This window comes from Gordonia sp. YC-XJ4, from assembly GCF_059511865.1.
Genome location: NZ_CM183447.1, coordinates 4,714,509 through 4,771,013 on the forward strand (window position 1 = coordinate 4,714,509; position 56,505 = coordinate 4,771,013).

At 67.7% G+C, this 56,505-nt stretch carries 53 protein-coding genes and 2 pseudogenes (2 of these 55 running past the window's edge); 23 read left to right on the plus strand and 32 right to left on the minus strand.

The window, feature by feature from the left end:
* Both AC5ZH6_RS20865 and AC5ZH6_RS20870 read left to right on the plus strand, forming a co-directional pair.
* Window positions 1-150, plus strand: a pseudogene (locus AC5ZH6_RS20865) (HNH endonuclease signature motif containing protein); it begins 1,436 nt to the left of the window's first position.
* 218 nt (window positions 151-368) lie between these two features.
* A complete protein-coding gene (locus tag AC5ZH6_RS20870) occupies window positions 369-2,891 on the plus strand; it encodes a helix-turn-helix transcriptional regulator (protein WP_094600957.1) in 2,523 nt (840 codons plus the stop codon).
* Here AC5ZH6_RS20870 and AC5ZH6_RS20875 read toward each other — a convergent pair.
* Genes AC5ZH6_RS20875 through AC5ZH6_RS20890 form a run of 4 tightly spaced genes read right to left on the minus strand, consistent with a single transcriptional unit; the run spans window position 2,837 to window position 6,381 of the window.
* Window positions 2,837-3,535 carry a CoA transferase subunit B gene (locus AC5ZH6_RS20875; RefSeq protein WP_006368266.1) on the minus strand — a complete coding sequence of 233 codons (699 nt, stop codon included), beginning with the start codon at window positions 3,533-3,535 and terminating at the stop codon, window positions 2,837-2,839. The genes AC5ZH6_RS20870 and AC5ZH6_RS20875 overlap by 55 nt on opposite strands.
* 52 nt (window positions 3,536-3,587) lie before the next feature.
* Window positions 3,588-4,370 (minus strand): CoA transferase subunit A, encoded by a 783-nt coding sequence (locus AC5ZH6_RS20880; RefSeq protein ID WP_006368265.1) that lies wholly within the window; start codon window positions 4,368-4,370, stop codon window positions 3,588-3,590.
* Window positions 4,367-5,143, minus strand: coding sequence for a 3-oxoadipate enol-lactonase (pcaD, locus tag AC5ZH6_RS20885; RefSeq protein WP_006368264.1), 777 nt, complete (start codon window positions 5,141-5,143; stop codon window positions 4,367-4,369). Before pcaD ends, AC5ZH6_RS20880 begins: the two co-directional genes overlap by 4 nt.
* Window positions 5,140-6,381: an acetyl-CoA C-acetyltransferase gene (locus AC5ZH6_RS20890; protein ID WP_035727117.1), complete on the minus strand. Its 1,242-nt coding sequence runs from the start codon at window positions 6,379-6,381 to the stop codon at window positions 5,140-5,142. Before AC5ZH6_RS20890 ends, pcaD begins: the two co-directional genes overlap by 4 nt.
* Before the next feature lie 93 nt (window positions 6,382-6,474).
* On the opposite strand from AC5ZH6_RS20890, the gene AC5ZH6_RS20895 reads away from it, so the two are divergent.
* A complete protein-coding gene (locus AC5ZH6_RS20895; RefSeq protein WP_265076918.1) occupies window positions 6,475-7,365 on the plus strand; it encodes a LysR substrate-binding domain-containing protein in 891 nt (296 codons plus the stop codon).
* A 49-nt stretch (window positions 7,366-7,414) separates the two neighbouring features.
* Here AC5ZH6_RS20895 and AC5ZH6_RS20900 read toward each other — a convergent pair whose 3' ends face one another.
* From AC5ZH6_RS20900 to AC5ZH6_RS20920, 5 genes are all read right to left on the minus strand, one after another.
* Window positions 7,415-8,983, minus strand: a complete 1,569-nt coding sequence (locus AC5ZH6_RS20900) for a ferredoxin--NADP reductase (RefSeq protein WP_265076919.1) — start codon at window positions 8,981-8,983, stop codon at window positions 7,415-7,417.
* Window positions 8,980-9,921 carry an FAD:protein FMN transferase gene (locus tag AC5ZH6_RS20905; RefSeq protein ID WP_265076920.1) on the minus strand — a complete coding sequence of 314 codons (942 nt, stop codon included), beginning with the start codon at window positions 9,919-9,921 and terminating at the stop codon, window positions 8,980-8,982. The genes AC5ZH6_RS20900 and AC5ZH6_RS20905 overlap by 4 nt, the downstream gene beginning before the upstream one ends.
* Before the next feature lie 4 nt (window positions 9,922-9,925).
* A complete protein-coding gene (locus tag AC5ZH6_RS20910; protein ID WP_020170266.1) occupies window positions 9,926-10,426 on the minus strand; it encodes an FMN-binding protein in 501 nt (166 codons plus the stop codon).
* Window positions 10,427-10,533: 107 nt separating this feature from the next.
* Window positions 10,534-12,264, minus strand: a complete 1,731-nt coding sequence (locus AC5ZH6_RS20915; protein WP_265076921.1) for a VWA domain-containing protein — start codon at window positions 12,262-12,264, stop codon at window positions 10,534-10,536.
* 73 nt (window positions 12,265-12,337) lie between these two features.
* A complete protein-coding gene (locus tag AC5ZH6_RS20920; RefSeq protein ID WP_006368257.1) occupies window positions 12,338-12,775 on the minus strand; it encodes a type II toxin-antitoxin system Rv0910 family toxin in 438 nt (145 codons plus the stop codon).
* A gap of 21 nt (window positions 12,776-12,796) precedes the next feature.
* Here AC5ZH6_RS20920 and AC5ZH6_RS20925 point away from each other — a divergent pair, with 21 nt between their 5' ends.
* Complete coding sequence (locus tag AC5ZH6_RS20925) at window positions 12,797-13,450, plus strand: DNA-3-methyladenine glycosylase (RefSeq protein WP_370530150.1); 654 nt, start codon at window positions 12,797-12,799, stop codon at window positions 13,448-13,450.
* Here the strand turns inward: AC5ZH6_RS20925 and AC5ZH6_RS20930 are convergent.
* The 3 genes from AC5ZH6_RS20930 to AC5ZH6_RS20940 form a co-directional block, all read right to left on the minus strand.
* On the minus strand, window positions 13,447-13,665 hold the full coding sequence (locus AC5ZH6_RS20930) for an antitoxin (protein WP_265076923.1): 219 nt from the start codon (window positions 13,663-13,665) through the stop codon (window positions 13,447-13,449). The two genes, AC5ZH6_RS20925 and AC5ZH6_RS20930, sit on opposite strands and share 4 nt — an antisense overlap.
* A 90-nt stretch (window positions 13,666-13,755) precedes the next feature.
* Complete coding sequence (locus AC5ZH6_RS20935; RefSeq protein WP_265076924.1) at window positions 13,756-16,269, minus strand: HAD-IC family P-type ATPase; 2,514 nt, start codon at window positions 16,267-16,269, stop codon at window positions 13,756-13,758.
* Entirely contained in the window at window positions 16,266-17,447 is a 1,182-nt protein-coding gene (locus tag AC5ZH6_RS20940) for an MBL fold metallo-hydrolase (RefSeq protein ID WP_211543962.1), read from the minus strand. Before AC5ZH6_RS20940 ends, AC5ZH6_RS20935 begins: the two co-directional genes overlap by 4 nt.
* Before the next feature lie 142 nt (window positions 17,448-17,589).
* On the opposite strand from AC5ZH6_RS20940, the gene AC5ZH6_RS20945 reads away from it, so the two are divergent.
* From AC5ZH6_RS20945 to AC5ZH6_RS20960, 4 genes are all read left to right on the plus strand, one after another.
* Window positions 17,590-18,216, plus strand: a complete 627-nt coding sequence (locus AC5ZH6_RS20945; protein ID WP_035727113.1) for a TetR/AcrR family transcriptional regulator — start codon at window positions 17,590-17,592, stop codon at window positions 18,214-18,216.
* Window positions 18,213-19,472 (plus strand): alanine racemase, encoded by a 1,260-nt coding sequence (locus AC5ZH6_RS20950; protein ID WP_211543960.1) that lies wholly within the window; start codon window positions 18,213-18,215, stop codon window positions 19,470-19,472. The genes AC5ZH6_RS20945 and AC5ZH6_RS20950 overlap by 4 nt, the downstream gene beginning before the upstream one ends.
* Window positions 19,460-20,779 carry a D-arabinono-1,4-lactone oxidase gene (locus tag AC5ZH6_RS20955; RefSeq protein WP_496167774.1) on the plus strand — a complete coding sequence of 440 codons (1,320 nt, stop codon included), beginning with the start codon at window positions 19,460-19,462 and terminating at the stop codon, window positions 20,777-20,779. Before AC5ZH6_RS20950 ends, AC5ZH6_RS20955 begins: the two co-directional genes overlap by 13 nt.
* 183 nt (window positions 20,780-20,962) lie before the next feature.
* Window positions 20,963-22,042, plus strand: a complete 1,080-nt coding sequence (locus tag AC5ZH6_RS20960) for an XdhC family protein (protein ID WP_020170258.1) — start codon at window positions 20,963-20,965, stop codon at window positions 22,040-22,042.
* On the opposite strand, the gene AC5ZH6_RS20965 is transcribed toward AC5ZH6_RS20960, so the two are convergent.
* Both AC5ZH6_RS20965 and AC5ZH6_RS20970 read right to left on the minus strand, forming a co-directional pair.
* Entirely contained in the window at window positions 22,016-23,869 is a 1,854-nt protein-coding gene (locus AC5ZH6_RS20965) for a purine-cytosine permease family protein (protein WP_006368248.1), read from the minus strand. The two genes, AC5ZH6_RS20960 and AC5ZH6_RS20965, sit on opposite strands and share 27 nt — an antisense overlap.
* 141 nt (window positions 23,870-24,010) lie before the next feature.
* Window positions 24,011-24,742, minus strand: a complete 732-nt coding sequence (locus tag AC5ZH6_RS20970; protein WP_020170257.1) for an enoyl-CoA hydratase — start codon at window positions 24,740-24,742, stop codon at window positions 24,011-24,013.
* Window positions 24,743-24,808: 66 nt separating this feature from the next.
* Between AC5ZH6_RS20970 and AC5ZH6_RS20975 the strand changes: the two genes are divergently transcribed.
* On the plus strand, window positions 24,809-25,948 hold the full coding sequence (locus AC5ZH6_RS20975; RefSeq protein ID WP_288337002.1) for an NAD(P)-binding domain-containing protein: 1,140 nt from the start codon (window positions 24,809-24,811) through the stop codon (window positions 25,946-25,948).
* An 11-nt stretch (window positions 25,949-25,959) separates the two neighbouring features.
* Here the strand turns inward: AC5ZH6_RS20975 and AC5ZH6_RS20980 are convergent, their stop codons facing one another.
* Complete coding sequence (locus tag AC5ZH6_RS20980; protein WP_211543954.1) at window positions 25,960-26,427, minus strand: hypothetical protein; 468 nt, start codon at window positions 26,425-26,427, stop codon at window positions 25,960-25,962.
* Window positions 26,428-26,603: 176 nt separating this feature from the next.
* On the opposite strand from AC5ZH6_RS20980, the gene AC5ZH6_RS20985 reads away from it, so the two are divergent.
* The 4 genes from AC5ZH6_RS20985 to AC5ZH6_RS21000 are packed head-to-tail and all read left to right on the plus strand — an operon-like array spanning window position 26,604 to window position 29,606.
* Window positions 26,604-26,888: a helix-turn-helix transcriptional regulator gene (locus tag AC5ZH6_RS20985; protein ID WP_006368244.1), complete on the plus strand. Its 285-nt coding sequence runs from the start codon at window positions 26,604-26,606 to the stop codon at window positions 26,886-26,888.
* Window positions 26,888-27,490 (plus strand): hypothetical protein, encoded by a 603-nt coding sequence (locus AC5ZH6_RS20990; RefSeq protein WP_211543952.1) that lies wholly within the window; start codon window positions 26,888-26,890, stop codon window positions 27,488-27,490. Before AC5ZH6_RS20985 ends, AC5ZH6_RS20990 begins: the two co-directional genes overlap by 1 nt.
* Complete coding sequence (locus tag AC5ZH6_RS20995; protein WP_014361232.1) at window positions 27,487-28,383, plus strand: ABC transporter ATP-binding protein; 897 nt, start codon at window positions 27,487-27,489, stop codon at window positions 28,381-28,383. Before AC5ZH6_RS20990 ends, AC5ZH6_RS20995 begins: the two co-directional genes overlap by 4 nt.
* Window positions 28,380-29,606 carry an ABC transporter permease gene (locus AC5ZH6_RS21000; protein ID WP_006368241.1) on the plus strand — a complete coding sequence of 409 codons (1,227 nt, stop codon included), beginning with the start codon at window positions 28,380-28,382 and terminating at the stop codon, window positions 29,604-29,606. The genes AC5ZH6_RS20995 and AC5ZH6_RS21000 overlap by 4 nt, the downstream gene beginning before the upstream one ends.
* Before the next feature lie 19 nt (window positions 29,607-29,625).
* Here AC5ZH6_RS21000 and AC5ZH6_RS21005 read toward each other — a convergent pair whose 3' ends face one another.
* A complete protein-coding gene (locus tag AC5ZH6_RS21005) occupies window positions 29,626-31,068 on the minus strand; it encodes an MFS transporter (protein ID WP_014361233.1) in 1,443 nt (480 codons plus the stop codon).
* A gap of 66 nt (window positions 31,069-31,134) precedes the next feature.
* Here AC5ZH6_RS21005 and AC5ZH6_RS21010 point away from each other — a divergent pair, with 66 nt between their 5' ends.
* The gene (locus AC5ZH6_RS21010; RefSeq protein WP_006368239.1) at window positions 31,135-32,199 is read left to right on the plus strand and encodes an Lrp/AsnC family transcriptional regulator; all 1,065 of its coding nucleotides are present in this window, start codon (window positions 31,135-31,137) and stop codon (window positions 32,197-32,199) included.
* Here AC5ZH6_RS21010 and AC5ZH6_RS21015 read toward each other — a convergent pair.
* From AC5ZH6_RS21015 to AC5ZH6_RS21030, 4 genes are all read right to left on the minus strand, one after another.
* On the minus strand, window positions 32,151-33,440 hold the full coding sequence (locus AC5ZH6_RS21015; protein ID WP_020170253.1) for a cryptochrome/photolyase family protein: 1,290 nt from the start codon (window positions 33,438-33,440) through the stop codon (window positions 32,151-32,153). The two genes, AC5ZH6_RS21010 and AC5ZH6_RS21015, sit on opposite strands and share 49 nt — an antisense overlap.
* A gap of 75 nt (window positions 33,441-33,515) precedes the next feature.
* Entirely contained in the window at window positions 33,516-33,884 is a 369-nt protein-coding gene (locus AC5ZH6_RS21020; protein ID WP_020170252.1) for an FKBP-type peptidyl-prolyl cis-trans isomerase, read from the minus strand.
* Window positions 33,885-33,965: 81 nt separating this feature from the next.
* Window positions 33,966-35,288 carry a citrate synthase gene (locus AC5ZH6_RS21025; protein WP_006368236.1) on the minus strand — a complete coding sequence of 441 codons (1,323 nt, stop codon included), beginning with the start codon at window positions 35,286-35,288 and terminating at the stop codon, window positions 33,966-33,968.
* A 67-nt stretch (window positions 35,289-35,355) separates the two neighbouring features.
* Complete coding sequence (locus tag AC5ZH6_RS21030; RefSeq protein ID WP_020170251.1) at window positions 35,356-36,300, minus strand: carbohydrate kinase family protein; 945 nt, start codon at window positions 36,298-36,300, stop codon at window positions 35,356-35,358.
* Window positions 36,301-36,436: 136 nt separating this feature from the next.
* On the opposite strand from AC5ZH6_RS21030, the gene AC5ZH6_RS21035 reads away from it, so the two are divergent.
* Window positions 36,437-37,102, plus strand: coding sequence for a 5-oxoprolinase subunit B family protein (locus AC5ZH6_RS21035; RefSeq protein WP_496167778.1), 666 nt, complete (start codon window positions 36,437-36,439; stop codon window positions 37,100-37,102).
* Entirely contained in the window at window positions 37,099-37,971 is an 873-nt protein-coding gene (locus tag AC5ZH6_RS21040; protein ID WP_020170249.1) for a 5-oxoprolinase subunit C family protein, read from the plus strand. The genes AC5ZH6_RS21035 and AC5ZH6_RS21040 overlap by 4 nt, the downstream gene beginning before the upstream one ends.
* Window positions 37,972-37,995: 24 nt before the next feature.
* Here the strand turns inward: AC5ZH6_RS21040 and AC5ZH6_RS21045 are convergent, their stop codons facing one another.
* The gene (locus tag AC5ZH6_RS21045) at window positions 37,996-38,472 is read right to left on the minus strand and encodes a hypothetical protein (RefSeq protein WP_020170248.1); all 477 of its coding nucleotides are present in this window, start codon (window positions 38,470-38,472) and stop codon (window positions 37,996-37,998) included.
* A gap of 191 nt (window positions 38,473-38,663) precedes the next feature.
* On the opposite strand from AC5ZH6_RS21045, the gene AC5ZH6_RS21050 reads away from it, so the two are divergent.
* Window positions 38,664-39,662, plus strand: a complete 999-nt coding sequence (locus AC5ZH6_RS21050) for an oxygenase MpaB family protein (protein ID WP_020170247.1) — start codon at window positions 38,664-38,666, stop codon at window positions 39,660-39,662.
* A 201-nt stretch (window positions 39,663-39,863) separates the two neighbouring features.
* Here the strand turns inward: AC5ZH6_RS21050 and AC5ZH6_RS21055 are convergent, their stop codons facing one another.
* From AC5ZH6_RS21055 to pdxH, 5 genes are all read right to left on the minus strand, one after another.
* Window positions 39,864-41,453, minus strand: coding sequence for an HNH endonuclease signature motif containing protein (locus AC5ZH6_RS21055; RefSeq protein ID WP_496167780.1), 1,590 nt, complete (start codon window positions 41,451-41,453; stop codon window positions 39,864-39,866).
* Window positions 41,454-41,988: 535 nt separating this feature from the next.
* Window positions 41,989-43,074: an isopenicillin N synthase family dioxygenase gene (locus AC5ZH6_RS21060; RefSeq protein ID WP_496167781.1), complete on the minus strand. Its 1,086-nt coding sequence runs from the start codon at window positions 43,072-43,074 to the stop codon at window positions 41,989-41,991.
* A 46-nt stretch (window positions 43,075-43,120) separates the two neighbouring features.
* A complete protein-coding gene (locus tag AC5ZH6_RS21065) occupies window positions 43,121-44,389 on the minus strand; it encodes an MFS transporter (protein WP_496167783.1) in 1,269 nt (422 codons plus the stop codon).
* Window positions 44,390-44,398: 9 nt separating this feature from the next.
* The gene (locus AC5ZH6_RS21070; protein ID WP_020170242.1) at window positions 44,399-45,028 is read right to left on the minus strand and encodes a PadR family transcriptional regulator; all 630 of its coding nucleotides are present in this window, start codon (window positions 45,026-45,028) and stop codon (window positions 44,399-44,401) included.
* Complete coding sequence (gene pdxH, locus AC5ZH6_RS21075) at window positions 45,025-45,720, minus strand: pyridoxamine 5'-phosphate oxidase (RefSeq protein ID WP_496169254.1); 696 nt, start codon at window positions 45,718-45,720, stop codon at window positions 45,025-45,027. The genes AC5ZH6_RS21070 and pdxH overlap by 4 nt, the downstream gene beginning before the upstream one ends.
* A gap of 214 nt (window positions 45,721-45,934) precedes the next feature.
* On the opposite strand from pdxH, the gene AC5ZH6_RS21080 reads away from it, so the two are divergent.
* Window positions 45,935-47,062, plus strand: a complete 1,128-nt coding sequence (locus AC5ZH6_RS21080) for a citrate synthase 2 (RefSeq protein WP_006368225.1) — start codon at window positions 45,935-45,937, stop codon at window positions 47,060-47,062.
* A 155-nt stretch (window positions 47,063-47,217) separates the two neighbouring features.
* Here AC5ZH6_RS21080 and AC5ZH6_RS21085 read toward each other — a convergent pair.
* Window positions 47,218-47,826: pseudogene (locus tag AC5ZH6_RS21085) on the minus strand (ATP-binding protein); the annotation flags it as partial.
* A gap of 270 nt (window positions 47,827-48,096) precedes the next feature.
* On the opposite strand from AC5ZH6_RS21085, the gene AC5ZH6_RS21090 reads away from it, so the two are divergent.
* Entirely contained in the window at window positions 48,097-48,342 is a 246-nt protein-coding gene (locus AC5ZH6_RS21090; protein ID WP_006368223.1) for a hypothetical protein, read from the plus strand.
* A gap of 20 nt (window positions 48,343-48,362) precedes the next feature.
* Here the strand turns inward: AC5ZH6_RS21090 and AC5ZH6_RS21095 are convergent, their stop codons facing one another.
* From AC5ZH6_RS21095 to AC5ZH6_RS21105, 3 genes are read right to left on the minus strand one after another with little or no spacing between them, the layout of a single operon-like run.
* On the minus strand, window positions 48,363-49,949 hold the full coding sequence (locus tag AC5ZH6_RS21095) for an ABC transporter permease (protein ID WP_288337180.1): 1,587 nt from the start codon (window positions 49,947-49,949) through the stop codon (window positions 48,363-48,365).
* A complete protein-coding gene (locus tag AC5ZH6_RS21100) occupies window positions 49,946-50,884 on the minus strand; it encodes an ABC transporter ATP-binding protein (protein WP_006368221.1) in 939 nt (312 codons plus the stop codon). Before AC5ZH6_RS21100 ends, AC5ZH6_RS21095 begins: the two co-directional genes overlap by 4 nt.
* A complete protein-coding gene (locus AC5ZH6_RS21105; RefSeq protein WP_288337181.1) occupies window positions 50,881-51,567 on the minus strand; it encodes a TetR/AcrR family transcriptional regulator in 687 nt (228 codons plus the stop codon). The genes AC5ZH6_RS21100 and AC5ZH6_RS21105 overlap by 4 nt, the downstream gene beginning before the upstream one ends.
* 114 nt (window positions 51,568-51,681) lie before the next feature.
* On the opposite strand from AC5ZH6_RS21105, the gene serC reads away from it, so the two are divergent.
* The 4 genes from serC to AC5ZH6_RS21125 all read left to right on the plus strand — a co-directional run bounded on the left by serC (window position 51,682) and on the right by AC5ZH6_RS21125 (window position 55,661).
* Entirely contained in the window at window positions 51,682-52,824 is a 1,143-nt protein-coding gene (gene serC, locus AC5ZH6_RS21110) for a phosphoserine transaminase (RefSeq protein WP_006368219.1), read from the plus strand.
* A 23-nt stretch (window positions 52,825-52,847) separates the two neighbouring features.
* Window positions 52,848-53,615 (plus strand): class I SAM-dependent methyltransferase, encoded by a 768-nt coding sequence (locus tag AC5ZH6_RS21115; protein ID WP_265076935.1) that lies wholly within the window; start codon window positions 52,848-52,850, stop codon window positions 53,613-53,615.
* A 199-nt stretch (window positions 53,616-53,814) separates the two neighbouring features.
* Entirely contained in the window at window positions 53,815-54,867 is a 1,053-nt protein-coding gene (gene sepH, locus AC5ZH6_RS21120) for a septation protein SepH (RefSeq protein WP_265076936.1), read from the plus strand.
* Window positions 54,868-54,875: 8 nt separating this feature from the next.
* Window positions 54,876-55,661 (plus strand): DUF6928 family protein, encoded by a 786-nt coding sequence (locus AC5ZH6_RS21125; protein WP_006368214.1) that lies wholly within the window; start codon window positions 54,876-54,878, stop codon window positions 55,659-55,661.
* Between the two features lie 32 nt (window positions 55,662-55,693).
* On the opposite strand, the gene AC5ZH6_RS21130 is transcribed toward AC5ZH6_RS21125, so the two are convergent.
* Together AC5ZH6_RS21130 and AC5ZH6_RS21135 are read right to left on the minus strand one after the other, a co-directional pair.
* Complete coding sequence (locus tag AC5ZH6_RS21130; protein WP_265076937.1) at window positions 55,694-56,080, minus strand: DUF2537 domain-containing protein; 387 nt, start codon at window positions 56,078-56,080, stop codon at window positions 55,694-55,696.
* Window positions 56,077-56,505, minus strand: partial view of a TrmH family RNA methyltransferase gene (locus AC5ZH6_RS21135; protein WP_265078064.1) — the 3' portion only. The gene runs 423 nt beyond the window's last position; only the last 429 of its 852 coding nucleotides appear in the window; the start codon falls outside the window, past its right edge; it ends in the stop codon at window positions 56,077-56,079. The genes AC5ZH6_RS21130 and AC5ZH6_RS21135 overlap by 4 nt, the downstream gene beginning before the upstream one ends.

Below are 56,505 nucleotides of genomic sequence, written 5' to 3' on the forward strand. Positions count from 1 at the left end.
TGGACGGTGCTCGGTGACCTCATCCCACTGTGCCGGGCCGATCATCAACGCAAGCATCTCGCGGAGTGGGTGCCGACGCTCTACACCGATCGGAGGGTGGAGTGGCGGAGCCGACGGACGGGGCAGGTGATTGTCACGTATCCGCGGTGACGGGTTTTCGTTGTGGGGTGGAACCAGCTGTGTTGCAAGAGGTCTCGAGGCTCGGCGCACGCGCCTCACACCTCGACCATCGGGGGGACGCCTCGACCACCAGAAAATGGGCGCACCTCGACCATCGGGGGAAGGGCGGCCCGGTAGTCGGGGAAGGGCGCCAAGGCCCCTGGGTGAAACACCCGCTCCTCCGGAAGGGACGCAACTAGGATGTGGGGATGATCATCGAGGCCGGTTGTATCGGTCGTGATCGCGAGGTCGGCGAGATCCTCGAGCGCGCAGCTCAGCTGACACAGACGTCCTACCTCCTGGTCACCGGCGCGGCCGGCATCGGCAAGAGCACGCTGCTACGCCATGTCGCGCAACTCGCGCCGCAGCAGGACCTGTCGATTCGCACGATCGACGACGCCGACAATCTCGACGCAACGGAACTCACCGAGGTCATCGGTGAGAATGACGATGCGCACCTCGTCCTTCTCACCGCCACGCATGAAACGCCGGCACTGATGTCATTCCTGCCCGATGTGATGCCACTCGCCGGGCTGGATCGCGACGCGGTGGCCGCCCTGGCGACGGCCCGCGCACGCGTGGTTCATCCGACGGTTGTCGACACGCTCACCCACCACACCGGAGGCAATCCGCGCGACATTCTGAGTCTGCTGGACGAACTGCCGGGGCGGGCCTGGTCACAGGCGGGCATCGCACTTCCCGCGCCCGGATACATCGTCAACTCGGTCCGCGAAGAACTCGAGGCATGCCCCACGCCCGCCCGCCGACTCATCGAAGCCCTATGCATTCTCCACGAGAACGAGTCCCTGGGCGTGGCAATCGAATTGGCAGATATCACCGATCCGCTGGGCGCACTCGACGACGCCCTGCGCACCGGGCTCGTCCAGGCTCCGGCCGCTCTGGTGCCGGCCGACGCGCATCCCCGGGTCGCCGGACCGCTGATACAGGCCGCAGTGCTCGAGGTGATGGGAATCCGTCGTGTCGGCGAGATGCACCGCCGCGCAGCCGATCTGGTGACCGATCCGGTGCACAGGCTCAATCATCGTGTCGCCGCCACCCCGGTGCCAGACGCCGCGCTCGCCGACGAACTCGACGCGCTCGCCCAGTCCCGCGCCACCGACGGCGAGTGGGCAGCGGCCGCCGAACTCTATCGACAAGCCGGTCGTCTGACCTCGGATCGGCTTCGCAGTGACCAACGCACCACCCTGTCGGTGGATGCATTGCTGGCCGCAGGTGACTGTGTGAGCGCGGCGTCGTATGTGCCGATCGTGGAGAGCCTGCGAGAGACCGCGCTGCGCAACGCCACCCTGGCATATCTCGCCATCCTGCGTGGCCGGTCTGCTGACGCGCACCTCCGACTCGAACGCGCCTGGGGAATAGTCAGTTTCGAGCGCGAACCCGACGTTGCTGCACTGATCGCGCAGCGCTTCGTCCTGCACAATCTCGTTCGCTGCCGCGGGGACGAACTCGTCGACTGGGCCGATCGGGCCATCGAGATGGCCGGCGACAACTCCCCCGCCGGAATCGAGGCCGCGGTCATCCGCGGTCTCGGACAGGCGTGGTCGGGAGATACGACTGGCGCCGTCGCCTCGTACACCGACCTCGCCGAACGCGTGCGTTTCGGACCTCAGGCGCAGCGCGTCTCCATGGGCCGCGGCTGGCTCGAACTCGGCATCGACGACATCGGCAGCGCCCGAAGCCATCTGGAGACCGCGGTCTCCATGGCCGCTCTCGGCGGCTCCAACCGGATCTCTCTCTGGTCGTTGGCGTGGCTCGCTCGCGTCGAGTTCCTCACGGGCGATTGGGACACCGCGCTCGTCACCGTGGAGCGGGGGCGCGAACTCGCCGACCGCGGGGGCATCGAGCTGGCCACACCCCTGCTGAACTGGACTGCGGCGCAGATTCATTCGCTCCGCGGAGACTGGTCATCCGCCCACGACGCGGCCGACCGGGCGGCGGCACCGGCGGGCGACTACGAGATCATGCGGATACCGATGCTGCTCGCTCGAGCGCAACTCGCCGAGGCCGCTGCCGATTACGGCAAGGTGATCCGCACGCTCGAACCCTTGCGGCAGATGGCCAAAGACACCCCCGCTCTCGTAGAGCCCGGATGGTGGCCGTGGGTCGACGTCCTCGCCAACGCGCTCGTCGTCGACGGCCGGCTCGACGAGGCCGACGCCCTGCTCACACCGTTCGAGAAACGTACCGCGGCGCGCGGCCATCGATCGGCGGCAGCACGACTCGGCTATGCCCGGGCCCGGCTCCTCGGTTCCACCGGCGACATCCACGGTGCTCGAAGGACATTCGAGCGGTCACTGGAGCTGTTGGAGGGCCTGCCGCTGCGTTACGACCTCGCGCGCGTGAACTTCGCCTACGGCCAGACGCTACGACGTGCAGGCAAACGCCGAGCCGCCGACACCGTCATGGCCACCGCGCGCGAGATCTACCATTCCCTCGGCGCGACAACGTATGTCGAGCGGTGTGATCGGGAGCTGAAGGCGGGCGGGGTGCACACCGGCCATGCCGGCGCCTCCCACCGCACCGAGCGTGACGTCACCGACCTGACCCCTCAGGAAGAGGCCGTCGCGACCCTCGTCGCGCGCGGACTGTCGAACCGGGAAGTGGCTGCCGAACTGTACATTTCACCCAAGACCGTGCAGTACCACCTCACCCGCATCTACGCCAAGCTCGGGCTGCGGTCGAGGTCGGAGTTGGCGGCGTCGCGATCCTGACCATTGAGGTCGGTTTTGTCGACGACGGTCGCACCGGTCTTCGCCTCCACATCGGAGAACTCCACCCCCGGGGCCAATTCGACGACGTCGAATCCCGTTCCGGTGACGTCGAAGACACCGAGATCGGTGATCACCCTGCTCACCACGGCCTTGCCGGTCAGCGGCAACGAACACTCCGCGACGAGCTTCGGGTCACCCTTCTTGCTGACGTGCTCCATCAGCACGATGACCTGTCCGGCGCCGTTGACAAGATCCATGGCACCGCCGATGCCCTTGACCATGGCCCCGGGCACCATCCAGTTGGCCAGATCACCGTTCGCCGACACCTGCATGCCACCGAGGACCGCGACGTCGACGTGACCGCCGCGGATCATCGAGAAGCTGGTGGCGGAATCGAAATACGACGCGCCGGGCAGCACCGACACGGTTTGCTTGCCCGCGTTGATCAGATCGGGATCGACCTCGTCGTCGTACGGGAACGGCCCCACCCCGAGGATGCCGTTCTCGGCGTGCAGCACGATGTCGGAATCGGCGGGCATGTGATCGGGGATGAGCGTCGGCAGTCCGATCCCCAGATTGACGTAGTCGCCGGGACGCAACTCACGTGCCGCGCGGGCAGCCATCTCGGTGCGGGTCCAGGTCATGGTGTACTCCTCGGAAAGTGTTGGGTGACTGTCGATCGGGCAGGTCGGGAGATCACGCCGAGACAGCCGCGGGCCGCTCACGGATGGTGCGGTGCTCGATTCCCTTGTCGGCGGCCTGTTCCGGGGTGAGCGCGACGATCCGTTTGACGAAGATCCCCGGCAGGTGGATCTGATCGGGGCCGAGTTCACCGACCTCCACCACCTTCTCGGCTTCGACGATGGTGATGCGCCCCGACATCGCGGCGGGCGGATTGAAGTTGCGGGCGGCGGCGTGGAAGCAGCAGTTGCCCGCCGTGTCGACGACGGCGGCGCGCACCAGCGCGTAGTCGGTGACGATGGACTCCTCGAGCACCATCTCCTGACCGTTGAAGGTGCGGACCTCCTTGGCCGGCGACGCCAGCGCGACCGAGCCGTCGGAGTTGTATCGCCACGGCAGACCACCGTCGGCGACGAGGGTGCCGACGCCGGTCGGGGTGAAGAACGCGCCGATCCCGCTGCCGCCGGCGCGCATCCGTTCGGCCAGCGTCCCCTGTGGGGTGAGCTCGACGGTGACCTCACCGGCGAGGAACTGACGGCCGAATTCCTTGTTCTCTCCGATGTAAGAGGCGATCACCTTGTCGATCCGTCTGGCCTCCAACAGGAGTCCGAGGCCGGCGCCGTCGACGCCACAGTTGTTGCTGACGATGGTGAGGTTTCCGGCACCCTGGGCGAGCAGCGCGTCGATGAGGAACTTGGGGATTCCGGAGAGCCCGAATCCGCCGACCGCGAGACTCGCGCCGTCGGGAATGTCGGCGACTGCCTCGGCGGCGGACGCGGCAACCTTGTTGATGCTCATGACTTCTCCAGATGTTCGATGAGGGCGGCAGTGATGATGGCGGGCTGTTCGGCGTTGGCCAGGTGCGCCGCGTCGTCGACGACGAGCAGCGTGCCGTCGGCGACGGCGTCGACGATGTCGGCGAGCATCTGCGGCGGGGTGGCCGGGTCGTCGGCGCCGGCGATCGCGAGGGTGGGGGCGGTGATCGCGGAGATCTCGCCGCGTTGATCCATCGCGGCGATGGCCTCGCAGCAGCCCGCGTACCCTTCGGCCGGGGTGGCGGCGATCATGTCCCGGTAGTAGGCCAATCGGTCCGAATTCGCCTCGTCGGCAAGGAATCCCGGACTGAACCAGCGGCTGAGTACGCCATCGGCGACGGCGACCGATCCACCGTCGCGGACCACCGCGGCGCGGTCCGTCCACCCGGTAGCCGGCCCCAGATACGGTGAGGTACACAGCAATCCGAGGCTGCGCACACGATCCGGGTTGCGCACGGCGACCCGCATCGCGGTCATCCCGCCAAGGGAGAGACCCACGATGGCCGCTCGCTCGACGCCTAGGCGGTCGAGCAGGGCGACGAGATCGTCGACGAGGTCGTCGATCCCGTACGGCCCCTGCGGAACCGGCGACGCCCCGTGTCCCCGGGTGTCATAGCGCACCACTCGGAAGGTCTTCTCGAGTTCGGGGACCTGGGCATCCCACATCCGGTGGTCGGAGCCCAGCGAGTTCGACAACACGACGACCGGGGCGTCGGCGGGCCCACTCACATACGATGCGACCTCGACCGCGCTCATCGGATCACCTCGAACACCGCGGCCAGTCCCTGACCGCCGCCGATACACATGGTTTCCAGGACGTGGCGGGCGTCTCGACGCCGCGCCTCGTACGCCGCGGTCGCCAGGATGCGGGCGCCAGTCGCGCCGATCGGATGTCCCAGCGAGATCCCGGAACCGTTGGGGTTCAGGCGTTCGTCGGTCGGGTCGATCTCCCATTCGGCGAGAACGGCGAGCACCTGTGCGGCGAAGGCTTCATTGAGCTCGATCAGATCCATGTCGGCGAGGGTCAGGCCGGCGCGGGCCAGCGCCGCGGCGGTGGCGCCGACCGGTCCGATTCCCATCTCCTCGGGGGCGCATCCGGTGACGGCCCAGGAACGCAGCGCCAGAAGCGGTGTGAGACCGCGCTTCTCGGCACCGGCGCGGGTGGTGACGACGCACATCGCCGCACCGTCGTTCTGCCCGGACGCGTTACCGGCGGTGACCGTCGAGTCGGGGTCTATGCGGGAGCGGATGGCGCGCAGTTTCGACAGGCTCGCGAGGTCGGCGTCGGCACGCGGGTGCTCGTCGCGGTCGACGACGGTGTCGGGTTTTCCGCGACGCCCGGGGATGGTGACGGGCACGAGTTCGTCGGCGAAGCGCCCGGCGTCGTGTGCGGCGATGGCCCTTTCGTGGGAGCGCACCGCGAGTTCGTCCTGCTCGGTGCGGCTCAGCGAGTATTTCTTGCGCAGGTTCTCGGCGGTCTCGATCATTCCACCGGGCACCGGGTGCGACTGTCCGCCCGCGGTGAGGCGACCGCGATCGAGGCGGTCCATCAGCTCGACGCCGCCCTGACGCACCCCAGTCCGCAGGCCGAGCGCATAGTGCTCGACATTCGACATCGATTCGGCACCGCCGGCGATGACCAATTCGGCTCCCCCGGAGGCGATCTGGGCGGCACCATTGAGGATGGCCTGCAGTCCCGAGCCACATCGGCGGTCCACCTGCATGCCGGGCACGCCGATACCGAGACCGGCGTCGAGGGCGGCCATGCGTCCGATGGCGGGTGACTCACCGTTGGCATAGCCCTGTCCGAGGATGACGTCGTCGACATCGCCCTCTCCGAGGCCGGTCCGCGTGGCGAGTTCGCGTAGCAGTGTCGTCGCCAGGTCGGTGACGGTCAGCGGCGCCAGCGCGCCACCCATCCGGCCCACCGGGGTGCGCAGCGGGGAGCAGATGACCACATCGGTGTCGGAAGAAGTCGAGGTGCCAGAACTCATACTCCGAGGCTAGGCCGCACCGCTCATATTCTGAAGTACCTAAATCGCCGCTATTGAGAGCTGTGAAGTATCAACAGCCGTAGACTTGCATCCATGGAACTGCGTCACCTGCGATACTTCCGCGCGGTCGCCGAGGAGTTGCACTTCGGCCGGGCCGCGCAACGACTCCACATCGCCCAGCCGCCACTGTCGGCACAGATCCGGCAGCTCGAGGCCGAACTCGGCGTCGAGTTGCTGACCCGCTCAACCCGCCGCGTCGAACTGACCCCCGCCGGGACCGCATATCTGACGCAGGTCGTCGCGATCCTCGACGCCGTCGAATCCGCCGGCGCCCAGGCGCGACGCATCGCCGAAGGCCAGGAAGGACACCTGACGATCGGGTGCGTCGGCTCGGCCACCTACTCACTGCTCCCGCAACTCGTCCGCACGCTGCGCGACGAACTCCCCGGGGTGGAGGTCGCGGTCCGCGGCGAGATGCTGGCGCCCGAACTCCTCTCCGCGCTGGAAGAGCGACGGATCGACCTCGCGCTGTTACGACCGCCGATCACCGGGACCGACGCGGTGATCGAACCGATCCGTTCCGACCGGCTGATCGTCGCACTCCCCGACAGCCACCGATTCGCCGACCGCACAGAGCTGTCCGTCGCCGACCTGGCGACCGACGATCTCATCGCCCACGCCGGACACGGCCGCTCGGTGATGAACTCGGTGATCTCGGGCCTGTGGGCCGACGCGGGGTTCGTGCCACGCATCCGCCACGAGGTCGCCGAGACCTCGACCCTGGTCACACTCGTGGCCGCCGGGCTCGGGGTGGCGATCGTGCCCGCCCCCACCGCCGCCCTCGACATCGCCGGCGTCCGCTACGCCGACCTCATCCCGCACACCAGCGTCGAACTCGTCGCCGCACGACCCGCCCAGGTGCACTCACCGGTGGTCGATGAGGTGGTGACGGTGTTGCATCGCCTGGCGCAGGCGCCGGGATGAACGCGACCCGGGCCCGTCAATAACCCAGGAACTCAATACCCCCAGAAACTCAATAACCCAGGAATGCGTCGGTGCGAATCCGCCAGAACGCCCAGCGGGTTGTGGTGTCGGTGCGGCGAATGGTGGCGGCGGTGGTGCGCACGAACGCGGGATTGCCCGACACGAGATAGTGCGCATCCCCGGAGTGCACCGCACGCCCGACGAGGTCGACCAGCGCCGCGGGTTCGGCGATACCCGCGGCCAGCCCTGCGTCGGCGATGATCTCGACCCGCGCGCCGGCGGCCCGCAGGATGTCGAGATCGTCGTCGTACACCGACCGCTCGGCGGCACCGACGACGTGGACGACCGTCAGCCACGACAGGTCGGGGCGGCCGTCACCGAGTGTCAGGGTGCGCAGCATCGATCGGTAGGGGGTGATGCCGATGCCCGCGGCCAGTAACACCAGTGGGTGCCGGCCCACCCGGCGCTCGAGGGTGAAATCGCCGCCGGTCGCGTCGAGATACAGCCTGCTCCGCCGGGATTCGACGAGATCGGACTTGAAGGCGGACACCCGCGCCGACGGCACGGTGAACGCGAACTCGACCGGGTTCTCCCCCGGCGCCTCGGCGTAGGAGAACACGCGCCGCGTGCGCTGCCACAGCGGCGCCGACCACCGCGGCGCCGACACCATCGCCCACTGGCCAGGCGCGAACCGCAACGGCGAGGTCGTCTGCGCGCGAACCCGATAGGTGTTCTCGGCGATGCGGTCGACATACGTGTCGAGCACCACCCGCCCCGCACCGCGCTGGGCGACCAACCGGACCACGAAGGCGTAGACACATCCGACGCCCAGCGCGATCTGCGGCACGAACTCCAGCGAATAGGCGTCAGTGATCTCGAAGGTCTGCTGCCAATTCATCAGCACCGCAACGATGATCGCGTACACGGCGCGGTGGATTCGCGATGTCGGCGAGGTCAACGGCTCGGGCAGCATGACGGCCGCGAGGAACAGCGTGGGCGACGAGACGAACACGAACTGCAGATCCTGACCGCCCTGCGTCACCTGCAGCACTCCGACGGTGGCCAGCGTCGCCAGCAGGAAGATCGTGACGAGCCACCATTCGCGCAACGCGGTCACCAACAGGATGCCGATGATGAGCATCGGATAGAACAGCGGCTCTGCGGCCACCCACCAGAACGGCGAACTCAGCGGCACCCCAGCGATACTCACCCCGGCGTAGGAGACCGCGTACGCGGCGATCGCCCCGACGACGGCCGGGTTGAGGATCAACCGGCGACGCCACACCACCACGTATTTGCTGATCGCCGCAGCGCCCGCGGCGATCACCATCGACACCGCCGAGGCCGCATCGGACACCCCGGGCATGAGGAAGAACAGGATCAATGCCGTGATCGCCCACGAATCCGCACCAGGCGGTACCCGCACCAGCGCCGCACACAGATAGGTTCCGGCACCAGTGACGGCCAGCGCGATCACCAGCGACACCAGCAATTGCTCTGGGGTGTAGGCGAAATCGCTGTCGGCGGCGGCGACGATGAACGACACCACGGCCAGTGCGAGCAGCGCGACGAGCACCGCGCGATGCATGGTCAGCCATCGCGGTGACAGACTCGTCATACGAACAGCTCCAATCCGGGGATCGTGGTGTGCTCGACGACTCCGTTGCCGCGAATCGCCACATGGTCGGGTACGTCGGTGCCGGCGAACCGGAACCCGGCGATGTCGGAGCCGACCGACAGTGCCGGCGCCCACCCGTGACGCGCTCCGAGAACGCTCAATTCCGTTGCCGCCGTGAAGAACAGCGCGGTGGCCAGGCCGTCGGCGGTCATCGCGTCCCGCGCGTACACCCAGGTGGCCATGACCTCACGGGTGGGAGCAGCCGTCCTCGGGTCGACGATGTGGTGCCAGTCGCCCCACACGCGACGGTTGGCCGCAGACGCGCACAGTGCACCCCCGGTCAATTCGACTAGTCCGATCGCCTTGGTCGGGTCGAGGGGGTGTTCGAGGGCGATCCGTACCGGTTCGTCGCGCGGCGAGATCACCATGTCCCCGCCGGCGTCGACGAGGTAACGCTCGGCGTGGTCGGCGACGATCGACGCCACCCGGTCGACGGCGAAGCCCTTGCCGGCGGCCCCGACGTCGAGCAGAACAGGGGTGCGGACCACCAATTCGGTACCGTCCCAGTCGATGACGTCGTCCCACGCGGGCGCGGGCACGGTGCGATCGGGGGTCAACGAGTAGTCGGCGTCGTATCCGGCGTCGTCGAGGATCTGCCCGACCAGCGGGGTGACCGCACCACCGGTGGCGTCGTAGAGCTCGCGATACCACTCCAGCAGACATCGATCCTCGCGGGCGAGGCGGTACCGGCCGGCCCTGCGGGACATCTCGGCGACCGTCGAGTCCGGACGGAAGCGTGACCAGAACCGGTCGATGCGATCGAGTTCGGCACCCACCGCGGCACGCGCACGCTCCGAGAGCGGCCGGTCGGTGGTGATCTCCCAGACCGTGCCGAGCGCCTCGAAACCCCAGTCGGTACTCAACGGGTCGGTACGCACCGGATCAGGCGCGCGCCTGGGACTTGATCTGGGCGATGGCGTCATTGAAGCCACCGGAGGTCAGTGACGACCCGGACACCTTGTGCACGTCGAGATCGTCGATGTTCTTGCCGACCACCTCGGAGTTGATCCCGCCGGCGAACTTCGCCTGGAATTCCGCCGACGTTCCGCGGGTATGACTGCGATCGAGATCGACCTTGGTGATCGTCGCATTGTCGAGCGTGACGGTCACACCGATCTGCTGCGGGCCGCCCGGGGAGACGTAGTGCCCGGTCGCGCTGTAGGTGCCGCTCTTGTACTCGCCGGAGCCGCCGGCAGCACCGGTCGCCGAGGTGGCCGAGGTCGCCGCGCCCGTGCTCTGAGTGGCGTCGGAGGCCGTCGCGTCGTCGGAACCGCATGCGGCGGTCGCCAGGCCCACGGCGGCGACGGCGGCAACCACCCCGGTCGCGCGGGTCACGGTCACGAACTCATCTTTGCGGACCATGGTCCGGATTGATCGGGTCATGGTTCCCCATTCTGGGGCACGATCACCGTGCAGCGCCTCCCCCGAGGCCGATGTCTTAGGGTATCCCAAGAAACCTCGCAGCCACCTGCCGGATTCATGCCGGCGGATCAGCGTCCGGCGGCCGCCACGCGCGCCTGGATGGCGTTGACGAAAACCGACGAGATGTCGTCGGCGGTCTTGGCGACATACGAGGTGCCGCCGGTCGCGTCGGCGATCTGCTTGAGGGCGTCGGTGTCGGCGTCGGAGGAGATGCCGATGGTGAGCACGAGTACCGGACGCGCCGGATCCTCGAGCTTCTTGAGCTCGGTGATCAGCTCGTCGAGGCTGATGCTGCCGGGATCCTCGTTCTCGCCGTCGGTCATGATGATGACGCTGTTGGAGTAGGTCGGATCGTAGGTGCTCTGGACCTGCTTGAATGCGGCGAGGGTGGTGTCGTAGAGACCTGTCGCCCCGCCGAGGTTCTGCGGCGCCAGTCCCTGCGTCACCGCGGCGGCGAGTTCGTCACGGTGGGTCTTTCCGTTGGCCGCGGGCGCGTCGAGTCGACGGATGTCGGACAGTTGCACCCAGTCCTGGCCGCCCGGGCCGCGGTTCTGACTGAATGCCCAGCCGCCGATCTCGGCATTGTTCGGGAAGAGTTTCAGACCCTGCAGCGACGCGTCGATCAACAGTTGCGCCCGGGTCTCGGATCCCACACGCTGTTGCATCGATCCGGAGGTGTCCTCGACGACGAGCGTGCGGATCGGCACTCCGAGCACCTGCCACTGCCGCAGCGCTTTGTCGACCTCCGCGGGATCGCGCAGCGTGAGCACCTGCACCGGCTGACCCGTGCCGTACGGATGCTCACCACCGGCGGGCTTGCCGTTCGGCAGACGAAATGCCGCGTCGGCCAACGGTTGTGCGGCATTGCCGGCGATACCGGCGGCCAGCGCCTTGCCCGCGTCGTCGGCTTCGCCCTTGCGCGCCGAACCGGCGGTGTTCACCAACGGGTAATCCAGCAGCACCGTCCCGTCGGCGGGAATCGCGAACTTCAGCTGCGATCCCGGATGGGTGCGCATGAACATCACATATTGCTGTTCGGTCGTCACCGCCGGCACGTCGGAGGCGTTCGCCAGATTGAGGCGCGTGCCCTCGCTGTCGTTGGTCAGACGAACGTTGTTCTGCTGCACCGCAAGTACCGTCATGCCCTCGAGTAGTTGATCCTCGGTGAGCTTGTTGGCATTGACCTCGGCGAGTGCGCCGACGATCGGTGCGTCGCCGCTGCTGGTGTCCACCGGGCTGCCCGCGCGCAGATCGGGCAGCTTCATGACCTGCTCCCAACTGGACAGCTGCGGCACGTTCTTGCCGACGACGACGGTGGGCGTGGAGACCAACGACGGTGAGGTGAGATCGAGTTCCTGGCGGACCTGGGTGATGACGCGGCGAGCCTGCAGCTGCGAATCCGGCACCCACAGGTCGGGGCGCTGATCACCACTGGTCAACAGACCCGGCGCGGCCGACCCGGCCACCGAGTCGACCGAGTAGTCGTAACAACTGTTGGCCGAGACCGTGGCCGCGGAATCCCGCAATGCCGAGGCGATGGTCGGATCGGCGGCGACGGTCACGCTCGTCCGTTCACCGTGGCAGGCGCCCGAACCAACGGTGCGCCACACCACGAATCCGGTCACGAGGGCGGCCACGACCACCAGTGCGCCAAGACCCCACAGCAGGGCGCCGCGACGAGATGACCGCACCTTGCGGTGCTCGAAACCGAAGTCGTCGGCGGCAGCGCCGGACTGACCGTCACCCGGACGGCCGGGAGCGTGCCCGGAATCCGCGGGCTCGTTGCTGTGCCGCCCCATGTGCGCACTCCCCCTGTGTTGTGGAACCCGGTGTTGTCGAATCCGGTTGGTGTCGAGCCCGGCAGTGTCGAAGTCAGCCGAACTTCTGCTGGAAGGTCGTCAGCGAAGTGTGCAGATCCCCGTGGACCACCTTGGCCGTCGCCATCCCGATCGGCCCCATCAACGGGAGACCACCGAGGTCGACGAGGAACGTGATCGTCGATCCCGAGGAACGGGGCTCCACCGACAGGTCGAGCTTGACCTTGATCCCGCCCTTACCCGAACCCTTCAGCCGCACCTCACTGCCCTCGACATACTTGTCGACGACCCAGTCGATGCGCACGGGATTGCCCTTGACCTTGACGATCGAGGTCACCTTGAGTCCCTTGCGCAATTCGTGCGGCTGCGGCACCGGACTACGCCATCCACCATGCAGCACCAACCACTCGTCGAAACGCGACAGATCCGACGCCGCGGTCCAGGTGTCGGCAGGTGACAGCTCGAGGTCGATGGAGTCGCTCGTCTTCGCCATGGTGTGGAAGCCTAACCGGTGATGCAGGTGCACAGACGACGACCCGAGCCTTGCCCGACCGGGCGCGACCGGCTGACCGCGGCGATCGCCCATCCCGATGCCACCGTCGGGGCCCGAACCCTGCTCGGCGCGATCCTCGTCGGGCACGACGTGAGCCTGCGGATCACCGAGGTCGAGGCCTATGCGGGACCGCGCGATCCCGCGTCGCACGCCTTCGTGCGCACTGCGCGCTCGGAGATCATGTACGGCCCACCCGACCGGCTCTACGTGTACCGCATCCACGGCCATTTCTGCGCGAATGTGGTGACCGGGCCCGACGGGTTGGCATCGGCGGTGCTGCTGCGCGCCGGTGAGGTACTCGACGGATCGGCACTCGCACATCGTCGACGAGCGGCCGGTCGGGCGGCACCGGTCGCCGAGTCGGCGCTAACGCGTGGTCCGGGCAATCTGACCCGTGCGCTCGGGATCACGATGGACGATCTGGGCGCCGACCTCGGCGATGACACGCCGGTCACGCTGCTACCCGCGGACGAACCGATCGACCCGGCAGCGATCAGCGCCGGCCCACGGGTAGGTGTGCGACGCAATGCCGACCTCGCGTGGCGGTTCTGGCTCACCGACGACCCGACGGTGTCGGCGTATCGCCGACACCCGCGGGCCGCAGCGGGAACTTAGGCGGGATTCTGCGGCGGCTGGTTGGGGGTATCCGGCTTCTGTGTTTCCGGATTTTGGGCCCCGACGGCCTTGCGGGCCGCGTCCTGCGCCTTGTCGACCTGCGAGGCGTACTTACCGCCGGTCGCCTTGTCGATGGCGTCGCCGCCCTTGTCGATCAGACTCGGGTTCTTCTGCAGTGCGGCCTTGGCCTTGTCGACCAATCCCTTGAGATCCATGACCAGCTCCTCGTGGTGGGGTGATGACCGTCTGTCACACGGTGTACAGATCGGGCGAAGCGGTCCCCGAGTGTAGGTGCCGCGTCGAGCTCATGCCAGCGATTCTCCCTCGGCGCCGTCGATGTGCTCCGAGTCGCGATCGCCGACCAGACGCGGCAACAACCGCGACACGATCTCCACACCCGCGATGCCGCAGGCCGCGGCGATGAACGCGACCACGTTCATGTCCCAGTTCGACGAATCCAGTTTGAACATGTGCTGCGTCCACGGCCAGGCGAAGATGATCACGTAGGCGCCGACGGAGGCGACCAGCAGCACGATCTTCCACCACGTGTACGGCCGCGCGACGACGGCCAGGACGTAGAGGGCTACGGCGATCAGGCAGATCAGGGTGGCCGTGGCCGCCTGGGTCTGCGCGGGCGGGAGGTCGACGCTGTCGCCACCCAACGCCACCCCGGTCCCGCCGGGATTGACAATGACGTAGGTGATGAACGCGGCGAGCCCGACGATGATGCCGTTGGGTACCGCCTGGGTCAGCACCCGACGGACGAAGCCGGTCCGGGCACGCTCGTTGTTCGGGGCGAGCGAGAGGATGAATGCCGGCACGCCGATGGTGAACCATGCCGAGATGGTGACGTGGATGGGTTGGAAAGGGTAACTGAGCGAGGCGAATCCGAAGATCTTGCCGGCCACCCCGGCAACCCCGACGAACAGTGCGAGCAGCACCGCGTACACGGTCTTGGTGAGAAACAGGTTGGATACGCGCTCGATGTTGCCGATCACCCGCCGGCCTTCGCCGACCACATACGGCAACGTCGCGAATTTGTTGTCCAGCAACACGATCTGCGCGACCGCCCGGGCTGCCGAACTGCCCGATCCCATGGCCACGCCGATGTCGGCGTCCTTGAGCGCGAGGACGTCGTTGACGCCGTCACCGGTCATCGCCACGGTGTCCGCGCGCGACTGCAGCGCCGCGACCATCGCACGCTTCTGGTCGGGACGCACCCGGCCGAAGATGACGCCGTCGGAGACGACCTCGGCGAGCTCGGCGGGATCGTCGGGCAGGCTACGCGCATCGACGGCCGACTCGGGTGAACCGAGACCCAGCGACTGGGCCACCGCGCCCACCGAGCGCGCGTTGTCGCCGGAGATCACCTTCACCTCGACGTGCTGGGACGCGAAATAGTCGAGGGTATCGCGGGCGTCGTCACGCACCCGCTGTTCGAGGACGACGAGCGCGACCGGCGTCAGCGTCCCGGGAACGGTTGTCGCCGAACGGCTCTCGGTGGGCGCGGCATCGGGGTCGGTGTCGACCGGGACGTCGGTGTGCCCGAGCAGCAACACCCGCAGTCCGTTGGCGCCGATGTCCGAGGCCAGCGTGGCCGGCGCGGAGTCCGGGTCGAGGAGCACATCGGGGGCACCGAGAATCCAGTTGCCGCGATCGGCACCGGCGGCGTCGGCGAACGACATGCCGCTCCACTTCTTGGCGGAGGTGAACGGTTCGATGGCGGTGAGGTGCCAGTCCGGGGCCTGTGGGTAGGCCTCGGCCAGCGCGAGCACGCTCGCGTTGGGGCTGCGGTCGTTGGCGGCGAGCGCGGCGAGGACGTCGTCGACCGACGTGGTGTCGGCGGCGTCGCCGACCCCACGCACCTCCGACAGGCGCATGCCGTTCTCGGTGAGCGTGCCGGTCTTGTCGGCGCAGACGACGTTGACGCGGGCGAGCCCCTCGATCGCGGGCAGTTCGTTGACCAGGCATTGGCGGCGCCCGAGCCGGACGACGCCGACGGCGAACGCGATCGAGGTCATCAGGACCAGCCCCTCGGGCACCATCGGCACCAGCGCGGCGACCATGCCCAACAGCGATGCACGCAGCCCGTTCCCGCTGATGAACAGCTGGTTGACGATCGTCAGGACGCCGGCCGGGATGAGCAGCCATGTGATCACCTTGAGGATCTCGTTGATCCCGGACATCAGCTCCGAGGACACCAGCGTGAACTTCGACGCCTCGGCGGCCAGCTGCGAGGCGTAGGCGTCGGCGCCCACCTTGGTGGCCCGGTACGCGCCGGATCCGGAGACCACGAAGCTGCCGGAGAGGATCTTGTCGCCCGCGGCCTTGTCGACGGCGTCGGCCTCACCGGTGAGCAGCGATTCGTCGACGTCGAGGACCAGCGATTCGACGACCTCACCGTCGACGACGATCTGATCGCCCGCGCCGACCTCGATGATGTCGTCGATGACGACCTCGGCGGGTGGTAGTTCGTGCACCTGCCCGTCGCGGCGTACCCGGGGTCGGGTCTGACCGACGATGGCCAGCCGGTCGAGGGTGCGTTTGGCGCGGACCTCCTGGATGATGCCGATGCCGCTGTTGGCCACGATGAGCAGACCGAAGAGGCCGTTGATGAACGACCCGGTGAAGGCGACGATGGCGAACAGCACACCGAGGATCGCGTTGATCCGGGTGAACACGTTGGCGCGGATGATGTCGCCGACGCTCCGCCCGGAGCGATCGGGCATCGAGTTGACCTGCCCGGCGGCGACCCGTTCGGCCACCTCGTCGGCGGTCAGTCCGGGATTGGTGGCTCCGGTGTCGATCAGTCCGCTCACGCCGAGGCTTCCCACCACTGCGGATCGGTGAGACCGGTCCCCGACCGACGGGTGAGGTCGATGCTGCCACCGGGCTGCGGAACCATCACCGTGGTCGCGTTGCGGCCGGCGCTGGGCAGCAGTCGCGCGATCGGCTCGGCCCACGGGTGGCGGGCAAGGGAGAACGTGCCCCAATGGATGGGGACGAGAACGGCATCCGTGCCCGCCGACCCGGAGACCATCCGGTGGATCGCGACGGCCTCCTCGGGGTCGACGTGGACGTCGGGCCACAGCGTGTCGTAGGCGCCGACCGCAATGAGCGTGAGGTCGAACGGACCGAGCTGCGCGCCGAGGTCCTCGAAGCGTTCGGTGTAGCCGGTGTCGCCGGAGAAGAACACGCGATGGGTCGGTCCGACGATCGCCCAGCTCGCCCACTGGGTGAGGTCGCGGTCGAACATGCGGCCCGAGAAGTGCCGGGCCGGGCCGCACGTGAAGCTCACATGACCGGTTCGCCCGGTGACCTCCACGGTCTCCCACAGATCGGCCTGCCGGATGCGATCGGCCGGCACACCCCAGGACAGCAGGTGCGCGGCGACCCCGAGCGGGGTGACGAAGGTGACCGCGGGCTGGGTGTCGGCGATCGTGCGCACGGTCGCCATGTCCAGATGGTCGTAGTGGTCGTGGCTGATCAGCACGACGTCGAGGGGCGGGAGGTCGGTGGCCGGGAGCGGGGCGCGGTGCATCCGGGCGGGACCGATGACCTGCGACGGCGAACACCGCTGGGAGAACACCGGGTCGGTCAAAACCCGCATCCCGTCGATCTCGACGAGGGCCGAGGCGTGCCCGAGCCAGGTGACCGCGAGTGCCCGTGCGTCGTCGGGAAACGTCGGACGCTCGACCCGGATGGGTGTCGTCGGACGTCCGGGGCGTCGAGCCATGTCGAGGGCGACGCGCAGGTCGGGCGCCGACCCGGCCGAGGGCGGTTCGGGGTTGGTGAAGGTCCGGCCCACCAGGTTCGGCGAGCCTGCGACATGTCGCCAGATCGATTCCGGGTCGGCACCGATCGCCCGTGCCGCGGGCAGTCCCGCCGAGGCCAGGGAGTCGACGGCCGCACCTGCCGCGCGCACGCCGAGCGTGCTGACCGAGGTCTTCACCCGCCCCAACACGTCGGTGGGCGTCTTTTCGATGGGCGTTGTCACGATCCTCAGCGTAACCGTGCCCGCCGGAAAGTCGTGCTTCCGGAAAAGGGGGACACGGCTTGGTAGCATTCTCGCCTGCAACCAAGTTCACGCGTGTGCGGAGTTCACACGCTGGTCGGGAAGTGAAATTTCGTTGGCACGGATGTCCGTCACGGATCGGCGCGCAGCGCTCGTCGAGGCCGCATACCGGGTCATCGCCGACCACGGCGTCGAGGGCGCGACGACCCGCCGGATCTGTGCGCACGCCGACATGCCACTCGCGAGCTTCCATTACGCCTTCGAATCCCGCACCGCCCTGTTGTGTGCGGTCATGGAGACGGCCGTTCCCACCGACATCAATCAGATGCTGCACACGATCCAGGCCGAGGACGACCTCGTCGCCGGGTCGGCGGTGGAGGCGATGGAAACGAACATGCGCCACCAGCTCGATGCGTTCTACGCCATGCTCAAGGCCGACCCGGGTCGGCTGCAGGCCACGATCTCGCTCGGCATCTACGCGCACAACCATCCCGAGCTGCAGCGTCACGGTAAGAAGATGTACGAGGATCTCTACGGCGTCGCCGCCGCGGGCCTCGACGCCGGGGCAGCGCGCTGCGGTGTTCGGTTCGTCACCCCGTCCAGCGAGATCGCGCCCGCGATGATCGGCGCGTTGATCTCGATCACCTTGATCTACCTGAGCACCGCCGACGACGCCGTCGTCAACACACTCATGGAATCACTTGTCCGACAGACGATGTCGGCTGTCGTTGCCGATGACGAGGCTTCATGACGTCGTCGGCCACCCCCATGGGACTGTGGGAGCGCGACCCGCGCCGGTACTGGGAGGGCTTCACCGAGGCCCTCACCGCGGCCGGAGTCGACAGTCCCGCCCTGGTCCTCGACACGTCCGCGCTCGAACACAATGTGGCCGACCTGCTGCGCCGCGCCGGTGGCGTACCCATCCGCTTGGCCAGCAAGTCGTTGCGGGTCCGCTCGGTCATCGCCGACCTCGTCGCCCGCCCGGGATTCGCCGGGGTGCTGGCCTATGACCTCGACGAAGCACGCTGGCTGGCAACCGAATCCGGTATCACCGATGTGTTGATGGGATACCCGACGGTGCGTGCGAGCGCCATCGGCGAGTTCCTCGCCGACGAGATGGCCACCACGCGGGTGACGTTGCTCGTCGACTCCGTGGCGCATCTCGACGCGATCGATGCGATCGCGGCTCCCGGCTCCCGCCCGTCGGTCCGGGTCGCCATCGACCTCGACGCGTCGTTGCGTGTACTCGGCGGTCGAGTGCATCTCGGTGTGCGACGTTCACCCATCCACGATCTCGACGCCGCGCTGGCCCTCGGTCGCTCGATCGTCGATCGCCCCGGCTTCGATCTGGTCGGCGTGATGTCGTATGAGGCACAGGTCGCCGGGGTCGGCGACGACGTACCCGGCAAACGCGCGAAGAACGGGGCCGTGCGTCTGATGCAGCGTGCCTCCATGGCCGAGATCCGGCGTCGCCGTGGACGAGTCGTGGCGGCGCTGCGCGACATCGCACCGCTGGAGATCGTCAACGCCGGCGGCACCGGCTCCCTGGAGGCCACCTCGCGGGACACCTCGGTGACCGACATCGCCGCCGGCAGCGGGGTTTTCGGCGGCCACCTGTTCGACACCTACCGTCGCTTCCGGCCCGCACCGGCGCTCGCGTTCGGGCTCGACGTGGTGCGTGTTCCCGCGCCGGGCTTCGTCACCTGCGCCGGCGGCGGATGGATCGCCTCGGGCCCACCGGCACCCGATCGCCTGCCCCGCCCGGTGTGGCCCCGCGAGCTGCACTATGTCGCGACCGAAGCGGCCGGTGAGGTGCAGACGCCGCTGCACGGACCGGGAACCGAGGGCCTGCGGATCGGGGATCGGATCTGGTTCCGTCACACCAAATCCGGCGAGGTGTGCGAACGGTCGTCGCGAGTAGCGCGGATCGCGCGAACTGCCGACGGGACGGCCCGGGTCGACGAGCTGGTACCCACCTACCGTGGAGAAGGGAAGTGTTTCCTGTGACCGTCGCGAGTTGGCGCAACTGGGGCGGGACGGCGCAGTGCACACCGGACGCCGTGCACTCACCCGCCCGGATCGACGACGTCGTCGCGCTGGTCGAGCGTGCCGCGCAGACACATTCGACGGTCAAGGCCGCCGGGGCGGGCCACAGCTTCTCCCCCATCGCCGTGGCGCCGCAGCATCAATTGGTCATGTCCGGGTTGCGGGGACTCGTCGACGTCGACGTTGCCGCCCGACGCGTCACCCTGCGTGCGGGCACCCACCTCCACGAGTTGCCCGCCCTGCTCGGTGAGCACGGTCTGGCCATGACCAACCTCGGCGACGTGGACCGGCAAACCATCTCCGGGGCCACCTCCACCGGAACCCACGGCACCGGAATCGCTTTCGGCGGCATCAGCACCCAGATCGTCGGCGCAACCCTCGTGTCCGGAACCGGTGAGGTCGTCACGGTGTCCGAGGACGATCCCGACCTCGCCGCCGTCGCGTTGGGCCTCGGCGCGCTCGGCATAATCGTCGACCTGACCATGCAGTGCGTTCCCGCGTTCTCCATCCGGGCCGAGGAGTACCCGCTCGACGCCGACGACGCGATCGACGGCTTCCTCGAACGCGTTGCGACACAAGATCATCACGAGTTCTACTGGTTCCCGCACACCAACTGCGCGCTGGCGAAGACCAACACCCGACTCGACGGCCTGGTCGAGCCGTCGGGTACCGGCGCGGTACGCCGCTACATCGATGACGAGATCCTCTCCAACCGCGTGTACGGCGCCGTGTGCGCGCTCGGCTCCCGTCTGCCCGCAGTGGTTCCCGCGATGAGTCAGCTGTCCGGGCGGGTGCTGTCGGCCCGCACGTTCACCGACCGCTCCGACAAGGTGTTCGTCTCCTCTCGCACCGTCCGCTTCCGGGAGATGGAGTACGCGGTCCCGCTGGAGGCGACCCCGTCGGCACTGCACGAGCTGCGAAAGATGATCGACCGCAAGCGCTATCGGGTGAGCTTCCCCGTCGAGGTCCGCGCCGCCGCAGGCGACGATCTGATGCTCTCGACCGCATCCGGTGGACCCCGGGGGTACATCGCCGTGCACCGATACCACCACGACGACCCCGCCGACTCCGCCGCATATTTCGCCGATGCCGAGGCGATCATGACCGCTCACGGCGGTCGCCCGCATTGGGGCAAGATGCACACACGCGACGCCGAGTATCTCCGGTCGGTCTACCCGCGCTTCGACGAATTCCTCGCCGTCCGAGACCGGTTCGACCTGAATCGGGTGTTCACCAACCCCTACCTGCACCAGGTGCTCGGTTCCTGACGGTTACCCCTCCGGCACAAGCGGTCTCGAGGCTCGTCGCTCTCGCTCCTCACACCTCGACCACCGGAACGAGGACGCTTCGCCCCTTCTGATGGTCGAGGTGCCGACGAGCGCAGCGAGGAGACCTCGAGACCCGCCGCAGCCCGAGTGGCGCACACACGTCCGGGCGCCGACACTGGGAGTATGCGTGATGTTCTCCCCGCCTTGGTTCGGCACCTGGAGCGCGGTCCGGTCGCCCTGGCCCGGGTGATCTCGACGACCGGCGCGTCGCCGCGTGCTGTCGGGTCGGCCATGCTGATCACCGAAGACGGGGAGATCATCGGGTCGTTGTCGGGCGGGTGCGTCGAATCGGCGATCATCGACAGTGCCGCACAGGCGTTGAGCGACGAGACCGCGATCATCGAGCACTTCGGACTCGCCGACCCCGACGGCATCGCGATCGGATTGACCTGCGGCGGAGAGATGGAAGTGCTCGTCGAGCCGCTCGGCGCCGGGCACCTGAGCGCGGTGCAACGGATCGCCGCAGCGGTGGCCGCAGGCACACCGATCGCCCTGGCCGCCACCCTGAGCGCAAGCCCGACATGGCACGTGGCCACTCCCGATGACCAGCGACCGTGGCGACACCTCGACGCCGACATCGCCGACCTGCTCGTCTCCGGACGCAGCGGCATCATCGGCGTCGACGACTGCGAGACCGGCCCACAGGGTGACCGGCCACGCACGTTCGTGCAGACCTTCGCCCCGCGCTCACGGCTGATCCTGGTGGGCGCCAACGATTTCGTCCGCGCGCTCGCCACCCTGGGGTCGACGCTCGGCCATCACGTGACCGTCGTCGATGCCCGCGCGGTGTTCGCGACCCGCGCGCGGTTCCCCGACGCCGACGAGGTGATCGTCGACTGGCCCCATCGCTATCTCGCCCACGAGATCGCCGAGCACCGCACCGACAGGTCGACCTGCGTGTGCGTGATGACCCACGACACCAAATTCGACGTCCCGGCGTTGCGCACGGCGTTGGGTTCCGACCGGGTGGGATTCGTCGGCGCGCTCGGTTCCCGCCGGACCGTCGCCGACCGAAACGCCCGCCTCGTCGAGGCGGGTGTCACGGCAGATCAGTTGGCGCGGTTGCGTTCTCCGCTGGGTTTGGATCTCGGGGCACACACCCCGGCCGAGGTCGCCGTGTCGATCGCCGCTCAACTGATCGCCGACCGGCACGACGCCTCGGGGATGTCGTTGACCCTACGGAGTGGACCCATCCACCGGTGACCCCGAGGCCGGTGACTCCGCTGCGGTCGACTCCGCCGCCGGTTCGCCGGTGGTGGAATCGACGGCGATGTCGGAGGTCACCGACGACGTCGGGGCGGCCGACATGTCCTGTGCGGGAAGCACATGCTCACCGGTGCGGTCACAGGACAACGCCAGCGAGCTGATGTACTGCTTCTCGCCGTTCGGGCCGGGCACCGCCGAGGCGATCATGTCGGGGCGTTCGAACTCGATGCCGGTGACACAGCACAGCAGTCGCGCATCGGTCGGGTTGCCGTGCTCGTCGTACATCGGGATGTCGATGCCGTCGTCGTGACGACGCAGGTAGTACTTCCCCTTGGTGGCCAGCGCCAGGATCGGCGGCAGCACGACGGCGAGCACCAATGCCACCAGCGGCGAGTAGGGCTGGATCGCATCACCGAAGACGTGGAAGTACACCAGGATCGAAGCTCCCGCCGACACGATCAGCGATCCGAACCCGACGGGGTTCACGTTGTGGATCATGCCGCGCCGGAACTCGGGCTGCTTGGGCGAGATCCCGAGCAGGTACTTGTTGATCGCGATGTCGGAGGCCACGACGGCGATCCAGGCGATACCGCAGTTGGCGTAGAAGTTGAGCAGGTTGTTCAGGAAGCTGAACATGTCGGCTTCCATCAGCACGATGGCGATGAAGACGTTGAAGAACAGGAACACCAGTCGACCCGGGTAGGTCTTGGTGACGCGGGTGAAGGCGTTGGTCCAGGCCAACGATCCCGAGTATGCGTTGGTGACGTTGATCTTCACCTGGCTGATGACCACCAGGATCACCGCGAGGGTCAGTGCGAGCCAGTGCGGCAGGAAGTCCTGATAGATCTCGACGAACTGGTGCACGGGCTGGTTGGCGATCCCGGCGTTGTCGATGCTGATGCCGATGAGGTAGACGGCCAGGAACAGGCCGACGATCTGCTTGATGGCACCGAAGAACACCCAGCCCGGTCCGGCGGTGAGGGTGGCGATCCACCACTTGCGGTTGTTCTCCGGGGTGCGCGGCGGCATGAATCGCAGGTAGTCGATCTGCTCGGCGATCTGCGCGATCAGCGACAGACACACGCCTGCGGCCAGCATTGTGCCGGCGAAGCTGACACCCTTGCCCAGCGGGTTGCCCGCCGAGTCGACACCGCTGAACGCGAAGAAGTCACCGATCGCCGACGGGTGCTTGATCACCAGGTACAGGAACGGCAGCACCATCATGATCAGCCACAGCGGCGTGGTCCACACCTGCAGTTTGGCCAGGGTGTTCATGCCGTAGATGACCAGCGGGATGATCAGCACCGAGGACAGCAGGTAGCCGATCCACAGCGGGATGTGCAGGCCCAGCTGGAGGCCCTGCGCCATGATCGAGCCCTCGAGTGCGAAGAAGATGAAGGTGAAGGACGCGAAGATGACGTTGGTCAGCACCGAGCCGTAGTAACCGAATCCGCTTCCGCGCGTGATGAGGTCGAGGTCGATGTTGTACCGCGCGGCGTAGTAGGCCAGCGGATAGCCGGTCAGCACGATCACCACCGCGAAGAACAGGATGCCCCACAAGGCATTTCCCGTGCCGTTGGCGATGCCGATGTTGGCACCGATCGCGAAGTCGGCCAGGTAGGCGATACCGCCGAGGGCCGAGATCGCGACGACTCCCGGGCCCCACTTGCGATAGCTGCGCGGTGCGAACCGAAGTGTGTAGTCCTCCAAGGACTCACGCGCGGCGGCTGCCTGCGCACCAGTGGCGATGATGCTGTGTTCGGCGTTCTCGATCTCTCCGACCCCTGCGGAGAGATCGTCGGCTCCGTGGTGTTTTTTCGACACGCAGTCCCCTTCCAGGAATGAACTGCGATCACGCTAGGGCTGACGCGTTTCTGAAAGGCACCCCTGCATGTTTCGGGAACGTAACGCGCTCGGCAAACCGGGCAATCCGAACACCGGAGACACAGAACCGATGGGCCCGAACTACTTTCCGGAGAAGCGCGGGGCGCGGCGCTCGGCGCGCGCGGCGCGGCCCTCGGCGAGGTCGTCGCTGTGCCAGGCACGCATCATCGCGGCATGACGTTCTTCCGGCGCCACGTCCCGGGCGCCGTCGCCGTTGAGCACGAGTTTGTAGTGTTGCAGGGTCAGCGGCGCAAGCTCGGCGATGGTCGCCGCCCAGTGCTGGGCGTCGGCCAGATCACCGATGCGATTGGCGAATCCGAGGTCGTGGGCCCGATCGGCCGAGAGTGGATCGCAGCCGATCAGCATCCCGGCGGCCTGCCCGGCGCCGACGAGTGAGACCAACCGGCGGATGGTCCATTCATCCACGGCGACACCGATTTTGGCGGCCGGGATGCCGGCGATCGCATCGGGTGCCATGACCCGCAGGTCGGCGGCCATGGTCAGCTGGAGTCCGGCGCCGAGCGCCGCACCGTTGACCGCGGCGATCACCGGCACCGGGGTCGACTCGATCTGCTGCAACGTGGCGACGAGGTGGTCGAGGAAGCCGGGGTCATACACCGGACCCGACAGGTCGGCGCCGGCGGAGAACGCACTGCCCCGCCCGGTCAGCACGATCGCCCGGGCACCCGCATCGACAGCCGCGGTGAAGGCCGCGCCGAGAGCCTCGATCACCGCTCCGTTGAGAGCATTGCGCTTGTCGGGGCGGTCGAGTTCGATTGTCGTCACCGCACCATCTGCACTCGTTGCAATCATGAACGCAGAGCCTACCGAGCCGGTGGCCGGTACATGCCGCTCACATGGACATGACAGGCTGGCGTGATGCACACCGATACCGATGTCCTCGTCATCGGCGGAGGTCAGGCGGGATTGTCGGCGGCCTACTTCTTGGAACGCTTCGGGCTGCACGGACGGTATCGGCTCCTCGACCATTCACCCGGCCCCGGCGGCGCCTGGCAGTACCGATGGCCGACGCTGACCCTCGCCGCCGCAAATCATGTCCACGACCTGCCCGGATACGGGCTCGTCGAGGCGCTCGGCGTCGAGTGCGATCAGTTCCCGGCGGCCACCGCCGTCCCCGACTATTTCGGTCGGTACGAGGAGAAGTTCGGGCTGACGGTGGCGCGACCGGTCCACGTGCGCGCGGTGCACCGTGACGGTGACGGCTTCCGGGCGTCGATCGTGGCGCCCGACGAGCACGGCGAACGCCGGGAATCCGAGGTGACGACGCGGACGCTGATCAACGCCACGGGCACCTGGGATCGCCCGTTCATCCCGCACATCCCGGGCATCGGCGACTTCCGGGGACGCCAGTTGCACACCCACGACTACAACGGACCCGAGGAGTTCGCCGGACAACGCGTCCTGGTGGTCGGCGCCGGGATCTCGGCGATCCAACTCCTCATAGAAATCGCCCGCAATGCCCCCGAGGTCACCACGTTCTGGTGTTCGCGCACCGAGCCACACTTTCGCGACGGACCCTTCACCCCCGAGGAGGGCCGGGCGGCGGTCGCACGTGTCGAGGAGCGGGTGCGTGCCGGCCTGCCGCCGACCTCGGTGGTGTCGGTGACGGGCCTGTCACTGACGCCGGCCGTCGCCGCGGCCCGGCGCGACGGGATTCTGCGGTGGCGACCGATGTTCACCCGGATCACCGAGACCGGGGTGTGCTGGGATTGCGGTGGCGGTGACCTCGGGGTCGGCGATCTCGGGGGCGGTACCGAACTCGACGTCGACGTCCTGTTCTGGAACACCGGATTCCGCAGTGCGCTGGACCATCTCGCGCCCCTGCACCTGCGCGCGCCGGGTGGCGGGATCACCATGACCGGCCGACTCGCCACGACGGTGGCCGCCGATCCTCGCATCCAATTGCTCGGCTACGGACCGTCGGCGTCGACGATCGGCGCGAATCGGGCCGGTCGGGAGGCCGCACGCGTGATCGCCGATCTCCTCGACGCCTCCTGATCAGCCCCTGATCAGCCGGTCACCGACAGCTCACCACGGCACGCGCCGGAGCTCGTGTAGCGCACGAGGGCGCCGAGGGTGTCGACGGTGACATCGAAAGCCACTCGGCCCGAACCTGTCTCGATGCGCGCGATGGTGCTCGATCCGCCGAAGGCGCCAATGCGGGTCCACCCGGACGATGCGTCGCCGGAACCACCGCCCGGGGCGGTGTTCGTCCACAACACGCGCACGCGCTGATCGAATCCGAGCAGCGGTGGTGGTGTCGTCACCGTCAGCGACACGATGCCCGCGCCCGCCGAGGCCACCGTGACCGAGCTCGTCGATCTCAGTAGCCCAAGATCGGCGAGATTCGGGTTCACATAGGTCATCGCGCAGAGTCGTGTGGCCGGCGCGGCCTGCGCCGGTGCGAGACCCACCGTGGACGACGCGACCACCACGGCGGCGGTGACCAGGGCGGCACCGGGTATCGATCGGGCCATCGGAGACCTTCTGTTCTCCCCCGAACTCGTTACCACCCACCCCTCGGGACACGACCGTTTTCACCGTGTCACGGGCGCGACCGAGCCCGCGACCCTTCGCCCGAAGAGCACACGAACGGACGACAGTTCCGCATACAGACTTGACAGATTGTTGGGTTTTCCCAACACTTGGTTCTATGAGTCCGGTCAGACGGGGAGAGAAGCTCCCGATCTTCAACCGCATCGGCGTCCTGCGCGCCGAGCGTCGGATGTCTCGGGCCGCACTGGCGGCACTCGTCGGGATCAACGTGCAGACCGTCGGCGCTCTCGAACGCGGTGATCACTATCCGAGCCTCGACCTCGCCTTCCGCATCTGCGATGTGTTCGAGCTCCCCGTCGAAGCGGTGTTCAGTCGCACCGAATTCGGCGCGATGTCGGCCGAGCTGTACTCCCGCCGATCCAACGAAGGGACAGGTGCCTGATGTACGACCAGAATTCCGCCATCCCCGAAGAGGCACAGCCCGAACTGTGGCGACGCTATGACGAGTGGCGCGGTGAACGTCACCGCCGTTTCACCGCGCGCCACGCACATCGGCTGCCCCGCTGGCGCAACCGCCGCGCCTACCGGCGCGTGGTCGTCGCCCAGGCGCTCGCCATCGCCCTGATGATCGTGGGTGCCGTCATCGGGTTCTTCTCCGACATCTGGTTCCTCCCGCCGTGGATTCTCGGCGCAGTCGTCACGATCACCGCTCAGCGACTCCTGCGCATCATCACCGGCTCGGTCGGCGACGCACCGGTCAGCGCCCTCGACGAAATCCAGCTCGCCCAACGTAATTCGGCGCGCTCGATCGCTTTCATCGTGCTCTTCTCGCTGATGTTCATCCCATATTTCATCCTGATCGCGATGTCGATCCCCGTCCACATCGACCGACAGGCCATCTACGGCGTGGCGATTCTGCTGATCTCGCTGGTGCTCGCCGCCGGAGTGCTGCCGTCGATGCTCACCGCGTGGTGGATGGCCGACTCCGATCCCGAAGACTATGCCGAACCCGAATCGTCCACCTGGAAGGGAGAGCTCCGATGAGCGACCCGTTGATCATCGACGGCCTACACAAGAAATACGGTGACGTCGTCGCCCTGCACGACATGACCTTCACCGTCCAACCCGGGGAGATCTTCGGCTTCGTCGGCAGCAACGGCGCCGGCAAGTCCACGACCATGCGGATCATCCTGGGCGTGCTGGCCGCCGACTCGGGCACCGTGGCACTCGGTGACCGCCCGATCGACCTGCCCACCCGTCGTCGTATCGGTTACATGCCCGAGGAGCGCGGGCTCTATCCCAAGATGAAGGTCGGCGATCAGTTGCGCTTCCTCGCCCGGCTGCACGGGATGTCGGCGGCCCAGGCCGACGAGTCGGCGCACCGCTGGACCGAACGTCTGGGTGTGGCAACACGTTTCGGCGACAACGTGGCCGATCTGTCGTTGGGTAATCAGCAGCGCGTCCAGCTGGCAGCCGCGCTCATCGCCGACCCCGCGGTCCTGGTTCTCGACGAGCCGTTCTCCGGCCTCGACCCGGTCGCCGTCGACGTCATGAGTGATGTCCTCAAAGAGAAAGCGGCCGAGGGCATCCCGGTGATCTTCTCCTCACATCAACTCGACCTCGTGCAACGCCTGTGCGACCGCGTGGGCATCGTCGTCAAGGGACAGATGCGCGCGCTGGGCAGCGTCGAGAGCCTGCGCGCCCGCGGCGGGGTGACCCTCGAGGTCGAGGGCCCCGGCATCGGAACCGCTTGGGCCGACGGCATTCCCGGGGTTCTCGATGCCGATTACGGACCGACCACGCTGCTGCGCATCGACCCCGACTCCGTCGATGACCAGCAGGTGCTCGCCGCGGCCCTGCACACGGGGCCGGTACACCGCTTCACCAGATCCACACCGTCCTTGACCGACATGTTCCGAGAGGTGGTATCGGCATGAGCACCCCGACCCAGACCCTGCCCCCGACCGCACCCGATGGCGGTGCCGGCGCGATGACGTCGGTGTGGCTCATCGCCGAGCGCGAGATCTCCACCCGCGCCCGCACCAAGTCGTTCCTGTGGAGCACGATCGCGCTGATGCTCGTCATCGTGATCGGGCTGATCGTGTGGAAGGCGTTCAGCGGCGGTGGCACCGACACCGACAAGGTGGGCATCGTCGGTGCCGACACCTCCCTCTCGACGACGGTCACCGAGGTCGGCAAGGCCGCCGGCACCCCCGTCTCGGTGCAGACCGTCGATTCCCCGGCACAGGCCCGTTCCCAGGTCGACAGCGGTGATCTCGACGGCGCGATCGTCGTCGGACCGTCCGGATCGTTCACGTTGATCAGCAAGAACGGACTCTCCGACACACTCTCGGGTGTGCTGCGTTCATCGATCTCCCAGACCACCCTCGCCACCGGTCTGGCCGAACGCGGTGTCGATGCAGCCGATCTGCCACGTGCCACGATCGCCGAGGATCAGACCCAGCCGGCCAAGCCCGACAACGGCCAGCGGATCATCATCGCCATCGTCGGGGCGATGCTGCTGATCATGGCGATCATGCTCGGCGGCAACATGATCGCGGTCGGCGTCGTCGAGGAGAAGACCTCACGCATCGTCGAGCTGCTGCTGGCCACCGTCAAACCGCTGCACCTGATGTGGGGCAAGATCCTCGGCATCGGCGTCGTCGCACTCGGTCAGGTGGTGGTGCTCGGCGCGACAGCCCTGATCGCCGGTGCGGCAACGGGAATGCTCACCATCGCGGGCACCGCGGTCGGGATGTTCGCGGCCACCCTCATCTGGTTTCTCCTCGGATTCGTCTTCTTCGCGACGCTGTACGCCGCCGCCGGTGCGCTGGTGTCCCGTCAGGAGGAACTCGGGTCGACCATCATGCCGCTGACCGTGCTGTCGATGGCGGTGATGTACGCGGGGATCTTCGGAATCCAGGCCCTCGACTCCACCTTCATCCAGGTGCTGACCTGGATTCCGCCGTTCTCCGCGGTGCTGGTACCCATCCGGATCGCGACCGGTGACACCGATGCCATGCAGATCGTCATCACCCTGATCCTGATGATCGCGGCCTGCGCGGTGGCCACCTGGATCGCGGCGCGGATCTACCAGCGGTCGATCCTGCGGACCGGCAGCCGGGTCAAGTGGTCCGAGGCGCTGTCGATGACCCGGTGAGTTCTCGCGACACGGTGACTCAGCCCGCCGGGACCTGCTCCGGTTCGTCGTCGACGACCGGCGCGGGTCCGTGCGGCACGAAGTCCTTGGACCGGATCATGACCAGTGCGCACACCCCACCGAGCACGGCGACCACACCGCTGACCCAGAACAGCAGGTTCAGTCCGTCGGCGTAGGCGGCGTGGATGCCACCGGTCGGGTTGTCGTGCATTGAGCTGGTCATCCGCGAGCTGAACAGCGATCCGTAGACGGCGATACCCACCGCGATGCCGATCTGACGGAAGGTGGTGTTGATGCCCGAGGCCATCCCGGACCGGTGCACCGGCACCACACCGACCGCGGTGGCGGCCAGCGGCGGATTGACCAGGCCACTGCCGATGCCGGCGATGACGAGTCCGGGGATCAGATGGGTCCACGACGAGCCGGCTTCGAGTCCGGCCATCGCAAACAGGCCACCACCCACCAGCACCAGCCCGGGGCCGATCAGCCATCGCACCGGCATGTGCTCGGACAAACGGCCGGCGATCGTCGCGAAGATCATCGTGCAACCCGACATCACCAGCAGCCGCAGACCGGTCTCCAGGGCCGAGAAGCCGAGCGAATTCTGTAGGTAGAGAACCAGATAGAGCAGCATCGCGAACAGTGACCCGTTCATCGTGAAGGCCGCGATCAGACCACCACCGAAGGTCGGGATGCGCAGTAACCCCAGGTCGAACATCGGTTGGGCGACGCGCAGTTCGACGATCACGAAGGCCACCAGGAGCACCGCGGCCGCCGCGAAACATCCCAGCACCAGGCCGTCGGTCCACGATCGCTGACCCGCTTCGGTGAGGCCGTAGACGCCGACGAGCAGTCCCGCGGTGAAGGTGAGCACTCCCGGCCAGTCGATGCGCCGCGCGTGCGGCGAGCGCGACTCGTCGACCATCCGCAGCGTCAGGTACAGGGCGACGATCCCGATGGGCAGGTTCACCAGGAAGATCGCCCGCCACGTGATACCGGTGGTCAGGACACCGCCGAGGATCGGTCCGAGAGCCGTCGCGATGCCGGTGACCGCACCCCATGCGCCGAAGGCCAGTCCGCGTTCGCGGCCGTGGAAGGTCGCGGCCAGCAACGCCAGCGACGTCGCGAAGAGCATCGCTCCGCCGATGCCCTGCAATGCCCGGGACACGATGAGCATCGTCGGGTCCTGCGCCACCCCGCACAGCAGCGAACCGAGCGTGAAGATGACCAGCCCGATCGAGAAGATGCGACGTCGGCCGAATTTGTCCGAGATCGATCCGGACGTCAGCAACAGCGACGCCAGTGCCAACGCGTACGCGTCGGTGACCCACTGGAGCTGGGAGAAACTCGCTCCGAGCGCGTGCTCGATGTCGGGGAGTGCGACGACGACGATCGTGACGTCGAGCAACAACATGAATGTCGCCGCGCAGACGACGACCAGAGTCCACCATTTTCTTGCCATGCCCCAAGTCTGGCGACCCGAACGACCATCGTCGCCCTCGGTCCGAGCAGACGTAGGATTCCACCCATGAGCGCCCGAATCGCGTTGGAATCCTCCACCCTCGACACGTTGGATGCGCAGATCACCCGAGCGCTACAGATCTCGCCACGGGTGGCCTTCGCCGAACTCGCCGAGATCCTCGACGTGGCCGAACAGACGGTGGCCCGACGCTACCGACGGATGCGGCGCGACGGATACCTGCGGGTCACGATGACCGCCGATCTGCACGGCACCGGCGGCGCCAACTGGCTCGTGCGCGTGCGCTGCCGGCCGGAGGGCGCCGACACCATCGCACGGGCGATCGCGGCGCGCGACGACGTGTCGTGGGTGTCGATCTACGGGGCCGGCTGGGAGGTCGACTTCAACCTCCGAGCCCCCGCCGACGTCGAGACGCACGAGCTGCTGCACGAGATGTTGCCGAGGTCCGCGCCGGTGCTCGACGTCGCACCCGCCGAGATCCTGCACACCTACATCGGCGGGGCGGGCGAGCATCAGGACACGTGGAGCGATGTCCTCACGTCCGCACAGACCGCGGCGTTGCGGGCGACCGCACCACCGGTGGTGTCGTCGAAAGGTGTTCGGGCGGAGCTCGACGACATCGATCGCCTCCTGATCGACGAACTCGGCCGGGACGGCCGGGTCGCATATTCGACGCTGGCGCGCACTGCGGGGAGTACGCCCGGGAAGGTGACGCGTCGCGTGGAACGTCTCATCGGTTCCGGGGTGGCCTACTTCCATGTGGATCTGGCAACTGCGGCAATCGGGTTGCGCAGCACCGCATTATGGCTCACGGTTGTGCCGCGATCACTGGCCTCGGTGGGGCGGGCGCTGGGTACCGATCCCCGAATCCCGTTCGCCGCCGCGGTCACCGGCCGTGCCAACCTGACCGCCAACGTGATCGGCGCAGGCCCCGACGACCTCTATTCCTTTGTCACCGAAGACCTTGCACGGCTGGACGGGATCACCGGTTACGAACTCGTCCCGCTGCTGCGCCGGGTCAAACATGCGGGCGCACTCGTGCACGGCGACAAACTCGCGCCGCCTCAGATCTCGCCGAACCGACGCAGGGCCTCTTCCCGTTCGGCCTTGTGATCGACGATCGGCTCCGGATAGTCGTCGGTACCGTACTCGGGCACCCACTGCGCGACGTAAGCACCGTCGGGGTCGAACTTCTTCGCCTGCGCCTCCGGGTTGAACACCCGAAAGTACGGCGCCGCATCGGTTCCCGTGCCGGCCGCCCACTGCCAGCCGTGCTGGTTCGACGCCATGTCGCCGTCGAGGAGCTGATCGAGGAACCATCGCGCACCCCACCACCACGGCAGGTGCAGATCCTTGACGAGAAAGGACGCGGTGACCATCCGCACCCGGTTGTGCATGAACCCGGTCTGCGCGAGCTGGCGCATGCCGGCATCGACGAGCGGAAAACCGGTGCGGCCCTGCTTCCACGCGTCGAATCGTCGGTCGGCGGCGGCGTCGGTGTCGAGGTCGATGTCGTCGAACTGGCGATTCCAGTTGTGCCACGCCGACTCCGGCCAATGATGGAGGACGTCGGCGTAGAAGTCACGAAATGCCAACTCGCGCAGGTACGCCTGCGCGCCCTTGCCGGTGCCGGTCAGGTCGGCGGCCAGGGTGCGCGGGTGGATGTTGCCGAACTTCAGGTACGCCGACATCCGGCTCGTCACATCGAGATCGGGCCGGTTGCGGTCGTCGTCGTAACCGGCGAGATCCTCCGCGACGAACTCGCCCCACCGCGCCAGGGCGGCGTTCTCCCCGGCGGGAATGTCGGTCGTCGTGGGCGCCTTGGGTATTCGGATGCGACCGGAGCGGGTGAGGTCGGACGGGTCGACGAGATCATCGGCGGTGACCGACGTCGACGCGGGTGTGCGCCACCCGTGATCGCGCCACTGCCGGAAGAACGGTGTGAAGACCTTGTAGGGGCTGCCGTCGGACTTGGTGACGCGACCGGGCGACACCAGGTACGGCGAACCGACCGGCTCCCAGGACACATCACCGGCGTCGTCGAGCGCCGCCACCACGGCATCGTCACGACGGCGGCCGAACGGCGAGAAGTCTTCGGAGACATGGACGGTCGACGCGCCGACGGCGTCGACCAGCCGGGGGATCTCCTCGTCGGGACGCCCCCGCACGACGAGGAGTCGACCGTCGAGGCGCTCGTCGAGCTCACGCAGCGAATCGACGAGGAATGCCAGGCGTCGGTCGCCGGCGGACTTCTCCAGCCGGGGGTCGAGGACGAAGCAGATCAGGACGCGATCGGCGGCGGCGAGCGCCTCGGCGAGTGCCGGCAGATCACCGAGCCGCAGATCGCGTCGCAACCACAGCAGAGCCGTACCGGTCGGCTCCGATGCCGATGCGGCCGACCCACCCCGGGTGCGTGTGGCGGCGGAGATCTATCCCACGCCCAGCAGATCGATGACGAAGACCAGGGTGCGGCCCGAAAGTCGGTGTCCCGCACCGGGAGGGCCGTAGGCCAGGTTCGGCGGCACGGTCAGACGCCGACGGCCACCGACCTTCATTCCCGGGATTCCCTCTTGCCAGCCCGGGATCAGCCGTTCGAGCGGGAAGTGCGCGGACTGACCGCGATCCCACGACGAGTCGAACTCCTCGCCCGACTCGAAATCGACTCCGACGTAATGGACATCGACGACGTCGCCCCGCTGGGCCTGGGCACCGTCACCCTCGATGAGATCGACGACCTCGAGTTCGGCGGGGGCGGGGCCCTCTGGGAATTCGACTTCTGGCTTTTCGGCACTGGTCATCGGGACTCTCCTTTGAGTCGTCGGTTCTCTGGTGGCTCGGGCCCTTCGTGGACGACAGGGCCCGTCGGGCGGGCGAGCGCCTCAGCGATCCCCGCGTGCGATGTAGTCGCGTTCGGTGTAACCGGTGTACAGCTGGCGCGGACGCCCGATCTTGCCGGTCGGGTCGGAGTTCATCTCCCGCCAGTGCGCGATCCAGCCGGGCAGCCGGCCGAGTGCGAACAGCACGGTGAACATCCGGGTCGGGAAGCCCATCGCGCGGTAGATGACGCCGGTGTAGAAGTCGACGTTCGGGTAGAGCTTGCGCTCGATGAAGTAGTCGTCGTTGAGGGCGACCTCTTCGAGGCCCTTGGCGATGTCGAGCAGGTCGTCCTGCACGCCGAGGGAGGTGAGGATCTGATCGGCGGTCTTCTTCACGATTGCCGCGCGCGGGTCGTAGTTCTTGTAGACGCGGTGCCCGAAGCCCATCAGCTTCACGCCGGCTTCCTTGTTCTTGACCTTGGTCATGAACGCCTGGGTGTCGCCGCCGGAGTTCTTGATGTCCTCGAGCATCTCGAGTACGGCCTGGTTGGCGCCGCCATGCAGCGGGCCCCACAGGGCGTTGATGCCGCCGGAGATCGAGGTGAACAGGTTGGCCTGCGACGACCCGACCAACCGGACCGTCGACGTCGAGCAGTTCTGCTCGTGGTCGGCGTGCAGGATGAACAGCATGTCGAGGGCTTTGGCGACCTCGGGATCGACCTCGTACGGCTCGGCGGGGAACCCGAAGGTCATCCGCAGGAAGTTCTCCACCAGGCTCAGCGAGTTGTCCGGGTAGAGGAACGGCTGGCCCGCCGACTTCTTGTAGGCGTAGGCCGCGATCGTCGGCAGCTTGGCCAGCAACCGGATGGTCGACAGTTCGACCTGCTCGGGATCCTTGGGGTCCAACGAATCCTGGTAGTACGCCGACAACGCGTTGACGGCGCTGGAGAGCACCGGCATCGGGTGGGCGTTGCGCGGGAATCCGTCGAAGAACCGCTTGAGATCCTCGTGCAGCAGGGTGTGCCGCTGGATCTTGTTGGTGAACTCCTCGAGCTCGGCCGGGGTCGGCAGTTCGCCGTAGATCAGCAGGTAGCTGACCTCGATGAAGGTCGACTTCTCGGCCAGCTGGTCGATGGGGATGCCGCGGTAGCGCAGGATGCCCGCGTCGCCGTCGATGTAGGTGATCGACGACTTGGTGGATGCGGTGTTGACGAATCCACCGTCGAACGTGGTCAATCCGGTCTCGGACAGGAACTTGCCCAGTTCGACCGAATCGCTACCCTCGGTGGCCTTCAGGATCGGGAGCTCGAGTTGCCCACCGGGATAAGTGAATGTTGCCGAAGCCGCATCGGTTGTGCCGTCGGCCGGGACTGTTTCAGCGGACACTCGTGGACCCCTTTACTCAGGTGCGAGATTTTCCTCTTCGCCCATTACGGGCTCTTGAGAACCTAACCTAGTCTCCCCCGAGCTCGCTCGCCCACGGAGGGTCCGCCCCCGGACGCGAGACGGTGATCCCGGCCACCTTCACGGCGAACCGCGCGACCTCGCGCCACTGCTGGTCGTCGAGGCCGCGCACCGCGGCCGACGACAGTGCACCATCGCGATCGAGTTGGTGCAGGATTGCGCCCATGATGCTGTCACCAGCGCCGATGGTGTCGGCAACGGTGACCCGGGGCGCCGGGATACGACTCGTACCCGACGCGGTGACGACGTCGATACCGTCGGCGCCCGCGGTCACGAGCACCGCACACACCCCGGCGTCGAGCCAGTCGGCGGGACGCGAACCGTTCGGTCCGCGGCCGAGCCACTCGGCGTCCTCGTCGGAGAGCTTGACCACGTCGACCGCGTTCATCCACGACGCGAACCGGGCGCGGTAGGCGTCGGCGTCGGCGATGACGGCGGAACGGATGTTGGGGTCACAGACGACCAACCGCCCCTCCTCGTGACACCGGCGCATCGTCGCCTCGTACACGCTCGCACCGGGCTCGAGAACCAGTGACAGCGTGCCGAAGCCGACCGCAGCGACCGTCGGCGCGAACGGCCCGGGGTCGGCGACGAAGCGGTCGGCGGTGCCCTCCACATAGAACGAGTAGTGGGCGGCACCGTCGGCGCCGATGGTCGCCAGGGCCAGGGAGGTGGGCTCGGCACGCCGTTGGACCAGAGTCGTGCCGACGCCGCTGTGCCGCAATGCCGACATGACGGCCTCGCCGTAATCGTCGGTCGACACCGCCGAGCAGAACGAGACCGCACTTCCCAGCCGCCCCAAGGTGATCGCGACGTTGAACGGTCCCCCGCCCAGGGCCGGCTGCAACGGGGGCAATTGCCCGCCGCCGACACCCGGTGGGGCCGTGGCCACCACGTCGACGAGCGCCTCACCGCACACGACGATCTCCCTCATCGACCGATTCCGACCACTGCGTACGTCCGTCCCGTCCTCACGGCATCAGTCTGCCATCGCCCGGCGGCGCCGATGTCGGCTATGGGTGAAACGACGACGAGACCAAAACAGCAGCGGGCGGGTAGATTCGACGGATATGAACGAGTTGCCCGCGGGACGCGATGCGGTGTTGCTCGACTTCGGTGACGACCCGGTCGCGGTGCGCCGAGCACACCGGGCACTACGCGCGGCCACAGCCGCGGGCGATCTGCCCGGCGTCAGCGAGATCGTGCCCAGCGCATCGACTGTCCTCGTTCAGTTCGAGCTGGGAAGCGGCGCGGATTCGTTGGGAATCCACCGGGTGTTGCGGGGTGCGGTCGCCGACGACGACGCGACGCCGGAGACCGACGACGAGGTGACGATCACCGTGACGTACGACGGCGCCGATCTCGACGGCGTCGCCGCCACCCTGGGGTGCGGGGTCGGTGATGTGGTCGCCGCGCACACCGCGACGCGGTGGCGCGTCCAATTCATGGGATTCGCACCGGGTTTCGGCTACCTCGTCCCCGAGGATGCCGACAACCCGCTGCTCCGGATCGGCCGGCGAACGCAGCCGCGCACCCGGGTGCCGGCCGGCGCGGTGGCCGTCGCCGCCGGATACAGCGCGGTCTATCCACGCCCGAGCCCCGGGGGATGGCATCTGTTGGGCCGCAGCGATATCCGCCTGTGGGACGAGACGTCGGATCCGCCGTCGCTGCTGTCACCGGGCACGCTGGTGCGATTCGTCGACGCCGCCCGCGGTGACACCGGAGAGCAACGGTGAGCGCGATCGAGGTGATCAGCCCCGGCCCGTTCGCGACGATCCAGGATCTGGGTCGGCCCGGGCTGGCCCATCTCGGTGTCCCCCGGTCGGGTGCCGCCGACCTCGTGTCGATGACTCTCGCCAATCGCCTTGTCGGAAACCGGGAATCAGCGGCCGTGATCGAAGCGACCTTGGGCGGGATACGAATTCGAGCGATGCGCGGCCTGGTGATCGCGGTGACCGGGGCGGGTGCGCAGGTGCGCGTCGACGATGTGCCGGTCGGCCTCGGCACAACCGTCACCGTGGCCGCGGGTTCGGAACTGGCCGTGTCGGCGCCGACCTGGGGTTGTCGCAATTACGTTGCGGTGCGGGGCGGAATCGACGTCGGCGCGGTTCTCGGTTCGCGGTCCACCGATACGTTGTCGGGGCTGGGGCCGCCACCGTTGTCGGCAGGTGATCTGCTCGAAGTCGGCGTCGAGACCGGGCCATGGCCCGCGGTGACGCATGCGCCGGTCGAGGCGACACCACCGACGGTGGTCGAGCTCGATGCGAGTGCAGGTCCGCGTTCCGGGCACCTGCACCGGGTCGGGGATCTGATGGTCGGCGAGTGGGAGGTGAGCGCCGACGCCGATCGGGTCGGGGTGCGGCTGGTGCGGCCTGACGGGTCGGATCATCCGTTGTTGCACCACCGTGCCGATGTCGGCGAACTCGCCTCGGAAGGCGTTGCCCACGGGGGGGTTCAGGTCCCACCCAATGGGCAGCCGGTGCTGTTTCTCGCCGATCATCCGGTGACCGGCGGCTATCCGGTCGTCGCGGTACTCACCGCTGGGGCGCTGGCGCGAGCGGCTCAGCTGGTCGCCGGCAACCGGGTGCGTTTCCGCTCCCGGTGAGTGCCGGCGACCAACCGGCACCGGTCACCACAGGTCGTAGCCGACGTTGACGGTCGGGTAGCCGGTGTCGATGTGTGCGTTGATCCAGTAGTTGCCGCTGGTGGTTCCGGTGGCGTTCAGATTGACTGCGCCCTTGGCGTTCTCGATGTTGTAGACCGCCTTGGGGCCGAACGCGCCGATCCGGTAGGTGACCATGACGCTCTCCGATGGGCTGTGCGGCGCGTTGGAGACGATCGTCTCGGTGGCGCCGGGAGCCAGCTGTGCCCGCGGGGACTGCACCCACTGCCCCGCTCCGGGAGTGGCGCCCTGCAGGAACTCGGTGTGGTTGGTGTGGTTGGTGATCGTCATGGCGACGGTCGGCTCACCGGGATGGGTGATCGGCACGGTTCCGGCGGTGGCCAGACCCGCTCCGCCGAGCACCAGTCCGGTGCCGACCCCGAGGCCGGCGAGGCCGATGAGTGCGCGGTTACGGAAGCGGCGGGCTGTGGTGATCGTGTTCATGGGGGTCTCCCTTGCGTCCGTGGCCCGCCGGGTGTGTGGCCGGCGGTCCGTGGTGTTTCTGACACCCATGACTCTGCCGTCGACGAGCGGCTCACCTCTTCACCTGACCAGCCGATTCACCGGAGGAACCATGCCTCCCCCGATCGGGGGAGCCTTGACTCCGGCGTGAGACGCTTCTAGTCTTTCGTCTCATGACCCAGGTTGCGTCTCCACCCGACACCGCGGTGCTTGGCCCGGACTCGTTGACCTGGCAGATCTGGGGGACGTGGACCGGCATGTTCCAGGGCCTATGGGCGGGGTCGATGCAGAACATGCATCCCAAGTTGGGGCAGGCCGTCTGGGATCACTCGGACTTCTTCGGGGAGCGATGGCAGCGTTTGCTGCGGTCGTTGTATCCGATCAGCGGCGTCGTCTTCGATCCGGTGGCCACCGATGGCGCGGCGGCGACCGGCCATGAGGTGCGCGACTATCACCGCACCATCAAGGGAACGATGCCGGACGGATCGCGTTATCACGCACTCGATCCCGATGTTTTCTACTGGGCGCACGCCACCTTCTGGTACGGCAACGTTCGGCTCTGCGAGCGATTCGGGCCCTGGCTCACCGAAGCCCAGAAACGCCAGTTGTTCGAGGAGTCCAAGGTCTGGTACGCGCAGTACGGCGTGTCGATGCGACCGGTTCCCGAGACCTACGAGGACTTCCTCGAGTACTGGGACCACATGTGCCGCAACGTACTCCGCGATCACGAGTCGGTACGCACCGTCCTCGACATCGGCTCGCTACCACCCCCACCGTTTCTGTCGTTCATCCCGGAGGGCTTGTGGCGTCGTCACATCGCGCCACGGAATGCGCGCTTCTTCGTGTGGCTGACCACCGGCTTCTACGATGAACCCATCCGCGAGATGATGAACCTGCCGTGGAGCGAGGCCGACGAACGACGATTCCGCCTGCTGGGCAGGGTGATCAACCTCGTGATGCACCAACTGACGCCGAAACGCTATCTCCGGCATCCCCGTCCCCGTGATGCATGGGACCGCGTCCGCGGACGCGTACCGCACTCCGCACCCCTGGTGGAGACGCCCGCCCGCAACCTGCCGCCAGAAGCCGAGCGCGACAACCCAATCCACTACTGCCCTGTGCATGCCGCCCGCACCGCCGACTATCCAACGCACGTCCACGCCTCGCGATAGCCCCGAACCCGGTCGAGGCTATACCCCCGATGGTCGAGGTGCCTTTTCTTGGTGGTCGAGGCATTCTTTCCAGGTGGTCGAGGTGCCTTTTCCTGGTGGTCGAGGTGCCCCCTTTTCTGGTGGTCGAGGTGCGACGAGCGCTAGCGAGGAGCCTCGAGACCCGTTGCACCGCAGCTGGTTCCACCCCACAGCGGAACCCCGTCACCGCGGGTAAGTGACAATCACCTGCCCCGTCCGCCGATTCCGCCACTCCACCCGCCGATCGGTGTACAACGTCGGCACCCACTCCGCGAGGTGTTTGCGTTGGTGATCAGCCCGACACAACGGGATCAGGTCACCGAGCACCGTCCACCCTCCGGCCTCGGGGTCGGTGTGGTTGAACGGCCGCCAATGATCAAGGTCGCACAGGTGTGACGGCATCCCGCAGAACGGAAACCGGCACCACGCATCATTGGCCAACACCTCAGCGCGCAACTTTGCGCTGGGTGCATACGTCAATGCCCCAGGAGGTGGCACGGTGTGACCACCGTGTCCGGTCGGATCCGCCGGCGGTGCCTGCGCGCGGTCGGAAATCTGCGGGATCAACGGACCAGCCGCACGCACGGATTCCGGGTAATGAATCGTCTTCGCGACCTCGGCCAAAGTCGTGGCGTAATCGCGGTCGATCGGCCCGTAACCCTGCAACCGCGGTACGAGAATCCCGTCCGGGTCAGTGACCACCGTCAACACGGGCGCACTCGGCACCACCAGGGCTCGCCCGAACGCCACCGGAACCTCATCCGGCGTCGGCTCATCCATCGGATCGGGGATCTCGGGTTCGACGACCGGCTCCACCAACTCGACGTCGGGCACATCGGCATCGGCAGGCGCCGGCAACAGGTCGTCCCACGCTGCCGCGTCCTCGGCGTCAGCGGGAGTTTCGGCCGACCCGTTGCTGTCGGTGCCGCCACCTCGTTTCGGGCAATCATCTTGTCCGCATTCGCAGTCGAGGTGCGCTCCCGGCACACCGGTGATCTCACCCAGTGCGATCACCCGCAGCGACCCCACGCGACGCGGGTCCTTGCGGCAAGTGCGTTCATCGATCAACGCCTCGATCTGCGTTGTGAGAAACACCCCATAATGCGCCGGCACAACCGCATCCAGAGAGGAGTGCCCCGCAACATCGGGGGTGATGGTCACGTTCCCCACCAGGTCGGTGATGGTGTCGCGGTCCTCGATGACACTGTCGGGGTTCATCGAGATCAGTGCGGCGTCGAGCTGCTGCGCCAGTACCGGGTCGGTGGTAGCGCGGGATCCGTAATCCAGGACGATCTTCTCGAACGACATCCCGGACTCGTCACCGGTATCGATGCTGTCGCTGTCGCTGTCGGTCTCGGTGTCAGGGTCGGCGCCACGCTGTGCAGCGCGCGCCATGATCGAGGCCCTATTCGTCGAGAGCTCCCCATTCAAATAGGCGGCACGGATCAGGGGGAACTTCTCCAACAGCTCCGCCAACGCCACCCAACTCCCGGCCTTACTGCGAGAGACCTTGAACTGCAACGACACCTCGGCGCGGCCGAGTTTCTCGGCATGCTCGACCACCGAACCCCACACACCGGTCTCGGACCGACCGGCCAGATGCTCACGAAACACCCGCTCCGCCAGAGCAGCGGCTGCCAGGACCGTCCGGGCCTCGTACTTGCGCGATTGGCGCAACAACTCAGAGCCGGTCTCGATGAGCTCATCGCGCGACATCGACGTGATCGCGGCGGCGTCGGCATCCGGATCGGTGAACGTCAACACACTCGACATCCGAACAACCTCCCCTCCGCAGCGATCGAACCTTATGGGCACAAGTGTACGAAGGGGTACCGACAAAACCGGCGCGATGATCGCCAGGCTGGAGAAATCTGTGGACAACTATTTCTACTCATCGACCGGGCGTCGAATTACGTCGACCGGGCGCTCTGTTGCGTCGAGTGGGTAGTGGATGTGATTGCGATGCTTGTCATCTCACCAGGGTCTCGAGGCTCGCCGCACGCGGCTCGCACCTCGACCACCGGGGGATCCTTTCCGATGGTCGAGGTGCCGAGGAGCGCCAGCGACGAGGCCTCGAGACCCCGCTCGCCGATGAGTATCCGCACCACCCGTCGAACCGAACCAGCACCGGCACAAGCGGTCTCGAGGCTCGCCGCACGCGGCTCGCACCTCGACCACCGGGGGAAGGGGCAAGCGTCGGAAGGTGGAAGCCCTCGACCATCGGGAAAAACGGTCGAGCGTCGGCGGTGGAAGCGCTCTACCATCCGGCGGAAGGGGGAACACTTGGCTGCTGGAAGCACCCAGAGGGCTACTGCTGGCCGAGCCCTCGCTGCATCGCGCGCTGCACGCGGGCGGCCTCGCGCTTTGCGTACGGATTGGCTTGTCCGGCACGCGAACCCGCGAGTTTGGCACCGATGTGCTCGCCGACGGTGATCGGCGAGTAGCGGCTGCCGGCGCCCACACAGGACGGCAGTGTGGAGATGGTGGCGTCGATGTTGCCGTCATGGAAGTAGGCGGCAGACCTGCGCCGTTCGATGGTGCCGTCGACGATGGGCGGCTTGACGCGGTGCAGTGTCGACATCCAGCGTTCGTTGGTCCAGCGCGCCATCAGGTCACCGAGGTTGATGAGGAGCGCACCGTCGGTCGGGGCGACGTCATGCCACACCCCGTGGTGGTCGAGCACCTGCAGGCCGCGCACCTGGTCTGCCCAGAGCACCGTGACGATGCCGTAGTCGGTGTGCTCGCCCATGCCGGTCAGTTCACCGTCGAGTTCGATCTCGCCGGGCGGCAGCGCATAGTTGTTCATCCGCAGCACGTCGAGGGAATGGTCGGTGTAGCCGTCGAAGAAGTCCGGCGGGAGGTCGAGTGCGTCGGCGAAGATGCGCGTCAGCACGTGTGCGACGCGTCGGGCCTCGATGAAATACGTCGACACCGCAGCCTGGAAATGACTGACCGCGGGCCAGGTGTTGTCGGCGTAGTGATCGGCGGGCAGCTCGAGTCCGGGATACTGCTTCGCCTCGACGCCCACGTTGAATGCCTCGAAGAAATCATTCATCCGCCCCGCCGATTCCACGCCGAGACTCAGCGACAGCGACTCGGATTTCGGAGGTGCATAACCACGGTTGATCTCCGGCGGCGTCCGGTAGGCCTTCTTCTCGTCGAGCGGCAACGCGAAGAAGTCGTCCATGACGGCGGTGAATTCCTCGATCACCGCGGAGGGGATCTGGTGGCCGACGATCTGCATGAATCCGACCGAACTCGCCGCGTCATCGATCTGCGCCGCGACCACCGCGCGGTCGGCGGCGCTACCTCCGTCGGTGTAGGCGGAGATGTCGATGATCGGAACGCGAAAGGAGTCCACGGACTCGTCGACGGTCGCAGTCATGGCCACCATGGTGACACCGATCGAGAGGATTCGCTGATCAGCGCGGCTGCCGCGGTCAGGCGTGTTGGCCGACGCGGTAGCGGACGAAAGCCGGAATGAACAGTGCGGCAACGATGGTCAGCACCACCACGGCCGCTCCGCCGAAGGCCGTGGTCGCCGCGACGCCGACGACCGCTGCCGCCGAACCGTGCGCGACGTCGGCGATGCGCGGACCACCGGCAACCACGACGATGAACACCCCCTGCAGTCGCCCGCGCACCTCGTCGTTGGCCGCGGCCAGCAGGATCGACTGGCGGAAGGCCGCCGAGGCCATGTCGGCGGCGCCGCCGATCATCAACAGCACCAGGACGACCGGCAGCCACGGCATTGCCGACCCGCCGGCGAACCCCACCGCCACACCCGAGAGCGCGATCGCCACACCCCAGATGAGGATGCACATGATCACCGCGAATCCCTGCCGCTGAACACGACTGACCCACCCGGAGAACACCCCGCCGACGACGGCGCCCGCCGAGATCGCGACGAACAGCAGCGCAAAGGCGAGGCCGCCACCGGACGGACCACCGAAGTTCTCGTGCGCCATCTGCGGGAACAGCGCCCGTGGCATGCCGAAGATCATCGCGATCAGATCGACGAGGAAGGACGCCATCAGCACCTTGTGCCGGGCGAGATAGGTCAGGCCGTCGATCACGGACCGCAATCCCGCGACCTTCGGCGCGTGCTCGCTCTCCGGACGCAGCGCAGGCAGCAGGATCACCGCCCACAGCGTGGCGAACAAGAAGATCGTGTCGATCAGGTACAGCACCGAATACCCCAGCACCGGGATCAACGCGCCGCCGACGAGCGGTCCGGCGATCGCGCCGGCCTGCATCACCGTCATGTTCAGCGACAGCGCCGCCGGCAGTTCGGACGCGGGCAGCAACCGCGGGAGCACCGCTGTCCGTGTCGGCTGATTGACCGCGAAGAAGGCCTGCTGAACGGTGAAGAGCGACAGGATGATCCAGACGTTGTTCCAGCCCATCGCCGACTGCAGCCAGAACAGCGCACTGGTGCCGATGAGTCCGAAAGTGGTGACGACCAGGATGATCCGGCGATCCATGACGTCGGCAAGCGCCCCGCCCCAGAGGCCGAATACGACCAAAGGGACCAAACCGAATATTCCGGTGAGTCCGACATAGGCTGAGCTACCGGTGATCTCGTAGATCTGCGCAGGCACCGCCACCACGGTGAGCTGCGCGCCGATGACCGTGACGATGTTGGCCCACCACAGTCTCCGGAAGTAGCGATTGGACAGCGGCCGGGTGTCGGCCAGGAGACGACGCACCGAAACAGCTTAGGGGATCGAAGAATTGCCCCCGGCCGCTCCCCCGCCTACTCCGCCGTCGGCGGCCAGGGTGTCGAGCATCGCCAGACCCTCGCGTGCCCAGGCGATCTCCGCCTCGCTCCGGGCGACCATCCCGGCATAGGTGTGCGCCTTGAAGGCCACGATCCGCTCGTGATCGGAGTCGGGAAAACGCGAGAGCCTGCGCATGATCATCGGATCGGTGCGCGCGACGATTCCCGCGTGCACCGCGAGCAGCAACTGCCGCTGCTCGGTGTGATGGGCGATGTGATCCTCGAAGAATCGCCGCGCGCCCGCGGCATCGGTCCATTCGAGATAGGCGGCCTGTAGGTGGTGGGTGTCGCGCGGCGGCGAGTACGGCAGCGCTCTGCCCGCCCAGTCGATCAGTTCCTCGAGTCCGGCGTCGGTGATCGTGTACTGGGTCTTGGTACTGCGCGGCCCCCAGCGGACGGCGCTGCTCTCCACGAGTCCGTCACCTTGCATCCGCTTGAGTTCGGGATAGATCTGCGAGTCCGGCGCCGACCACACGTGCCCGACCGAACCGCTGAACCGCTTCGCGGCGTCGTATCCGGTCGCCGGCCCGGCGCTGAGCAGGGCCAGCAGTGCGTGTCGCAGGCTCACGGCTGCAGCCGCAGGACTTCCCAGACCCCGTCGACCATCGTCAGACGTATCCGGTTGTGCAGCCGGTTCGCGCGGCCCTGCCAGAATTCGACGCACGCCGGCTCCAGGCGATACCCACCCCACTGCGGGGGCACCGGGACCGGGGTGTCTCCGTCGATGCCGCCACACCGCGCAGCGACGTCGGCCGCCTTCGCCTCCAACTCCGCCCGGCTGCCGATGGGACGGGACTGCTCGGAGGCGAGCGCCGAGAGCTGCGAACCCCGCGGCCGCTTGTACCAATAGTCTTGTGTCTCTTCGGGACTCACTCGGACCACCGCGCCCCGGAAGTGCACCTGACGTTCCAGTGCGATCCACGGGAAGGTCACCGACGCAACGGGATTGGCGGCCAGGTCACGGCCCTTGTCGGAATCGTAGCCGGTGAAGAACACGATTCCGGCGGCGTCGGCGCCCTTGCACAGCACGGTCCGCGTGGCCGGCAACCCATGGGCGTCGACGGTGCCGAGGACCATCGCATTCGGCTCGGGTATCCGCGCGTCGAGGGCCTCGTGCAGCCACACCTCGAACAGGTCGAGCCACGGTGGGTCGCCGCGCAACCAACTCGGATCGAGGTTGTCGCGCACCCCGTCGGCCCCGGCCGCGCGATCTCCGTCGCCGACGTTGGGCGGGATGCCGCCGCCGTACCCGACACGCATGTTGGGCAGGTCGATCCCGGGTCGTCGGGGCCCGCCGTCGATGGATTCGCTCACTGTCCAGACGCTACTCCGGGCGAGTGCCGTGACCAGCGTGGCGGGGCGGTTACTCCCCGGTATGACGGCCTCTGCGGACTGTCCTACAGTGCACACAGAGGATGCCCCCAGCCCGGCATCCCCGGCACAGCGCCGTGCGGAACAGAAGGTGGTCGCAGACATGACGAACAAGATCCCCGACGACTTCGTCCCCGGCCTCGAGGGCGTCGTCGCCTTCACCACCGAGATCGCCGAACCGGACAAGAACGGCGGCAACCTGCGCTACCGCGGTGTCGACATCGAGGATCTCGTCGAGAACAAGGTCACCTTCGCCGACGTGTGGGCACTGCTCGTCGACGGCCGGTTCGGCGACGGTCTGCCACCCGCGGAACCCTTCCCGCTGCCCATCCACACCGGCGACGTCCGCGTCGACGTGCAGGCCGCGCTGGCGATGCTCGCCCCCATCTGGGGCTACCGGCCGCTGCTCGACATCGACGACGCCACCGCCCGCGCGAACCTGGCGCGCGCGTCGGTGATGGCACTGTCCTACGTCGCGCAGTCGGCCCGCGGCATTCACCAACCTGCCGTGCCGCAGCGTATCATCGACGAATGTGACACCGTCACAGCACGATTCATGACCCGGTGGAAGGGCGATCCGGACCCGAAGCACATCGCCGCGATCGACGCCTACTGGGTCGGAGCGGCCGAACACGGACTCAACGCGTCGACGTTCACCGCCCGGGTGATCGCCAGTACCGGAGCCGATGTGGCAGCGGCGCTGTCCGGGGCGATCGGCGCGATGTCGGGGCCGCTGCACGGTGGCGCACCGGCACGGGTGCTGCCGATGATCGAGGAGGTCGAGCGCACCGGGGACGCGCGGGCGCTGGTCAAGGGCATCCTCGACCGCAAGGAAAAGCTGATGGGGTTCGGTCACCGGGTCTATCGCGCCGAGGACCCGCGAGCCCGCGTCCTGCGCCGCACCGCCCAACAGCTCGGGGTGCCGCGCTACGAGGTGGCCGCGGCGTTGGAGCAGGCCGCACTCACCGAACTGCGCGAACGCCGCCCGGACCGCGCAATCGAGACCAACGTCGAGTTCTGGGCGGCGGTCATCCTCGACTACGCCGAGGTACCCACCCACATGATGCCCGCCATGTTCACCTGCGGCCGGACCGCGGGCTGGTGCGCACACATCCTCGAACAGAAGCAGCTCGGCAAACTCGTCCGCCCGGCCGCGCTCTACACCGGCGCCGCACCGCGGCGGCCCGAGGACGTCGAAGGGTGGGGTGACGTGGTCAAACCCGGCCTCTAGTCGACCAATCCGCGACGCCGGCCCGGCGGCTCGGTGACGAAGACTGCCAATTGTCACCAGGGTGTCGGGGGCGGCGGGCTCTAGAACGAGATGAAGGACCTTTTCGCAGGTCACATCTGGATCGGAGCCCGTCATGAATCTGAAATTCCGCCTTCTCACGGTGGGGGTCGTCGCGACGGCGTTGACCGCACTGGCGGGATGTTCCACCGCCGAGAACTCCTCGCAAGCTCGTGTTCGGCGAGAAGGGTTTTCAGATACAACGGGTTGCCGCCGGTGTGTTCGTGCAGCCGACCCACCAGTTCGTCGGAGATACTCGGCCACCGACGACGTGCCATCTCGGCCACCTGCCCGCGCGTCAGACCGGTCAGCGTGATCGTCACCGCTGCGCCGGGACCCTCGATCCACCGCTTCCAGTCGGGGTGTTGCCCAGGCGCCGGCGGCCGCGTGCCGACCGCCACCAGCAGCCGATCCCCGGCGGTGCGTCGCAACAGCCAGAGCAGCGCATCGACCGACTCCGGGTCAGCCCACTGCAGGTCGTCGGCGACCAGCAGTACCGGTCCGGCGGCGGCCAACGCATCGAGGCGGTCACGCAGTCCTTGGGCAGCCACCCGGGGCGTGGATTGCCCACCGTCGAACATTCGACCCGGTTCGACTCCCCATTGGGTCAGCAGCGCATACGGTGCGCGATCGTTCTGCACGCCGTCGGCCGTCAGGACCCGAAAATCTCGTGCTTGCGCGATCAGGTCCGCCAGGAGGCTGGTCTTGCCGAGTCCGGGTTAGCCCTCGACCACCAGAACCGTCGGCACGCCGCCCTCGGCGCGATCGAGCACCGAGGTGAACAGGCCCGGATCGACGCCGTTCCATTCCAGCACAGTGAGCCCCTGGCCTCGATCGCGTGGTGCGCCCGGCGCGCATACCGGACATCGCGAACATACTCCCCGTATCAACTCTCCGTCGCACCTCACCACGTGAGGCAGACTGGGGACGGGACCCGCGACGGCCGCGGGCCACCTCCAGCGAAAGGACCCATCGACGTGTCGAAGAACGCGAAGATCGCTCTCATCATCGTCGGCCTCGGGCTGATCGTGGCGCTACTGGTGTTCTTGCGGCGGGAGAAGACCCTCGTGGACGCGGCCACCGCGAAGATCGAGGAGACGATCGACGAGCTCGATCCCGCGGCCAAGGCCGCCGTGGTGGCGCGTCTGGGCATCGAGGTCAAGGACAAGGCGATCGAGGCCAAGGACATCGCCGTCGGCACCGCCAAGGGCCTCGCGGGCTGACTTCGCCGAGCTGACGCTGCTCAGCCGATGTCGCGGTGTCGGAACGAGATCCATCCGACCAGCACGAGTCCGCCGGCGACGCACAGCATCACCACCACCGGCAGCCATCGCATCGGCTCCACCGGGACGAGCGGGACGTGGGTGAACGGCGAGAGGTCGTCGACCCACTGCGGCAGGTTGAACATCCCCGACAGCGGACCGAGGAGCAGGGCGACGACCACCACCGGCCACCCCAGGTGCACCAGCACGGGCGCCACCGCATAGAGCGCCACCACCAGTGCGCCGATGACGAACATCGCCGGGAGCTGGACCGCGGCGATCTGCGCCTGATGCGCGGCGGGCGTGGCCCATCCGCCCCCGGCGATGCCGTTGCCGACGACGATGCACACCGCGGTGACGACCATCGCCGCCACCAGCCCGCCACCGGCGACGAGCGCGTAGGCCAGGAAGTACCGACCTCGCGCGGTCGGGGTCGCGAGCACCGCTTCGGCGCGGCCCGAGGCCTCCTCGGTGCGCATCCGTTCGGCGAGGGTGACCGCCCACGCGCCGGCCGCGACGGCGAGGATCGAGGTCATCGTCACCGCGAACACGGTGCTCAGACCGATGCCGCCCAGACGTGCCGAGAGTACGTCGGTGACCAGCTGATTCCCTTGTGCCAGTTGGTCGACCGACGGTCCCATGAAGCCGATGACGAGTGCGTAGACACCGAGACCGCCGAGCCATGACCGGAGCAGCGGCGTCGAGGTCTGCGCGACCATCGCCTCCACGTTCGGCAGCCGGTCGGTGCCCGCGGGGCCGGGTCGCGGGGCGATGAGGCCGCCGCCGAGATCGCGATGGCCGGCCACCCAGCCCGCAGCGGCACCACAACAAGCCAGCACCGCGAGGTCCGCGAGCAGCGGCCACGCGTTGTTGGCGCCGAACGGGTCCATCACCTGCGCCCAGCCGACCGGGCTGATCCACCGCAACCACCCCACGTCGCCGGTGGCGTCCGGGATTCCGCGCAACAGATAGCCAACGAGGACGACCGAGGCGCCGACGAGATTGCCGATGTGCCCGGTCGCCGCCACCTGCGCGGTCAGCAGTCCCACGCCGACGGCGGCGAGCGCGGTGCCGGCGTACTGGGCGAAGACGATGCCGACCGACGCGGCGTCCGCGCCGAATCCGAAGAGCATCAACGCCATCGGCGCCGCCACCGCGATCCCGAACAGCGACGCGACGCTGGCCGCCGCCGCGGTCGGCGCGAGCGGCCCGACCACCCCGGACCGGATCAGTTCCGCACGACCGAGCTCCTCCTCCCGGCGGGTCTGGCGCACCACCATCAACACCGTGCACACGCCGAGCGCGGCGATCATGAAAAGACCTGCGCGCCAGACGGTTGCCGAGGCGATGGACTGGATGTGCACGGTGTCGCCGAGCAGGAAACGGAAGGCGGCGTTGGCCCCCGGACCGGCCGCCAGCAAGCGTCGCTTCTCCGGCGTTCCATAGGCCGAGGCGATCGAGGCCGCGGTCGCCAGATTCACCAGCACGAAGATGACCACCGTGACCGGTGCCAGAATCCGTTCGCGCCGCAGCGCCAGCCCGAACAGCAGCCGGTAGCCGGTGATCACCGGGCCTCCAGACGTTCACCGTAGGCATGCAGGAACAACTCCTCCAGGCTTGGTGGGGTCACCGCGAGCGTGCGCACATCCCGGTCGGCCAGCTCCCTTGTCACCGCGACCAATCCGGTGTCATCGACGGTGAAGGTGACCTCGCCCTCGGCCCGCTGCTCGAAGTCGTGGACACCGGTCACCGAGGCCAGGTCGGCGGAGTCGCCGGCGACGGTCGCGGTCACCCGGGAGCGTCGTAGGTGCCGCAAGTCGCGCAGCGAGCCGGACTGGACGGTGCGGCCGTCACGGATGATCGTCACGGTGTCGCAGAGCTGTTCGACCTCGGCGAGGATGTGACTCGACATCAGCACCGCCGATCCCTGTGTCGCACACTCCCGTACGCATTCGGTGAACTGATGGGTCATCAGCGGATCGAGTCCCGACGTGGGCTCGTCGAGGATGAGCAACTCCGTGTCGGCGGCCAGCGCGGCGATCAGGGCCACCTTCTGCCGGTTGCCCTTGGAATAGGTGGAGGCCTTCTTTGTCGGGTCGAGGTCGAAACGATCGATGAGTTCGGCTCGGCGGGATGCGGATTCGGCCCGGATGCCCCGCAGCGACAACAGCAGATCGATACATTGACCGCCGGTCAGCTGCGGCCAGAGGTTCACATCCCCGGGTACGTAGGCCAGCCGCGAATGGATCGCGACGGCGTCGGCATGAGGGTCGGCACCGAAGACGCGCACCGTTCCGCCGTCATATCGATAGAGTCCGAGCAGCACCCGGATGGTGGTCGACTTACCGGCGCCATTGGGTCCGAGGAAACCCGCGACCTCACCGGGGCGCACCCGCAGGTCCAATCCGTCGAGGACACGGAACGAGCCGAAATGCTTTGTCAGCCCGGCAACCTCGATCACCGGGTCGGGCAAGCCGACCCGGCCCTCATGTGCATCGGTCATCGTCGTCCTCCTGGTTTGTCGTCCTGATAGCGCAGCACCACATCGAGCAGTGAGTCGTCGGCCATGACGCCGTGGACCGCGAGTTCGGTCGCCGGGATCACCACCCGGTCGGTGTGCGAACGCAGGATCGCACCGGCATCCGACCAGTCCTCCGGCGGATTCATCACGAGGTCGACCAGCAGCGCACCGAGGGACTGGGCGAGGAGGTAACGCGCCCGGGCCGGCTCGTCCCGGGAGGGTCTGATCGTCCCGTCGGCGACACCGGCCCGAAGGGTGACCTCGGCATCGGCAGCGAGCTGTTCGAGCAGTTCGCGCGCCATGTCTCCCCCGGCCTGCAGACTCCGAATGAGATAGACCATGCGCGGCCCTTGGTCTTCGAGCGTGTCCATCTGGGCCAGGATCGACGCGAAAGCCGGTGCGCCGGGCGATCTCTCGAGACTCTCTCGGTTCGCCTCACGAGTCTGGCGCAGCACGTGGGCATCACATTCACACCGTAACGCGTCCTTGCTCCCGAAGTGGTGGATCACCAGACCCGGACTGACTCCTGCGGCCTCGGCGATCGCGCGGACCGAGGCCCCGAAGCCGGAGCGGGCGAAAATCTCGATCGCGGTGTCGCGCAGGCGGGCACGGGTGTTCCGGTCGTCACCGGCGACCGAATCCGAACCCCGCTCGGCTATACGCATGTTCAATAGGCTAAACATGCGTTCAGCCTCGGTCAAGGGTGCGCATCTGCCTCGTCGTCGCAGGACGACGGGCCGCGGCGCAGTGGCGAGGGCCACAGCCCTAGAATTGCGCCCATGAGCGACGCCGCCACCCCGATCACCCTTCCCGCCGACCTGCTGCCCGCCGACGGGCGTTTCGGTTGTGGACCGTCCAAGGTGCGGCCGGAGCAGCTGCAATCCCTCGTCGACATCGGCGCCTCGGTGATCGGCACCAGCCATCGTCAGGCCCCGGTGAAGAACGTGGTGGGCTCGGTGCGCGAAGGACTGTCGCAACTGTTCGCCCTCCCCGACGGTTACGAGATCGTGCTGTCCAACGGCGGCACCACCGCCTTCTGGGATGCCGCGTCGTTCGGCCTGATCAAGCGCCGCTCCCTGCACCTGACCTACGGTGAGTTCTCGTCGAAGTTCGCCACCGTCGCCAAGAAGGCGCCGTTCCTCGATTCCCCCGCGGTGATCTCGACCGATCCCGGTACCGCCCCCGACCCGGCCGCGCTGACGGCCGACGACTTCGGTGGCGTCGATCTGATCGGCTGGGCCCACAACGAGACCTCCACGGGTGTCGCGGTGCCGGTCTCCCGCCCCGACGGCGCCGACGACGCGCTGATCGCCATCGACGCGACCTCCGGCGCCGGCGGACTGCCCGTCGACATCGCCGCGACCGACGTCTATTACTTCGCCCCGCAGAAGTGCTTCGCCGCCGACGGCGGCATCTGGCTGGCCGCGATGAGCCCGGCGGCCCTCGCCCGGATCGAACAGATCGCCGGCACCGACCGCTGGTGCCCGGAGTTCCTGTCGCTGCCGACCGCGGTCGACAACAGTCGCAAGAACCAGACCTACAACACTCCGGCGCTGTCGACATTGCTGTTGCTGGACAACCAGATCCAGTGGATGCTCGGCAACGGCGGCCTGGACTGGTGCGTCTCACGTACCGCCGATTCGAGTTCGCGCCTGTACTCCTGGGCCGAGAAGTCGGAATTCGCAACGCCGTTCGTCACCGACCCAACCCTGCGTAGCCAGGTCGTCGGCACCATCGACTTCGACGACGAGATCGATGCGGCCGCCGTCGCCAAGACCCTGCGCGCCAACGGCGTCGTCGACACCGAGCCGTACCGCAAGTTGGGCCGAAACCAGTTGCGAATCGGGATGTTTCCGGCAATCGACCCTGACGATGTCAGCAAGCTCACCGCGAGCATCGACTACATCGTCGAGCGCCTGTAGCCCGCGGGCGCATACTCGATGAGGTGACCACCAGCCAGCCCAGTCATCTCGATCGCCGGCGTGCCGAATCCTTCGGTCCGGTCGCCGACGCCTACGACCGCTACCGTCCGCCGTTCCCGCCCGAGGTCATCGAGCGACTCCTACCTGTCCCGGGCATGTCGGTGCTCGACGTCGGCGCAGGCACGGGCATGGTCTCGGCGCCGATGGCCGCGGCCGGCGCGAGCGTGCTCGCCGTCGAACCCGACCCACTGATGGCCGAGAAGGCCCGCACGAAGGGCATCGTCGTCGAGGAGGCGACCTTCGAGGAATGGGATGCGCGTGGACGCACCTTTGATCTGGTGGTCTTCGCCCGCTCGTTCCACTGGGTCGACCCACAGGTCGCACTCGCCCGCATCCCTTCGCTGCTCAACCCCGACGGCCGCCTGGCCCTGCTGTGGAACCGCGCGGCGGCCATCGAGCCCTCAGAAGCACGGATCCGCGAGATCTACCGGGAGGTGTGCGGCGCGGACGCGGTGCCGACCACCCGGGAGGCATCACGCGCCGAGGACCGCGCGCACGAACTGCTGACGAGCGCCGGACTGACGCCGACCATCGATCGATTCGCCGTCGAGACCCACCTGAGCACCGAGGATTACGTGAACCTGGCGTTCACGTACTCGCGCCAGCTCACCCTCGATGCGGACACCGCGGCGCGATTGCGCTCCCGTCTCTCCGAGTTCCTCGGGAACGACGGGGTACGCGTGCGCAACAGCACCGTGGCACTCGTGTGCCGAGCACCGGTGACGGCCTGACCGAGCGGGCCCACACGCTACCCTGGAGCACATACGTCCCATCCGACGCATGGGTCACGTCCGCCACTGTCGGGCTGAACTGCGCGTTTCCGCCGTACCGCCGGGCGACTCCGGCCCGCGTGTCCGGCCCGATCCGCGACGTTCGGTGGTCTAACCTGGCCACAATGCCCGCGCTCGTGGTCAACCGGAGGAGGAGCAGATGCGTGAACTTCGAGTGGTCGGCGTCGACGCCGGCGGCTCCCGAGTCATCTGCCAAGACGAGTCGGGTGAGAAGTTCACCATTGCCGCCGATGAACGCCTCCGTGCCGCCGCCCGCGGCGATCTGTCCCGCCTCGGACAGATCGAGATCGAGATGACCAGCTCACTGCGACCACGCGAGATCCAGTCCCGCATCCGGGCCGGCGCCACCGTCGCCGAGGTCGCCGCCATCGCCGGGGTCAGCACCGACAAGATCGAACGATTCGCCCACCCGGTACTGCTCGAACGCAGCCGGGCCGCCGAACTCGCCGCGCTGGCTCATCCCCTGCGTCACGACGGACCCTCGGAACTCACCCTCGGCGACGTCGTCACCGAGGGGCTCGTCGCGTTCGGCCAGAATCCGTCGGAGGCGGCCTGGGACGCCTGGAAGGGCGAGGACGGCTACTGGGCGGTGCAGATCGCCTGGCAGGTCGGCCACACCGAGCATCGCGCGCACTGGCGGTATCACCCCGGTGCGCACGGCGGAACCGCCGACCCGCTCGACGACCTCGCCGAGGAGCTGACCCATCCGGAACTGATCGAGCCGCGCCGACGCCTGACGCCTGTCGCGACCCCGGTCATCACTCCGGTTCCCGCGCCCGTCGTCGACGTCGACGATGCGGGCCGCGAGCAGGTCACCCTCGACGCCGACTCGATCATCGGTGCCCAACGCAGCCGACACGATCCCGCGCATGCCCCCTTCGACGAGCACGGCACCTACGCACTCGATTTCGACTCCGCAGACCCGCACGGCACCGAACCGCACGGGCGCCACCGCGACGACGTCGAGGTCGGCACCGAACCCTCGGAGACCTCCGACGACGTCGCGACGGCCGAGGACGCCGACAGCCACGCCGTCGACACCGACAGCGCCGACGATTCGGCGCACACCACCGACGACGCACCGCCCGCGCCGACCCCGGTCACCGCGCAGCGTCGGCGCAAGTCACGCAAACCACCGGTACCTGCCTGGGAGGACGTCCTGCTGGGTGTCCGTAGCAATCCGAACAGCTGAGGGGGACGATGTCGGCGCGCGCAGTCACACTCTGGTTCATCGATACCGATGATCCTGCGCGAGTGATCCGTGACGGAGTCACCAACGACGTGACCGCTGCCGGACGCCTGGCGTCGGCCATCTACGGCGACAGCGTCCTACTGCCGATGGTCGACACCGACCTCGCGTCGGCGATGAGTGCGACGGATTCGCACGTCTACGCCGGTTTCTACGGGCCGCTGAGCGTGTTGTCGTGCTCGCTGTTCGCCACCGAGCGGCCCAGCACACTCACGCGGACGATCGCGTCGATCCAGCGCAGTGCCGCAGCCACGGTGCTCTACACCGATCCGGCCACCGGCACCGGCGCCTTCGCCCGATGGGAGAACGGGGAGCTGCGGCGCTCGTTCTCGGCGACACCGGTGGACTACTTCGAAGACGAGGGCGTGCCCTTCGGATTCGAAGGACCGTTCTGGGGCGGCGAACATCCGCTGCGCTACGCCGACGGGGTGGCCCCCGACCCGCTGGCCCTGCCTTTTCACCCGCAGCAACTCGCCGAGGAATCCAACCGGGCCTGGCTCGGTTTCCGCTTCACTCATCCCCTCGCGCCGACCGACTCCGACCCGGCCCGAATCCCGGTGACCGCGTTCGCCATTCATCCGGCGGACTACCAACCGACGAGCGAGGACATCGAGCGCTACCACGCCGCGTCACGTGCGCGGGCGACACCACCGCCGACGCCCGACGAACAGGGCGGCGGTGAACCGAAACGCGGCCGCGGCCGGTTGGCCCGGTACTTCGGCTTCGGCGGCTCCTGACACCTCGGTCACCGCAACGTTTTTCGCTGTCGCTACGAGATGGCGAACAGAGCGATACCCGAACCGACCCCGGCGAGCAGCCCGGTGAGCGCACCCCACACGATCCACCGCCACACCGGGCGAAACCTGAAGTCCCACAACGTCCACGCAGTCGCCGGGGCCAGCACGAAGATCGCGACGAGACCGACGCCGTGCGCGAGCGACTCCGCCAGACTGTAGACCCCGACGGTCACCAGCGAGCAGAAGGCCACAGCCACCGCACTGACGAGCAGCCCGAGTGTCCACGGCGTCGGCTCGTGGCGGCGCCATGGCTCGAGGTCGGCACCATCGGCCGATCCCGCGATCACCCGCTGCGGCTCGGGGATGTACATCGTCCACGCGGGGGTGCGGTCGGCGGTGCGCTCGCCCGAATCGCTCATTGCCCCATCGTGCCCGACCGGACGCGCTCATAGAAGGCGATCGCCGCCGCGGTGGCGACATTGAGCGAGTCGGTGCCCCGACTCATCGGGATCCGTGCCTGCACATGGGTGGCACGCATGGTGGCCCTGGCCAGTCCGGGGCCCTCGGCGCCGACGAGGAAGGCGACGCGCTCGGCGTCCACCGACTCGGCCAGGACCGCGGCCTGCGGGTCCGGGGTCAGCGACACCGTGGTGAAACCATGCCGGTGCACGTCGTCGAGTCCCGCGGGCCACTCGTCGAATTGCGCGGACGGCACCAACAGGGCGTGCCCCATCGACACCCGCACACTGCGCCGATAGAGCGGATCGGCACAGCCCGACCCGAACAGGACGGCGTCGACCCCGAGCCCCGCGGCATTACGGAAGATCGACCCGATGTTCTCGTG

Bases quoted from the DNA above. Each gene is read 5' to 3' on its own strand.
- AC5ZH6_RS20870 (WP_094600957.1), top strand. From the start codon at position 369: ATGATCATCGAGGCCGGTTGTATCGGTCGTGATCGCGAGGTCGGCGAG.
- AC5ZH6_RS20875 (WP_006368266.1), bottom strand. From the start codon at position 3,535: ATGACCTGGACCCGCACCGAGATGGCTGCCCGCGCGGCACGTGAGTTG.
- AC5ZH6_RS20880 (WP_006368265.1), bottom strand. From the start codon at position 4,370: ATGAGCATCAACAAGGTTGCCGCGTCCGCCGCCGAGGCAGTCGCCGAC.
- pcaD (WP_006368264.1), bottom strand. From the start codon at position 5,143: ATGAGCGCGGTCGAGGTCGCATCGTATGTGAGTGGGCCCGCCGACGCC.
- AC5ZH6_RS20890 (WP_035727117.1), bottom strand. From the start codon at position 6,381: ATGAGTTCTGGCACCTCGACTTCTTCCGACACCGATGTGGTCATCTGC.
- AC5ZH6_RS20895 (WP_265076918.1), top strand. From the start codon at position 6,475: ATGGAACTGCGTCACCTGCGATACTTCCGCGCGGTCGCCGAGGAGTTG.
- AC5ZH6_RS20900 (WP_265076919.1), bottom strand. From the start codon at position 8,983: ATGACGAGTCTGTCACCGCGATGGCTGACCATGCATCGCGCGGTGCTC.
- AC5ZH6_RS20910 (WP_020170266.1), bottom strand. From the start codon at position 10,426: ATGACCCGATCAATCCGGACCATGGTCCGCAAAGATGAGTTCGTGACC.
- AC5ZH6_RS20915 (WP_265076921.1), bottom strand. From the start codon at position 12,264: ATGGGGCGGCACAGCAACGAGCCCGCGGATTCCGGGCACGCTCCCGGC.
- AC5ZH6_RS20920 (WP_006368257.1), bottom strand. From the start codon at position 12,775: ATGGCGAAGACGAGCGACTCCATCGACCTCGAGCTGTCACCTGCCGAC.
- AC5ZH6_RS20925 (WP_370530150.1), top strand. From the start codon at position 12,797: ATGCAGGTGCACAGACGACGACCCGAGCCTTGCCCGACCGGGCGCGAC.
- AC5ZH6_RS20930 (WP_265076923.1), bottom strand. From the start codon at position 13,665: ATGGATCTCAAGGGATTGGTCGACAAGGCCAAGGCCGCACTGCAGAAG.
- AC5ZH6_RS20945 (WP_035727113.1), top strand. From the start codon at position 17,590: ATGTCCGTCACGGATCGGCGCGCAGCGCTCGTCGAGGCCGCATACCGG.
- AC5ZH6_RS20950 (WP_211543960.1), top strand. From the start codon at position 18,213: ATGACGTCGTCGGCCACCCCCATGGGACTGTGGGAGCGCGACCCGCGC.
- AC5ZH6_RS20960 (WP_020170258.1), top strand. From the start codon at position 20,963: ATGCGTGATGTTCTCCCCGCCTTGGTTCGGCACCTGGAGCGCGGTCCG.
- AC5ZH6_RS20970 (WP_020170257.1), bottom strand. From the start codon at position 24,742: ATGATTGCAACGAGTGCAGATGGTGCGGTGACGACAATCGAACTCGAC.
- AC5ZH6_RS20975 (WP_288337002.1), top strand. From the start codon at position 24,809: ATGCACACCGATACCGATGTCCTCGTCATCGGCGGAGGTCAGGCGGGA.
- AC5ZH6_RS20980 (WP_211543954.1), bottom strand. From the start codon at position 26,427: ATGGCCCGATCGATACCCGGTGCCGCCCTGGTCACCGCCGCCGTGGTG.
- AC5ZH6_RS20985 (WP_006368244.1), top strand. From the start codon at position 26,604: ATGAGTCCGGTCAGACGGGGAGAGAAGCTCCCGATCTTCAACCGCATC.
- AC5ZH6_RS20990 (WP_211543952.1), top strand. From the start codon at position 26,888: ATGTACGACCAGAATTCCGCCATCCCCGAAGAGGCACAGCCCGAACTG.
- AC5ZH6_RS20995 (WP_014361232.1), top strand. From the start codon at position 27,487: ATGAGCGACCCGTTGATCATCGACGGCCTACACAAGAAATACGGTGAC.
- AC5ZH6_RS21000 (WP_006368241.1), top strand. From the start codon at position 28,380: ATGAGCACCCCGACCCAGACCCTGCCCCCGACCGCACCCGATGGCGGT.
- AC5ZH6_RS21005 (WP_014361233.1), bottom strand. From the start codon at position 31,068: ATGGCAAGAAAATGGTGGACTCTGGTCGTCGTCTGCGCGGCGACATTC.
- AC5ZH6_RS21010 (WP_006368239.1), top strand. From the start codon at position 31,135: ATGAGCGCCCGAATCGCGTTGGAATCCTCCACCCTCGACACGTTGGAT.
- AC5ZH6_RS21020 (WP_020170252.1), bottom strand. From the start codon at position 33,884: ATGACCAGTGCCGAAAAGCCAGAAGTCGAATTCCCAGAGGGCCCCGCC.
- AC5ZH6_RS21030 (WP_020170251.1), bottom strand. From the start codon at position 36,300: ATGAGGGAGATCGTCGTGTGCGGTGAGGCGCTCGTCGACGTGGTGGCC.
- AC5ZH6_RS21035 (WP_496167778.1), top strand. From the start codon at position 36,437: ATGAACGAGTTGCCCGCGGGACGCGATGCGGTGTTGCTCGACTTCGGT.
- AC5ZH6_RS21045 (WP_020170248.1), bottom strand. From the start codon at position 38,472: ATGAACACGATCACCACAGCCCGCCGCTTCCGTAACCGCGCACTCATC.
- AC5ZH6_RS21050 (WP_020170247.1), top strand. From the start codon at position 38,664: ATGACCCAGGTTGCGTCTCCACCCGACACCGCGGTGCTTGGCCCGGAC.
- AC5ZH6_RS21055 (WP_496167780.1), bottom strand. From the start codon at position 41,453: ATGTCGAGTGTGTTGACGTTCACCGATCCGGATGCCGACGCCGCCGCG.
- AC5ZH6_RS21060 (WP_496167781.1), bottom strand. From the start codon at position 43,074: ATGGTGGCCATGACTGCGACCGTCGACGAGTCCGTGGACTCCTTTCGC.
- pdxH (WP_496169254.1), bottom strand. From the start codon at position 45,720: ATGCGTGTCGGGTACGGCGGCGGCATCCCGCCCAACGTCGGCGACGGA.
- AC5ZH6_RS21080 (WP_006368225.1), top strand. From the start codon at position 45,935: ATGACGAACAAGATCCCCGACGACTTCGTCCCCGGCCTCGAGGGCGTC.
- AC5ZH6_RS21100 (WP_006368221.1), bottom strand. From the start codon at position 50,884: ATGACCGATGCACATGAGGGCCGGGTCGGCTTGCCCGACCCGGTGATC.
- AC5ZH6_RS21105 (WP_288337181.1), bottom strand. From the start codon at position 51,567: ATGCGTATAGCCGAGCGGGGTTCGGATTCGGTCGCCGGTGACGACCGG.
- serC (WP_006368219.1), top strand. From the start codon at position 51,682: ATGAGCGACGCCGCCACCCCGATCACCCTTCCCGCCGACCTGCTGCCC.
- sepH (WP_265076936.1), top strand. From the start codon at position 53,815: ATGCGTGAACTTCGAGTGGTCGGCGTCGACGCCGGCGGCTCCCGAGTC.
- AC5ZH6_RS21125 (WP_006368214.1), top strand. From the start codon at position 54,876: ATGTCGGCGCGCGCAGTCACACTCTGGTTCATCGATACCGATGATCCT.
- AC5ZH6_RS21130 (WP_265076937.1), bottom strand. From the start codon at position 56,080: ATGAGCGATTCGGGCGAGCGCACCGCCGACCGCACCCCCGCGTGGACG.